Origin of the sequence: Buttiauxella massiliensis (assembly GCF_902500225.1) — a bacterium.
GTDB classification, from domain to species: Bacteria; Pseudomonadota; Gammaproteobacteria; order Enterobacterales; family Enterobacteriaceae; genus Buttiauxella; species Buttiauxella massiliensis.
Window position 1 is genome coordinate 173,015 of sequence record NZ_LR722649.1, and the last position, 57,671, is coordinate 230,685.

55 protein-coding genes, 3 tRNA genes, 1 pseudogene and 1 other annotated feature (2 of these 60 running past the window's edge) are annotated in these 57,671 nt (G+C 49.2%); of the genes and pseudogenes, 39 read left to right on the top strand and 20 right to left on the bottom strand.

The features are described from left to right. The 3 genes from GC128_RS03085 to GC128_RS03095 all read left to right on the top strand — a co-directional run. A protein-coding gene (locus tag GC128_RS03085; protein ID WP_151993054.1) for an MFS transporter crosses the window boundary here: on the top strand, window positions 1–1,247 show its 3' portion. 88 nt of this gene lie to the left of the window's left edge; 1,247 of the gene's 1,335 nt are visible here — the last part of the coding sequence; its start codon lies off the left edge, out of view; the stop codon is at window positions 1,245–1,247. A 14-nt stretch (window positions 1,248–1,261) separates the two neighbouring features. Next, window positions 1,262–2,428: a M20 aminoacylase family protein gene (locus tag GC128_RS03090; protein ID WP_151993055.1), complete on the top strand. Its 1,167-nt coding sequence runs from the start codon at window positions 1,262–1,264 to the stop codon at window positions 2,426–2,428. Between the two features lie 119 nt (window positions 2,429–2,547). Further along, a complete protein-coding gene (locus tag GC128_RS03095; RefSeq protein WP_151993056.1) occupies window positions 2,548–3,564 on the top strand; it encodes a class I SAM-dependent methyltransferase in 1,017 nt (338 codons plus the stop codon). Window positions 3,565–3,598: 34 nt separating this feature from the next. On the opposite strand, the gene GC128_RS03100 is transcribed toward GC128_RS03095, so the two are convergent. The 4 genes from GC128_RS03100 to GC128_RS03115 all read right to left on the bottom strand — a co-directional run bounded on the left by GC128_RS03100 (window position 3,599) and on the right by GC128_RS03115 (window position 6,209). Beyond that, window positions 3,599–4,102, bottom strand: a complete 504-nt coding sequence (locus GC128_RS03100) for a DUF2501 domain-containing protein (RefSeq protein ID WP_151993057.1) — start codon at window positions 4,100–4,102, stop codon at window positions 3,599–3,601. Window positions 4,103–4,217: 115 nt separating this feature from the next. Continuing rightward, complete coding sequence (locus tag GC128_RS03105; RefSeq protein WP_226811976.1) at window positions 4,218–4,859, bottom strand: TetR/AcrR family transcriptional regulator; 642 nt, start codon at window positions 4,857–4,859, stop codon at window positions 4,218–4,220. A 109-nt stretch (window positions 4,860–4,968) separates the two neighbouring features. Then, window positions 4,969–5,442, bottom strand: coding sequence for a threonine/serine exporter (locus GC128_RS03110; RefSeq protein WP_151993058.1), 474 nt, complete (start codon window positions 5,440–5,442; stop codon window positions 4,969–4,971). Further along, on the bottom strand, window positions 5,433–6,209 hold the full coding sequence (locus GC128_RS03115; RefSeq protein WP_151993059.1) for a threonine/serine exporter family protein: 777 nt from the start codon (window positions 6,207–6,209) through the stop codon (window positions 5,433–5,435). Before GC128_RS03115 ends, GC128_RS03110 begins: the two co-directional genes overlap by 10 nt. A gap of 301 nt (window positions 6,210–6,510) precedes the next feature. On the opposite strand from GC128_RS03115, the gene pobA reads away from it, so the two are divergent. From pobA to GC128_RS03135, 4 genes are all read left to right on the top strand, one after another. Then, window positions 6,511–7,695, top strand: a complete 1,185-nt coding sequence (gene pobA / locus GC128_RS03120; RefSeq protein ID WP_151993060.1) for a 4-hydroxybenzoate 3-monooxygenase — start codon at window positions 6,511–6,513, stop codon at window positions 7,693–7,695. A gap of 45 nt (window positions 7,696–7,740) precedes the next feature. After that, complete coding sequence (locus GC128_RS03125) at window positions 7,741–8,619, top strand: helix-turn-helix domain-containing protein (RefSeq protein WP_151993061.1); 879 nt, start codon at window positions 7,741–7,743, stop codon at window positions 8,617–8,619. Window positions 8,620–8,801: 182 nt separating this feature from the next. Continuing rightward, a complete protein-coding gene (locus GC128_RS03130; protein ID WP_151993062.1) occupies window positions 8,802–9,452 on the top strand; it encodes a LuxR C-terminal-related transcriptional regulator in 651 nt (216 codons plus the stop codon). Between the two features lie 22 nt (window positions 9,453–9,474). Next, complete coding sequence (locus tag GC128_RS03135; protein ID WP_151993063.1) at window positions 9,475–10,173, top strand: LuxR C-terminal-related transcriptional regulator; 699 nt, start codon at window positions 9,475–9,477, stop codon at window positions 10,171–10,173. A 55-nt stretch (window positions 10,174–10,228) separates the two neighbouring features. Here GC128_RS03135 and GC128_RS03140 read toward each other — a convergent pair whose 3' ends face one another. Continuing rightward, window positions 10,229–10,687, bottom strand: a complete 459-nt coding sequence (locus tag GC128_RS03140) for a YbaK/EbsC family protein (protein WP_151993064.1) — start codon at window positions 10,685–10,687, stop codon at window positions 10,229–10,231. Window positions 10,688–11,101: 414 nt separating this feature from the next. Here GC128_RS03140 and GC128_RS03145 point away from each other — a divergent pair, with 414 nt between their 5' ends. Further along, a complete protein-coding gene (locus GC128_RS03145) occupies window positions 11,102–12,448 on the top strand; it encodes a PTS sugar transporter subunit IIC (protein ID WP_151993065.1) in 1,347 nt (448 codons plus the stop codon). A 45-nt stretch (window positions 12,449–12,493) separates the two neighbouring features. Here the strand turns inward: GC128_RS03145 and fhuF are convergent, their stop codons facing one another. Together fhuF and GC128_RS03155 are read right to left on the bottom strand one after the other, a co-directional pair. Continuing rightward, window positions 12,494–13,282, bottom strand: coding sequence for a siderophore-iron reductase FhuF (gene fhuF, locus GC128_RS03150; RefSeq protein WP_151993066.1), 789 nt, complete (start codon window positions 13,280–13,282; stop codon window positions 12,494–12,496). Window positions 13,283–13,380: 98 nt separating this feature from the next. Then, a complete protein-coding gene (locus tag GC128_RS03155; protein ID WP_151993067.1) occupies window positions 13,381–14,466 on the bottom strand; it encodes a GGDEF domain-containing protein in 1,086 nt (361 codons plus the stop codon). 270 nt (window positions 14,467–14,736) lie between these two features. Between GC128_RS03155 and GC128_RS03160 the strand changes: the two genes are divergently transcribed. Then, window positions 14,737–14,976: a DUF1435 domain-containing protein gene (locus GC128_RS03160; RefSeq protein ID WP_151993283.1), complete on the top strand. Its 240-nt coding sequence runs from the start codon at window positions 14,737–14,739 to the stop codon at window positions 14,974–14,976. 50 nt (window positions 14,977–15,026) lie between these two features. On the opposite strand, the gene GC128_RS03165 is transcribed toward GC128_RS03160, so the two are convergent. From GC128_RS03165 to rsmC, 4 genes are all read right to left on the bottom strand, one after another. Next, window positions 15,027–15,113 (bottom strand) — tRNA-Leu (locus tag GC128_RS03165). 32 nt (window positions 15,114–15,145) lie between these two features. After that, a tRNA-Leu gene (locus GC128_RS03170) sits at window positions 15,146–15,232 on the bottom strand. 29 nt (window positions 15,233–15,261) lie between these two features. After that, window positions 15,262–15,348 (bottom strand) — tRNA-Leu (locus GC128_RS03175). 120 nt (window positions 15,349–15,468) lie between these two features. Beyond that, window positions 15,469–16,500 carry a 16S rRNA (guanine(1207)-N(2))-methyltransferase RsmC gene (rsmC, locus tag GC128_RS03180; protein WP_151993068.1) on the bottom strand — a complete coding sequence of 344 codons (1,032 nt, stop codon included), beginning with the start codon at window positions 16,498–16,500 and terminating at the stop codon, window positions 15,469–15,471. A gap of 232 nt (window positions 16,501–16,732) precedes the next feature. Here rsmC and GC128_RS03185 point away from each other — a divergent pair, with 232 nt between their 5' ends. The 14 genes from GC128_RS03185 (at window position 16,733) to yjjJ (ending at window position 30,980) form a co-directional block, all read left to right on the top strand. After that, entirely contained in the window at window positions 16,733–17,155 is a 423-nt protein-coding gene (locus tag GC128_RS03185; protein ID WP_407643452.1) for a DNA polymerase III subunit psi, read from the top strand. Further along, on the top strand, window positions 17,124–17,567 hold the full coding sequence (gene rimI, locus GC128_RS03190) for a ribosomal protein S18-alanine N-acetyltransferase (RefSeq protein WP_151993069.1): 444 nt from the start codon (window positions 17,124–17,126) through the stop codon (window positions 17,565–17,567). The genes GC128_RS03185 and rimI overlap by 32 nt, the downstream gene beginning before the upstream one ends. A gap of 17 nt (window positions 17,568–17,584) precedes the next feature. Beyond that, window positions 17,585–18,259 carry a pyrimidine 5'-nucleotidase gene (yjjG, locus tag GC128_RS03195; RefSeq protein WP_151993070.1) on the top strand — a complete coding sequence of 225 codons (675 nt, stop codon included), beginning with the start codon at window positions 17,585–17,587 and terminating at the stop codon, window positions 18,257–18,259. Between the two features lie 110 nt (window positions 18,260–18,369). Continuing rightward, a complete protein-coding gene (prfC, locus tag GC128_RS03200) occupies window positions 18,370–19,959 on the top strand; it encodes a peptide chain release factor 3 (protein WP_064561080.1) in 1,590 nt (529 codons plus the stop codon). Between the two features lie 342 nt (window positions 19,960–20,301). Then, window positions 20,302–20,919, top strand: a complete 618-nt coding sequence (gene osmY, locus GC128_RS03205) for a molecular chaperone OsmY (protein ID WP_151993071.1) — start codon at window positions 20,302–20,304, stop codon at window positions 20,917–20,919. A 139-nt stretch (window positions 20,920–21,058) separates the two neighbouring features. Then, the gene (locus tag GC128_RS03210; protein ID WP_064513877.1) at window positions 21,059–21,220 is read left to right on the top strand and encodes a DUF1328 domain-containing protein; all 162 of its coding nucleotides are present in this window, start codon (window positions 21,059–21,061) and stop codon (window positions 21,218–21,220) included. Between the two features lie 256 nt (window positions 21,221–21,476). Beyond that, the gene (locus GC128_RS03215; protein ID WP_151993072.1) at window positions 21,477–22,547 is read left to right on the top strand and encodes a patatin-like phospholipase family protein; all 1,071 of its coding nucleotides are present in this window, start codon (window positions 21,477–21,479) and stop codon (window positions 22,545–22,547) included. Then, complete coding sequence (locus GC128_RS03220) at window positions 22,544–23,323, top strand: TatD family hydrolase (RefSeq protein ID WP_151993073.1); 780 nt, start codon at window positions 22,544–22,546, stop codon at window positions 23,321–23,323. The genes GC128_RS03215 and GC128_RS03220 overlap by 4 nt, the downstream gene beginning before the upstream one ends. A 167-nt stretch (window positions 23,324–23,490) precedes the next feature. After that, window positions 23,491–24,768, top strand: coding sequence for a NupC/NupG family nucleoside CNT transporter (locus tag GC128_RS03225; protein WP_064513871.1), 1,278 nt, complete (start codon window positions 23,491–23,493; stop codon window positions 24,766–24,768). Window positions 24,769–25,003: 235 nt separating this feature from the next. Next, window positions 25,004–25,783 (top strand): deoxyribose-phosphate aldolase, encoded by a 780-nt coding sequence (deoC, locus tag GC128_RS03230; protein ID WP_034459476.1) that lies wholly within the window; start codon window positions 25,004–25,006, stop codon window positions 25,781–25,783. Between the two features lie 251 nt (window positions 25,784–26,034). Next, window positions 26,035–27,354: a thymidine phosphorylase gene (deoA, locus tag GC128_RS03240; protein ID WP_064513866.1), complete on the top strand. Its 1,320-nt coding sequence runs from the start codon at window positions 26,035–26,037 to the stop codon at window positions 27,352–27,354. Between the two features lie 73 nt (window positions 27,355–27,427). Further along, window positions 27,428–28,651: a phosphopentomutase gene (deoB, locus tag GC128_RS03245; RefSeq protein WP_151993075.1), complete on the top strand. Its 1,224-nt coding sequence runs from the start codon at window positions 27,428–27,430 to the stop codon at window positions 28,649–28,651. Between the two features lie 141 nt (window positions 28,652–28,792). Next, window positions 28,793–29,512: a purine-nucleoside phosphorylase gene (gene deoD / locus GC128_RS03250; RefSeq protein WP_034459469.1), complete on the top strand. Its 720-nt coding sequence runs from the start codon at window positions 28,793–28,795 to the stop codon at window positions 29,510–29,512. Between the two features lie 139 nt (window positions 29,513–29,651). Next, on the top strand, window positions 29,652–30,980 hold the full coding sequence (yjjJ, locus tag GC128_RS03255) for a type II toxin-antitoxin system HipA family toxin YjjJ (RefSeq protein ID WP_151993076.1): 1,329 nt from the start codon (window positions 29,652–29,654) through the stop codon (window positions 30,978–30,980). On the opposite strand, the gene lplA is transcribed toward yjjJ, so the two are convergent. Together lplA and GC128_RS03265 are read right to left on the bottom strand one after the other, a co-directional pair. Beyond that, window positions 30,977–31,993, bottom strand: a complete 1,017-nt coding sequence (lplA, locus tag GC128_RS03260; RefSeq protein ID WP_151993077.1) for a lipoate--protein ligase LplA — start codon at window positions 31,991–31,993, stop codon at window positions 30,977–30,979. The genes yjjJ and lplA overlap by 4 nt on opposite strands. A gap of 19 nt (window positions 31,994–32,012) precedes the next feature. Continuing rightward, window positions 32,013–32,663, bottom strand: a complete 651-nt coding sequence (locus GC128_RS03265; protein WP_151993078.1) for a YtjB family periplasmic protein — start codon at window positions 32,661–32,663, stop codon at window positions 32,013–32,015. A gap of 107 nt (window positions 32,664–32,770) precedes the next feature. Between GC128_RS03265 and serB the strand changes: the two genes are divergently transcribed. Genes serB through nadR form a run of 3 tightly spaced genes read left to right on the top strand, consistent with a single transcriptional unit; the run spans window position 32,771 to window position 36,408 of the window. Further along, a complete protein-coding gene (gene serB, locus GC128_RS03270; protein WP_151993079.1) occupies window positions 32,771–33,748 on the top strand; it encodes a phosphoserine phosphatase in 978 nt (325 codons plus the stop codon). Continuing rightward, complete coding sequence (gene radA / locus GC128_RS03275) at window positions 33,748–35,139, top strand: DNA repair protein RadA (RefSeq protein WP_151993080.1); 1,392 nt, start codon at window positions 33,748–33,750, stop codon at window positions 35,137–35,139. The genes serB and radA overlap by 1 nt, the downstream gene beginning before the upstream one ends. A gap of 36 nt (window positions 35,140–35,175) precedes the next feature. Beyond that, a complete protein-coding gene (gene nadR, locus GC128_RS03280; protein WP_151993081.1) occupies window positions 35,176–36,408 on the top strand; it encodes a multifunctional transcriptional regulator/nicotinamide-nucleotide adenylyltransferase/ribosylnicotinamide kinase NadR in 1,233 nt (410 codons plus the stop codon). A gap of 44 nt (window positions 36,409–36,452) precedes the next feature. Here the strand turns inward: nadR and ettA are convergent, their stop codons facing one another. Then, window positions 36,453–38,120: an energy-dependent translational throttle protein EttA gene (ettA, locus tag GC128_RS03285; RefSeq protein ID WP_064513850.1), complete on the bottom strand. Its 1,668-nt coding sequence runs from the start codon at window positions 38,118–38,120 to the stop codon at window positions 36,453–36,455. Between the two features lie 231 nt (window positions 38,121–38,351). Here ettA and sltY point away from each other — a divergent pair, with 231 nt between their 5' ends. Both sltY and trpR read left to right on the top strand, forming a co-directional pair. After that, complete coding sequence (gene sltY, locus GC128_RS03290; protein WP_151993082.1) at window positions 38,352–40,286, top strand: murein transglycosylase; 1,935 nt, start codon at window positions 38,352–38,354, stop codon at window positions 40,284–40,286. Window positions 40,287–40,348: 62 nt separating this feature from the next. Then, entirely contained in the window at window positions 40,349–40,678 is a 330-nt protein-coding gene (gene trpR, locus GC128_RS03295; protein WP_151993083.1) for a trp operon repressor, read from the top strand. Here trpR and yjjX read toward each other — a convergent pair. Then, the gene (yjjX, locus tag GC128_RS03300; protein ID WP_151993084.1) at window positions 40,675–41,190 is read right to left on the bottom strand and encodes an inosine/xanthosine triphosphatase; all 516 of its coding nucleotides are present in this window, start codon (window positions 41,188–41,190) and stop codon (window positions 40,675–40,677) included. The two genes, trpR and yjjX, sit on opposite strands and share 4 nt — an antisense overlap. Window positions 41,191–41,241: 51 nt before the next feature. On the opposite strand from yjjX, the gene gpmB reads away from it, so the two are divergent. Next, window positions 41,242–41,889 carry a 2,3-diphosphoglycerate-dependent phosphoglycerate mutase GpmB gene (gene gpmB, locus GC128_RS03305; RefSeq protein WP_151993085.1) on the top strand — a complete coding sequence of 216 codons (648 nt, stop codon included), beginning with the start codon at window positions 41,242–41,244 and terminating at the stop codon, window positions 41,887–41,889. Window positions 41,890–42,032: 143 nt separating this feature from the next. Here the strand turns inward: gpmB and robA are convergent, their stop codons facing one another. Further along, window positions 42,033–42,902, bottom strand: a complete 870-nt coding sequence (gene robA, locus GC128_RS03310; protein ID WP_034459448.1) for an MDR efflux pump AcrAB transcriptional activator RobA — start codon at window positions 42,900–42,902, stop codon at window positions 42,033–42,035. Window positions 42,903–43,110: 208 nt separating this feature from the next. Between robA and creA the strand changes: the two genes are divergently transcribed. From creA to creD, 4 genes are all read left to right on the top strand, one after another. Next, entirely contained in the window at window positions 43,111–43,581 is a 471-nt protein-coding gene (creA, locus tag GC128_RS03315) for a protein CreA (protein ID WP_151993086.1), read from the top strand. A gap of 13 nt (window positions 43,582–43,594) precedes the next feature. Next, a complete protein-coding gene (creB, locus tag GC128_RS03320) occupies window positions 43,595–44,290 on the top strand; it encodes a two-component system response regulator CreB (RefSeq protein ID WP_151993087.1) in 696 nt (231 codons plus the stop codon). Further along, complete coding sequence (gene creC / locus GC128_RS03325; protein ID WP_151993088.1) at window positions 44,290–45,717, top strand: two-component system sensor histidine kinase CreC; 1,428 nt, start codon at window positions 44,290–44,292, stop codon at window positions 45,715–45,717. The genes creB and creC overlap by 1 nt, the downstream gene beginning before the upstream one ends. Before the next feature lie 87 nt (window positions 45,718–45,804). Beyond that, complete coding sequence (creD, locus tag GC128_RS03330; RefSeq protein ID WP_151993089.1) at window positions 45,805–47,163, top strand: cell envelope integrity protein CreD; 1,359 nt, start codon at window positions 45,805–45,807, stop codon at window positions 47,161–47,163. A gap of 71 nt (window positions 47,164–47,234) precedes the next feature. Here creD and arcA read toward each other — a convergent pair whose 3' ends face one another. Then, window positions 47,235–47,951, bottom strand: coding sequence for a two-component system response regulator ArcA (arcA, locus tag GC128_RS03335; RefSeq protein ID WP_034459438.1), 717 nt, complete (start codon window positions 47,949–47,951; stop codon window positions 47,235–47,237). 96 nt (window positions 47,952–48,047) lie between these two features. Between arcA and yjjY the strand changes: the two are divergent. The 6 genes and pseudogenes from yjjY to thrC all read left to right on the top strand — a co-directional run bounded on the left by yjjY (window position 48,048) and on the right by thrC (window position 54,313). Next, window positions 48,048–48,190: pseudogene (gene yjjY, locus GC128_RS03340) on the top strand (YjjY family protein). Between the two features lie 402 nt (window positions 48,191–48,592). Further along, window positions 48,593–49,321, top strand: a complete 729-nt coding sequence (locus GC128_RS03345; protein WP_151993090.1) for a tRNA/rRNA methyltransferase — start codon at window positions 48,593–48,595, stop codon at window positions 49,319–49,321. A 157-nt stretch (window positions 49,322–49,478) separates the two neighbouring features. Beyond that, the gene (thrL, locus tag GC128_RS03350) at window positions 49,479–49,547 is read left to right on the top strand and encodes a thr operon leader peptide (RefSeq protein ID WP_072009468.1); all 69 of its coding nucleotides are present in this window, start codon (window positions 49,479–49,481) and stop codon (window positions 49,545–49,547) included. Continuing rightward, window positions 49,486–49,603 (top strand) — a sequence feature (Thr leader region). Its footprint overlaps the gene before it by 62 nt. A 26-nt stretch (window positions 49,604–49,629) precedes the next feature. Then, complete coding sequence (thrA, locus tag GC128_RS03355; RefSeq protein ID WP_151993091.1) at window positions 49,630–52,092, top strand: bifunctional aspartate kinase/homoserine dehydrogenase I; 2,463 nt, start codon at window positions 49,630–49,632, stop codon at window positions 52,090–52,092. A gap of 1 nt (window position 52,093) precedes the next feature. Beyond that, window positions 52,094–53,023, top strand: a complete 930-nt coding sequence (gene thrB / locus GC128_RS03360) for a homoserine kinase (RefSeq protein ID WP_064513827.1) — start codon at window positions 52,094–52,096, stop codon at window positions 53,021–53,023. A 3-nt stretch (window positions 53,024–53,026) separates the two neighbouring features. Beyond that, entirely contained in the window at window positions 53,027–54,313 is a 1,287-nt protein-coding gene (thrC, locus tag GC128_RS03365) for a threonine synthase (protein WP_151993092.1), read from the top strand. Between the two features lie 119 nt (window positions 54,314–54,432). Here the strand turns inward: thrC and GC128_RS03370 are convergent, their stop codons facing one another. The 3 genes from GC128_RS03370 to GC128_RS03380 form a co-directional block, all read right to left on the bottom strand. Then, window positions 54,433–55,773, bottom strand: a complete 1,341-nt coding sequence (locus GC128_RS03370) for an AppA family phytase/histidine-type acid phosphatase (RefSeq protein ID WP_151993093.1) — start codon at window positions 55,771–55,773, stop codon at window positions 54,433–54,435. 160 nt (window positions 55,774–55,933) lie between these two features. Continuing rightward, entirely contained in the window at window positions 55,934–56,944 is a 1,011-nt protein-coding gene (gene gap, locus GC128_RS03375; RefSeq protein ID WP_151993094.1) for a type I glyceraldehyde-3-phosphate dehydrogenase, read from the bottom strand. Window positions 56,945–57,022: 78 nt separating this feature from the next. Next, window positions 57,023–57,671: the 3' portion of a GlxA family transcriptional regulator gene (locus tag GC128_RS03380; RefSeq protein WP_151993095.1), read on the bottom strand. It continues 332 nt past the right edge of the window; 649 of the gene's 981 nt are visible here — the last part of the coding sequence; the start codon falls outside the window, past its right edge; it ends in the stop codon at window positions 57,023–57,025.

The following is a 57,671-nucleotide window of genomic DNA, read 5'->3' on the forward strand; positions in this document are numbered from 1 at the left end:
ACGCTAAGTCGTTGGTGGCAGTTACTCTCGGCAATGGCCTCGAGATTTACGACTTTGCGGTTTACAGCTTTTTCTCGGTGATCATTGGTCATCTCTTTTTCCCAAGCTCCAATGACTACACCTCGTTACTGCTGGCGGTGGGGACCTTTGGGGTTGGATTTGTGATGCGCCCACTAGGTAGCATGGTGTTAGGGAGCTATGCCGACAAACATGGACGTAAATCGGCGATGACGCTGATCCTCGGGCTCATGTCCCTGGGGGTAATGATGGTGGCCTTTGCGCCGACCTATAACCAGGCGGGGATCTTAGCTCCTGTCGTATTGGTTGCCGGGCGCATGCTGCAGGGTTTCTCTGCAGGCGGGGAAGTAGGGGCTGCGACCTCATGGTTGATGGAAGCCGGGGACAAATCTCGTCGCGGCGCGCGTGTCAGCTGGCAGATGACAAGCCAGGGCGGGGCGGCACTTTTTGGTGCGGCGATGGGCGCGGGCTTAAGCCATGTCCTGAGCGAGCAGCAGCTTTACGACTGGGGCTGGCGCATCCCGTTTATTGTTGGCCTGGCGATTATGCCGATTGGCTTGTATATCCGCCGCCAGCTTGCTGAAACTCACACTGTGACGCCAACCATTAGCGCAGAAAGCCCGACTCTCACATTATGGCGTGAACACCGCCGCGCTTTGTTACTGGGCATTTTGCTGGTGATGAAAGGCACCACTACGTTTTACATCATCATCTACTACATGCCCGCTTATATGGTTAACACGCTGCATATGCCTGCCAGCACGTCGTGGTGGGTGAGTTTGACGGCGGCGGCATTAACGCTGGTGGTGCCATTCTTCGGTGGCAAGCTGGCAGATAGATTACCTAAGCGCAAACCGATTTTGATCGCCTGCGCATTAGGATCGTTCGCCCTGATCTGGCCGATCTTTGCCACCATTCTGCACGGTGCGCCGCTCGGTATTACCCTGGCGCTGATTGCTGTGGATCAGATCCTCGCCAATATCAGTTCCGCCGCCTTTTTCTTGTTGATCCTCGAAGCCTTCCCGAAAGCGGTTCGTGCTTCTGGTATGGCTATGGTTTATGCCATTGGTGTCACGCTGTTTGGGGGATTCGCGCAATTGATCGTGACCTGGCTGTTAAAAGTCACCGGGCAACCGATGGCTCCGGCCTGGTATTTGATGTTCTGCGCGGTAGTGACATTCGGTGCATTGATTGCCTGGCATGAACGCAAAACTTTCTGTGATGAATAAAAAGGAATAACCCTATGCTGATTAAAGAAATTCTCGACCACGAAGAAGAGATGATTGCTATCCGCCGTGATTTTCATCAACACCCGGAATTAGGTTTTGAGGAGTTCCGCACCAGCGATCGTATCGCCCAGTTGCTGACGGGATGGGGTTACGAGGTGCATCGCGGCCTGGGCGGAACAGGCGTGGTAGGGACGTTAAAAGTCGGGAATGGCGGTAAGCGTCTGGGGATCCGTGCCGATATGGATGCACTGCCGATGCAGGAGCAAACTGGGTTGCCGTGGGCGAGCGTGAACGAGGGGAAAATGCACGCTTGCGGGCATGATGGGCACTGCGCGATTTTGCTGTCGGCGGCACGGTATCTGGCAGAACACCGCCCGTTAAACGGCACGCTGCACCTGATTTTCCAACCGTCGGAAGAGTCCATCGGTGGGGCTAAGCGCATGATTGATGATGGCTTATTTAAGCTATTCCCTTGTGATGCGGTATTTGGTCTGCACAACTTCCCATTGCTGCCTGCGGGTGAGATCGCCACCAAACCCGGTGCCTTGATGGCCTCGTCAGACAGCATGACGATCACTCTTGAAGGCAAAGGCGGGCACGGATCGATGCCTGAACATTGCATTGATCCTACCGTTGCCGGGGCCTCGATCGTGATGGCTTTGCAAACCATTGTTTCGCGCAATGTTGATCCGCAGGATTCAGCGGTTGTGACCGTAGGGAGCCTGCAAAGCGGCACCACGCATAACATTATCCCGCACAGCGCGGTGCTGAAACTGAATATGCGTACTTTCAAAGCTGAAGTACGTGAGGCGGTAAAGCAGCGTATTGATAAATTGGTGCACGCTCAGGCGGAAAGCTTCGGAGTGAAGGCGTCAATCGCGGTGGACTTCGGCTACCCGGTGACGGTGAATGATCCTCAACAAACCGAGTTTGCCTTGCAGATAGCACGCGACGTTTTTGGATCCGATAAAGTTGCCGATCCTGCGCAGGTGAAAAGTGCGATGGGCAGTGAAGACTTTTCATTCATGCTTGAAGAAGTTCCGGGCTGCTATTTATGGCTTGGTACCGCAACCGGCAATAATGATTACTCGGTTCACCATCCTTTGTATCAGTTTAACGATGCCTGCATTTCGGGTGGCGCGACATATTGGGTCAAACTGACGGAATCATTCTTACGTTAAATTCCCAGCCCTCATCCTGCGTAAAGCAGGGTGAGGGTGCCATTAAATTACGACTTTCTGCTGACGGTGAATAACCCTGGGTTTTCTAGACTGAAAGAAAACGTGTGTCGAGGTTTAACATGTCCTGGCAGCCTTTTCTCTCAGTGATCCCAGGCTCTGTACCTGCGGATCTGGCCATTAAACATATCTCTTACAGTGATATAAGCGATAGCTGGCCGATGAAAGATCAGGTTTTAGAGCAGATTGATGATATCAACCAGCAGTTAGAAGTTGATCCGACACTCGAAGCCCCGGAAATTTTTCTGGATGGCCAGGGAATGCGACGGATACGCTACCGAAATAAGCTGTCAGAACAAGCCTTTATAAATCGCCCCGCACTCGAAGAGTGGCGTTGCCAGTTGGTTCCTACCGCTCTTTCACTATGGTCTGTGCAGCATCCGCTTGCCGAGCGCCTGATAAGCGGAAGGGAAATAGATAGCAACAGCCGGGCATGGTTTATACATGCCAATGATGCTCAAGGTGTTCGTTCACGAGCGAAAGTGATGTCGGCGATTGCTGATGTGTATATCAATAATCATGTTACAGGCAACTGGATAAGTCTTGCCTGTGGTGCAGCGGTACCCGTTCTCCGAGCATTGCGTGGTGCGAAATTACGCGCGCAGAAATTCACTATATTGCTGGTTGATCACGACAGGCAGTCGCTGAAATTTGCCCGTGGACTTGCGACGCAATATGGCCTGGTGGAAGGGCATCATTTTCAGCTGTTAATGAGGAATTTATTCGACCGGATGATTTTCAGTGACAAGCTGGTTCAGGAACTGGGTGAACAATCAGCTGAGCTCGTTGATGGTCTGGGGATTTTCGAATATTTTTCGACATCTGAAGCGGTGAGTTTTATTCGCCATGCATTGCGCTTAGTTAAACCAGGCGGCGTGTTGATTATTTCCAATATGCTGACTACTAGCCCGCAGCTTGCCTTTTTATTGCGCTGTATCGGCTGGCCAACACTCTATCCGCGCACATTGCCTGAGCTAAGAGATATTATTATTGCAGCGGGTGTCGATTTGAAAAATGTCACCGTTACGTTACCCAGTGATGGTGTCTATGCGGTGCTGGAAATCAATGTGAAATCCTGAATCTGCCCCCGGTATCAGGGGGCAGGTTATCTGATTAAGACAGATAATTTACGCCTTGCTTCAGAACAAAATCACATGCCTGAGTTTTCACTTTTTCTGCCAGCGGTGAATTACCGATGGTTTTCAGATCCAATTGCTGGCCTTTGCCGGTGTTCAGCAAGCCCATCAAACCCTGAGTATAATCTTCTGGTGGAGTTTGCTTTGTGCCGCTATCTAAACCTAATTTATCCATCAACTGATTTTTGATGTTTTCAGGGTTGGTTGCTGATACCAGTTTGTTCTTCATGCAGTACTGCAAAATACCTGCCGCATTCGTCATGCTGTCTGAACTCAGGGCTTTAGTGCCGCCGCCGAGCAGGCTGGTCAATGACGCCATAGAGTTGCCGGTTGTTCCGGTGCTACCGCTGGAGGTGGTGGTTTTGCTTAACTCTGTTGCCGCGCTGGAGAGTTGATCTTGCCAGCTTGATGCCATCGCCTGGCCGGTAAATACGGACGTTACCAGCGACAGAGCGCATATAATACGATTGCTTGCTTTCATCTTTTATACTCTTTTTCGATAACCTGCATTGCAGGAGAATTTCCGCCGAGTATACCGCTTTCTCTGGGCCTGTTGAGGTTCGGAGAGTTCTTAAAGCATCCAAAAATACGGTTATTTACGGCCCGATGTAGCGCAGTACCACTTTTACCGCCATTTCACGGTAATGGCTGGTGCTGTCAGTCGGTTCAGCTCCGTCTTCAAAGAAGTTGGAGAAGGTATAGCTGTTAGCAACATGGTAGAAACTGAAGCTACTGATCAGGCGGTGAACGTCTTTGGCGCAAACCTGCTTATTGAACAGCTGTTTTTCTTGCCCGCGGGTTAACACATCTTCCAGTAATTCCAGTGCGCTGCGGTTAATTTCGCGCAGGTAAGCGGACTCTTTTACGAAACGCCCGCGCTGCATGTTTTCCATACAGATGATGCGAATAAAATCTGGGTGCGTGGCATGGAAATCAAATGTCCATTCCACCAGTTCCACCATTGCTTCGACGGGCGGCTGGTCTGAAAGATTGAGCTTGCGCTCACAGCTACGAATTTGGGTATACACATACTCAAGCACTTGAACATACAGCAGCTCTTTGCTTTTGAAGTGATATACGACCATCCGCTTTGTGGTGTTGGCTTTCTCGGCAATCTGTTCCATGCGTGCGCCGTTAAGGCCAAATTCAGCGAACAAACTAATGGCGCTGAAGAAAATCTTTTCTTTCAGACTGGCGTCATCAAAACGCTCAGGAAGATAAATTTCGTGGGTTTCCACGCAAGGCTCCTTAATGTCATCAGACCGCGGGTAACAGACCTGGCCTGATGACATTAAAACAAGTTTACGTGGGCAAAGCACTGATGAGTTAGCGAAGCCCTGAAACACATCACACTCGCGGGTGTTTACGGTAAAGCCACAGGCCAGGAATAGATAAGCCAATCGACAATGCGCCGAGGATAAACGAGGCCTTCAGGAAGTTGGTGAGCAGTTGAATCATGAGGTCTTCGGTGTAACCAAAGTGGCTGAGTTTCACCGCTGAAATCATTGCGGTGTAGGCAGAAATTCCTGGGAACATGGGAATTACCGCAGCCACGGTGAACACTTTAGGATGCGCCAGGTACCAACGCGACCACTGTATTCCAATCGTGCCTATCAGAAGGGAGGCGATAAACGTACTCCATTCTATGTTCATACCCGCCGCCATCATTGCCATTCGGGAACCGTGGCCAATCGCGCCGAGCAGAGCGCAGTAAGGCAAAGCACGTTGCGGGACGTTAAACACCAGGGCAAAGCCGAGTGCGGGAATCGCCGCAAGCACCATGTCTTGTAGCAACGCCAGTAAAAAATCGATTATTCCCATCCGCGCAGCCCCCATAGTGACATGGCCATCACGACACCAATACAGGTAGCAAGCGTTAGTAGGCTCGCCATCGCCCATCTTGCGAGCCCCGTGTTGACGTGACCTTTAAACATATCGGCCACGGCGTTAATCAGCGGAAAGCCCGGCACCAGCAGCAGCACGCTTGCCGCCATGGCAATATTGGATGTCGTGGCAAATGGGCCTTTGGCAATGAGTAACCCAGAAATTGTGGTGGCAACAAACGCCGTAATGCAGAAATTAATTTGCGGGTGTAGATGGCGTGCGGTAAACACCAGGCGAACATACATCGCTACAGAGCTGGCAAGAAAGGCGACGAAGGCACCATCCCAACCGCCTTTATTTAGCTTACAGAAGCAGCCACAAGATAGGCCAACCATCAGCACCACTAACCAACGTGGATAGCGCAGCGGTTTTATATGCGTAAAACGTTTCAAAACATCTTTATGATCCAGAAGCTTATGCTCGGCCATGATCACTATGTGTTGCACTTCTGTCACCACATGCATGTTGATGCCGCGGTCAGTGTTTTTACGCGTGGTGGTAAGGCACTGATTATCTTTTATGGTGCTTAGCACAATAGCATTTGCTGAAATTGAGCTTTCAACGCTATCCATACCTAAGGCAATGCCCAGGCGACAGGAAAGTTCTTCTACCAGTGCGCTTTCGGCACCATGTTGCAGCAAAAAAAGCCCACACTGGATGCAAAGGCGAGTCACGTCCCGTTGCGTGTTTACATCTTCCGACATACCTGTCCTATGAAAGGTAGAAGCGACGATAGCCGCTCAAATTTTAACATCCTTTATTATTAGCATATGCCGCTACCAGGACTCAGGCGCTCCAGATCAACATTTAACCAAATAACCTATTTCGCACACTTTTTCGGCGAACTATGAACTCGTCCACACTCTTTACATGACTTTCGAAAAGTGCACGTTTTAGACCGATATTGGCCTTCTTTTTCCCTCTGATGACGTTAAAAATGCATTAACGAGCAATTGTTAAACATAAAAATAACATTTTAATAACGCACATCAGAGAACGTATCCTATGAAAACTCAGGTAGTGATTATTGGTGCTGGTCCATCGGGTTTGCTGTTGGGGCAATTACTGCATAACGCAGGCATCAACAATGTGGTGCTTGAACGACAATCACCCGAACATGTTTTAGGACGTATTCGTGCGGGCATCCTGGAGAATGGCACCGTAGATTTGTTGCGTGAGGCAGGGGTCAGTAAAAGAATGGATGTGGAAGGGTTAGTCCATGAGGGTGTTGAGTTTTTGGTTGATGGAAAGCGTATCCCTGTTCCGCTAAAAGAACTGACTGGCGGGAAGACGGTGATGGTGTATGGCCAGACGGAAGTGACTCATGATTTGATGGAAGCGCGGCGAGCAACTGATGCTATTTCCATATACGGCGTTAGCAACGTGCAATTATTTGATCTCAAAAGTGATTGTCCATATGTCACTTTTGAGAAGCAGGGCGAAACCTGCCGTATCGATTGTGACTACATTGCGGGTTGCGATGGTTTTCACGGTGTTTCCCGTAAAGCTATTCCTGAAGAAGTCACTCGTGAATACGAACGTGTTTATCCGTTCGGCTGGCTCGGGTTGTTATCGGATACGCCACCAGTTAACCACGAGCTTATTTATGCCCATCATGAGCGGGGATTCGTTTTGTGTAGTCAGCGCTCACTAACTAGAAGCCGCTACTATTTACAGGTACCGCTTAGCGATAATGTTGAATCCTGGTCAGATGAACGCTTCTGGGACGAACTAAAGCAGCGGTTGCCAAAAGAGCTGGCTGAGAAGTTAGTGACTGGTCACTCACTTGAGAAAAGTATCGCCCCGTTACGTAGTTTTGTGGTGGAGCCGATGCAATATGGCAATCTTTTCCTGGTGGGCGATGCGGCTCATATTGTGCCGCCGACCGGAGCAAAAGGATTAAATCTTGCCGCGTCTGATGTGAACTATCTGTATCGGATTTTGAGCAAGGTGTATCACGAAGGGCGAACTGATTTGCTGGAGACTTATTCACCAATGGCATTGCGCCGAGTATGGAAAGGGGAGCGTTTTAGCTGGTTTATGACTAATCTGCTTCATGATTTCGAAGGCATGGATGAGTTTGACCGTAAGATGCAACAGGCCGATCGTGACTACTATCTGTCATCGCGTGCGGGTTTGACGACCATTGCCGAAAATTATGTCGGGTTGCCATTTGAATCCATTGAATAACCTATACTTTCGGCATTGAATTTGATCATCATGAAAGAGGATGTCATGGCCCAGAACACCAGTATTCCGGTATTCAAACTTTATGGTGAAAGCCGGAACTGGCCTGCATCTGATTTGCTGCATTGCGAGTCTATCCACAGCCGTAGTAGCCTTTATGAATGGCATATTCGTACGCATCAACATGCGGATTTAGTTCAACTGCTTTATTTGCGTAAAGGACAGGTGGAGATAGACATTGAGGGCTGTACTCACCACGTGACGCATGCCTGTATTCAAGTTGTTCCAGCCTTATGCGTGCATGGTTTTAAATTTTCGCCCGGAGCACAGGGCTATTCGCTGTCTTTTTCAGCGCCTTTAATAACGCAGTTTGAACAACAGTTTGGTCGCCCTTTGCAGGTGCTCTCACAAGCAACCTGCCTACCGGTGAAAGGCTCTCGCAGGCAAATTAATACTCTGTTTAGCACTCTGCAAAGTGAGTATGAGGGTCAGGGTGAAGCGCGCGATATGATGTTGCATTCACTGATTAGCGCTTTGCTGGTTTGGCTTAATCGACAATGTACTCCACCCCCGAGTGGCAGTTCGCGTGTTGAGCGAAAACGCTCAGTGATTAATCAGTTTAACCAACTTGTTGAACGACATTATCGTGAGCAACTTTCGGTAACGCATTATGCAAGTGCCGTAGGGCTATCCAGTGTGCATTTAAATAATCTGTGCCATGAGTTTTATGGCTACAGCGCACTAAACGTATTGCATCAAAGGCTGTTGCTTGAAGCTCGACGCAGTTTGCTCTACACCAGCATGACAGTTAGTCAAATATCTGATTATCTTGGTTTTAGTGACTCAACTTACTTTTCACGTTTTTTCCGCCGCCATATGGCAACTACGCCAAAAGATTTTCGTAACCATCCCATTCGGGATCTTTAAGTCGGCATCCTGTTTTACAGTAATTATTTATATTAACTTATTGTTTTTCTTTCATTACTCTATTGGTTTTTTTATAAATATAATGGTGGGAATGCTATTTAAATTGGCATTGTTTGTTGGTTTTCATGTATATCTAATATCCTTTCTTTTTTGTTTTTTGATATATAGATCAAGGGAATGATATGATAAACAATATCACTATAAATAATGTATCTAGTCAAGTAATGGTTGTTATACCTTGTGTGTTAATGGTGGCGGGAGTAATTCATCAGCTAAATGCCAGGCCGGAATTTAAAAATTCAATTAATATTATTAAAGATATTCATGCCGCTTATGATGAAGTGTTAAAAACCCCCCATTCCACTATTATCTTAAATGTCAGTAAATCATCACAGCGATTATCTGATGAGGTAAAGTTTATTAAATGGTATCGAAAGGCAAAGCCAAATAAAAATATTGTTATTTACACTCATAATCATAAGGTTAACATTCTGAAGTATATTTCATCTCTTGGTGTTCGAGTGGTTATATCTCAGTATGAATCACCATCAATATTTATGGAGCTGTTAATAAAATCACTATCTAGTGGCATAACTCTACACAGCCCAATGATTAAAACTGTTCTGCAGGAGCAGATACCTGCTGAATTGACGGAATGTGAGATGCAAGTGATCGAGCAGCTATTTTTAGGTCGTAACGTTACCCAGGTAGCAAAGCGTTTGGGGCGCGATATCAGAACAGTAAGCTCACATAAAAGACATGCAATGGAAAAGCTGGGGTTTCACTGTGATAAAGACCTCCATGTTTTTCGTTGCGAGTTAACAGGTAATTAATTGTTATTATAAGGATATTTAGATGACAGAAAACAAGGAAAAGACCTTTTTGCATAACCCTTTTTGTCGTGCAGTAGTTATTAGTAAACGGCCGTTGATGAGAGAAGGTTTTCAGATCGTTATGAAAGAAAAAGCAGCAGAATCTTCACAGGTTTTGTTGGCGGATTATTTAGAGCTAAATTCAGAAATTCTGGAGCAGGGGGATGTTGTCGTGCTTGAATTGGATAGTTCGCAACAGGAGTTTATAGAGCTATGCGATTTTCTGAAACATCTGAAAAATAAATCACAGCATGTGAGATGGATATTTATTTTGCCTCTACATCTGCTTAATCTCGCTGTTGAACGATTGTTGACAACCAAAACTTCATTGCTTTCTTTACATGAACCAATGAACAGCATTATCGAGCATGTATTTAATAATGCTAGTGATGTTGAAAGAATCAGCGACTGTCTTTTGCAGGAGAAAGCTGCACAGACATCTGTTAATGATATGGTCAAAACGAGTTTAACTTTTTCAGAATGCCGAGTTTTACGGCTGATCAGTAAAGGTTGGAAGTTAGTGCAAATTGCGACTCTCCTTGAAAAAAACTATAAAACTGTTAGCGCGCAAAAAAAAAGTGCTATGCGCCGATTGGAAATTAAAACAGATGCCGAAATGTATGCCTGGCTATTTAGTGAACATGGAAAGCGGGAGTTAAATATTCCACCTTATAACCAGTGAGTATGAAAATAATAAGGTACGACTGAGGAGCTTAAATTTGTCCTCAGTCTCCTGATTATTGGCACACATCAACCCAATGTGCAGCGGTGAGTTCTGCTAAGCGAGCAGGTGAAATACGCACCGCGCTATGAATGGCTCCGGCAGCAGGTAAAACCTCCTCGTACTGTTTAAGTGAAATATCGCAGTAAACAGTTAACGGATTTTCTAGTCCAAAAGGACACACTCCGCCCACGGGGTGGCCTGTCCAGGTAACAACCTCATCACTGCTAAGCATGCGGGCTTTGGCCCCAAAAACAGTTTTAAGTTTTTTATTATCCAGGCGTGCGTCACCTTTCGCGACAACCAAGACCACTCTATCCTTCACTTTCAACGACAATGTTTTAGCAATCTGCCCAGGCTCGACGTTATGGGCTACCGCAGCTAAAGCAACAGTTGCTGTACTTTGATTCAATTCAATGATGTCGATATCGGGGGCGTTTTCGGCAAAGAATTGCCGGACGGACTGCAGGCTCATGCTTTTCTCCCATTCTGTTCAGCAAATAATTTGGCATAAGTATGTGCTATATGTAAACCAGTGAAACCGACCCTGATTGTGTCGAATGAAAGGGCGACGTTGTGATGTGAAATACCTAAAGAAGCTAAAGTTTCAGTGATTTCTGGATCTTCTTCACATTCACTGCAACCGGTTTCAGTAACCGGTTGCAGTACGTGAATTAGCGATGAATACTTAAACGGTCACACACCTGTACCCAATAATAAGAGCAGCCTATGAAACCGATTTTTTTATGCTGTGCCGCTGATGTCGAATTGAAAGCTGTATCTAAAAAGGTCCCGGTTTCGGGGACGAATTCTATGAATTACGGACTGTTGCGCGGCGATACTTTTCCCGCGGCTACATTCGCGTTGATAGCCTGACTGGAGTTCCGATATGTCTACGAATCATGCAGCTTTTAATTTGATTTTCCGTTTTGTAGAAAACTACGTTAGTCCCATTGCGGGACGAATCTCTTCACAGCGCCATGTTATGGCGATTCGTGATGGGTTTATTTCCGCGATGCCATTTATGATTGTCGGTTCGTTCTTATTGGTCTTTGCCTATCCACCGTTCTCGCCAACCACCACCTGGGGGTTTGCACGTGCGTGGCTGGATATGGCGAAACAGTTTGAAGGGCAAATTCTGACGCCGTTTGATATGACGATGGGCATTATGTCTATCTACATTTGTGCGGCTATTGCGTATAACCTCGGTAAGCACTATGTGAAGTCGCACGGTCTGGACCCCTTCATGTGTGCAATGCTTTCACTCATGGCTTTTCTGCTGGTGGCAGCACCAAAAACTAAAGGCACGATGCCGGTAGATAGCATGGGAGGTACAGGGATTTTCACTGCAATTCTGGTGGCGATTTACTGTGTCGAAATGATGCGTTTCTTGAAAGCGCACAATATCGGAATCAAGCTCCCGGACCAGGTTCCACCGATGATCAAAAACTCCTTTGATCTTCTGATCCCCGTTCTGGTTGTGGTGCTAACGCTTTACCCGCTGAGCCTGTTCATTCAGTCTGAGTTTGGCATGTTAATTCCACAAGCCATTATGTCACTGTTCAAACCGCTAGTTTCTGCGGCGGACTCACTGCCTGCTATTTTGCTGGCGGTGCTGATTGGCCATCTGCTTTGGTTTGCAGGAATTCACGGCGCGGCCATTATTTCTGGCATGTTGCAAATGTTCTGGCTGACCAACCTCGGCATGAACCAGAGCGCGTTGGCACAAGGTGCACCACTGCCACACATCTTTATGGAAGCGTTCTGGACTTTCTTTATCGTGATTGGTGGCTCGGGTGCAACCATGGGGTTGGTGATTTGCTATCTGCGTAGTAAATCAGCTCACCTGCGCTCAATTGGGCGACTAAGCGTGGTGCCAAGTTTCTTTAACATTAATGAACCGGTCATTTTCGGTACGCCAATTGTTATGAACCCAGTGTTCTTTATTCCGTTCCTGCTGGCACCAATGGTTAACGCCGTGCTGGCGTGGGGCGCAATGAAGATGGATTTGATTGGCCGCGTGATTTCAGTTGTGCCGTGGACTGCACCTGCACCAATCGGTGCGGCATGGGCTCTGGGCTGGGATTTCCGTGCGGCGATTCTGGTTATTCTGCTGGCTGTGGTTTCCGCCATCATCTACTTCCCGTTCTTCAAAGTATACGAGAAGCAGTTGCTGGAACAAGAAGCGGAAGAAGCACAGAGATCATCCGGAGAAGAGAGCCAACAGGCTGCTTAACAGTAGAGTGAGAAGTGAAATGAAACGGTGGGGAAACCCACCGTTTTACTTTAACGTACAGTCACCGCAACGTTGTACATCTGGCAGTTTATAGCGTTGGCAGCAGGTGCGACGTACCAGTAAACCTTCACGTAGAATGACGGTACGGTAGAGGGGATTATCCTGACCATCCTGCAACTGTTTCTCAAAGAAACAGGCATGACGCAACTCGGCAATTGTCGATTCATTCAGCAACTCTCTGAGCTCGCCAAAAAACCAGTTCAGCAGATATCCCGTATTACTCCAGATGAGTTTTCCATTGATTTCGCCACTGTTTTCCAGTGCATCAACGACGGGCATTAACCCTTTAATAATTAGCTTTTCAAGGCGTTGGGTTAACGACATTGTCGTCGCCATCTTATCTTCCTGAACGTCTAGCCAGAAAATGGCAGCTCTGCCTGTTTCGTGAAACTCAACATGGATGTGTTGCGGGTCGATATCCAGTGCACGAGGTTGGGTAATCAATGCCATGACTAGCGGCGGAACCAACAAGCCAAGATACCATTGTGCCCATAGCGATTTTAGCGGCTTCCCTTCACGCACAAGCTGTGGTTGGTTCCGGTAAATGTGGTCACTGTAGCAGGCGAGAAGTGAAGTTAAGGCCGCAGGTTGTGCCCACTGATGCAGAGACAGGCTGGTGTGAGGTACAGGTTCATTGAGTTTGATGATGTCGTTGAAGTATGGTCGATGCACAGCAAAATGCGTGCGTAACTCATCCGCGAGCGTCGGCTGCGAATGCGTAAATGGCGGTAGCCACGCAAAATCGTCGTTAAGCTGAGAAGATTGAAACGCCATCTACAAACAAGACCACTAATACAAATGATAATGATTGCCAATCCTATCTATAGATAGCGCCTTTAGCAAGGTTGTTTTGTGTTCAAAGCAATTAGCCGTTAAAAATGAGCGGGTTCTGTTTGTGTGTGAAGGATAGTTTCGCTGACAAAGATACTATTACGGCCCTGTCGCTTGGCACGATAAAGTGCGCCGTCAGCTTTGCGTAATGCTTCATCAATGTCGTGCTGCTCAAGTGCTGCAAGGCCGATGCTTATAGTAAGATGCGTCGCCACGCTTTTATTAAACATGTGCTGAATATTTAAATCATAAACGCGTTGGCGAATGCGCTCTGCTGTTTGCAAGGCTTGTTCAGCATCGACATCAACCAGTAAAACCATAAACTCTTCACCGCCATAACGCGTGACGACATCACGTGAACGGACAGCGTCACGAATAGCCGCAGAGACATGCGTCAGAGCCTTATCGCCCATGTTATGGCCATAGTTATCGTTGTAGGATTTAAAATGGTCGATATCCAGCAGCAGTATGTAATGCTGGCCGCTTCCGACTGAGAGCAGAGTATCAAAACGGTTCTGGAACCCACGGCGATTATTCAAACCGGTAAGCGGATCTAACATACTAAGATCGTTAAGGGTTTCTTTTTCCTCAAGCAGCTTATTCATCAAACGACGCGTAAAGTTATCATGACGCTGATGAATGATATGTTGAATGGTAATCCCCACCCCTGGCAGAACAATTGAATACAACAGGCGCGGCCAGTTGGCACCCTGATCAAGCCAGAATATGATTAAGGTGGCCGGCAGGCATGCGGCAATAAATGCTTGTATATTATTAATAAAAGAGATTGCGCCAATAAATAATATTGCCAACAAGGCAATAATTAAAAAAGAAACGTCTTTATTTGGCATTGCAGAGACTTTTATATAGATATGCCCCGCCCAGAGTAAGCCAATAATTAACGAAATGAAGTTAATGTTAATTAGTTTCTTTTTATTTACCAGCTGCCAAAGCAGACAGGACAGGCTTACCACCAGCACCAGAACAATGGGTACTGTAATATGTTGCGTATTAGTTGCCGGGGATATCATGCTAAATCCCGCAGAAAACGCATTTAATAATAAAAATAAACGCAAAGAGAGTTGATGTTTCCCTTTGAGTAAAGTGGACCAATTTGTTGCTGTCATATCAAAAATAGTTCTTTCGACTCATGTCGACATCATGCTGTGAATGAAGTAGGAAAATATATCCGGAAAGTGATTACTTCATGTAGGCAATAGGTGTTAATCAGAGATTTAACATTAAGCGCCAATCTATCACCTTACTGAATATATGTCATCTGATGATGCGGAAAGCTTAAGATTTCTAATGTAAAACTGACGATACGCTATCGCTGACAAACGAGAAATAATATCATATGATATTGGTTATCATTACCAATTGATGAGATAGCGATGATGTTACAACGTCAGTTAGAAAGTGCATGGGGTGTGCTGGTGCCGGCAGGTATCGTCGCCGCGTTACTGTATCTTGATCTTTCTTTTAGCCAGTGGCGCGTCTTGATTGTATTAGGATTATTGGTGACCGCAGCCATGCTGTACCATAAACGGTTACGTCATTTTGTGCTGCTACCGTCATGCGTTGCATTTGCCAGTGGGCTTGCTTTGGTGATGATGAATATGGGAACGATGAAATAGCGAGATAAAACTGAGGGATAAAAGAGTACTGCTGGGAAGTTGATAAGAATTGGTGCGAAGAGAGGGACTTGAACCCTCACGCCCGTTAGAGCACTAACACCTGAAGCTAGCGCGTCTACCAATTCCGCCACCTTCGCAATTCAAAACTTATCTGATATCGCCTTCGCATTGGTGCGAAGAGAGGGACTTGAACCCTCACGTCCGTAAGAACACTAACACCTGAAGCTAGCGCGTCTACCAATTCCGCCACCTTCGCGCAGTGCGAACGATATCTTGCGTGGTTAATGGTGCGAAGAGAGGGACTTGAACCCTCACGTCCGTAAGAACACTAACACCTGAAGCTAGCGCGTCTACCAATTCCGCCACCTTCGCATACCCACAACACCGAAGTATTGTAACCACGGAGGCGCATTCTAGATGTTTTCTGCGCGTCGTCAACAGTTAATTTGGTGCCGCTTTTCTAATCGCTGGAAAAAGCGGCACTGTGTTGTATTAACGCTTCTTCACGCCACGCATAACAACTGAGCGGTAAACTTTGAAACGCCCTGTCTGAGCGATCACTTCGTGGTTACCAAAGGTTTCGTCCAGCACGTCCGGATAGGCCAGGAAGGCGTTCGCTACGATACGCAATTCACCGCCCATATTCAGATGGCGGACTGCGCCGCGAATCAGCTGGTGAGCTGCATCAAGGCTAGTTTGCAAACCATCATGGAACGGTGGGTTTGAGATAATCATGTCAAAACGACCATTCACTTCGGAATAGACGTTACTGGCGATGACTTCGCCTGCGATCTCGTTGGCTTCAAGCGTTGCGCGGCTTGCTGCAACGGCTGGAGCAGAAACATCACACAAAGTCAGACGGACTTTTGGAGAATGTTTAGCCAGGGCTACCGCCAGCACGCCAGCGCCACAACCTACATCCAGCACTTTACCTTTGGTGTGCGCAGTCAGCGTGGAAAGCAGCAATTTACTGCCGGTATCCAGGCCGTCACGGCTAAATACGCCAGGCAAGGTTTTGACGGTCAGACTTTCGTGTTGGTACTCATCCCACCATGAATTTTCATCAAACTGCGGCTGTGTTTCCAGACGACCATGATAAAGGCCGCAACGACGCGCACTATCGATTTTGTTGAGTGGGCAAAATTCAGCGAGCATCTGCTCAGCACTGCGCACACCGCTACGGTTTTCACCGACAACAAAAATATCGCTGCCAATGGGCATCAACGACAAAATATTCATCAGTTGGAACTGTGCTTCTGGCTTGTTCTTCGGCCAGTAGTAAACCAGGGTATTGCAGTCGCCAATGCTGCTAGTGTCAGCCACCAGGCCGTATTGTGCATCTTCGCCCATCTGAGCGCTCAATACCTGCCAGTGGTGAAATTGTTGGGTATGAACGCGACTTGCTGCCGTTTCGAAACGGGCTGGCAGATCGTCTTGTAAGTCACCGGCAAACAGCACGCGGCTTTCGGTAAAATCATCGCTATGGCGCAGCAGCACTTCACTTGCCGGGGTTAACGCAGTCATCAAATTACTCCTGGGAAATCAGAACCGGGATTATACACTTCTTACTCGAAGTTGCAGCGGCGTTCACTGCACTCATTCACCCGAATCACTTACTCTAGTAAGCTCATCGGGATGACTTCGTTTGTCGCCTTGCTGCCACTCCGATTAATTCGTGTAATCGAGCTTTAATGGCGCATATTCGATGAATTTGCTATATTTGCGCCCCAATTGGCACTCTCTACCTGGTTTCGCTATGCCTCATATACCTTTGCGACGTGACTGGTTGTTACAACAACTGGGCATTACCCAGTGGGAGTTGCGGCGCCCGGCTGCGTTGCAGGGCGAAATTGCAGTCTCACTGCATCAAAACGTCAGGCTACTGATCGTCGCCGAAGCGCTTCCTGATCTAAAAGATCCGTTAGTTAACGATGTTTTGCGTAGTCTGAATTTGGATGCACAGCAGGTCATGCAACTGACACCAGAACGGGCCGCGATGCTGCCAGGTGATAGCCACTGTAATAGCTGGCGATTGGGTGTGAGTGAACCTCTTCCCATACCAGGCGCGCAATTAGCGACCCCCGAATTAAACGAGCTTTATCAAAATGGCGCCGCTCGACAGGCGTTGTGGCAGCAAATTTGTGAACATGAAAACGATTTCTTCCCTCACCACCAGTGACTTGAGCGCGGCTTACGCCATCGAACTTCGCAGCCATGCTTTCCCATGGAGTGAAAAGACCTTCGCGAGTAACGAAGGTGAGCGCTATTTGAATTTTCGCCTCGATGTTGATGGCAAAATGGCGGCGTTTGCGGTGACGCAAGTCGTGTTGGATGAGGCGACGCTGTTTAATATTGCTGTTGACCCTGATTACCAACGTCAGGGGTTAGGTCGCCAGTTGCTGGAGCATTTAATCAGCGAACTGGAAGCGCGAGATGTATTTACCCTGTGGCTTGAAGTGCGCGCCTCAAATACGGCAGCGATCGCACTTTATGAAAGTCTGGGCTTTAACGAGGCGACGATTCGCCGTAACTACTACCCCACAAAAGAGGGTCGCGAAGACGCCATCATCATGGCGTTACCGTTAGGCTAATTTGAAAAGGTGTGTTGATGAACTGGGACTGGATTTTATTTGATGCTGACGAAACGCTATTTACCTTTGACGCTTTCGGCGGCTTGCAGCGGATGTTTCTCGATTATAGCGTGACCTTTACCGCTGAAGACTTCCAGGATTACCAGGCGGTTAACAAACCTTTGTGGACCGATTACCAGAATGGAACCATTAGCGCGCTTCATTTACAGCATCAGCGTTTCCAGGGGTGGTCCGAAAGATTATCAGTGCCTGCGGGTGACCTTAATGCAGCATTTCTTAACGCTATGGCCGAAATTTGCGTGCCGCTGCCTGGTGCTGTTTCGCTGCTTAATGCGTTAAAAGATAAAGTGAAAATCGGTATTATCACCAACGGTTTTACTGCGTTGCAGCAAATTCGCCTGGAGCGTACCGGTCTGCGCGATTATTTCGATTTGCTGGTGATTTCTGAACAGGTCGGTGTCGCGAAACCCGATCGTAAGATTTTTGATTACACCTTTGAGCAAATGTGCCAGCCGCCACGCGACCGAGTAATGATGGTTGGTGACACTGCGGAATCAGATATTTTAGGCGGCATGAACGCAGGCATTGCCACCTGCTGGCTCAATGCCCATGGACGAAGCTTACCGGAAGGCATCACGCCGACCTGGGAAGTGACCACATTAAGTGAACTGGAGCGATTGTTGTGTAACTAATGACTGCTTACAGCCGATTGTTAAACCTCACCTGATGGGTAGAATAGCCGTCAGGTAACGTTCATTTGCCGCGCAGTGATATCTGTGCGCAATTCACAGAAGATTTCATTATGACTTTGTCTCCTTTTTTGCAAGAAGTGGGGAAACGCCGCACTTTTGCGATCATTTCTCACCCCGATGCCGGTAAAACGACCATCACTGAAAAAGTGTTGCTGTTCGGACAGGCAATTCAGACCGCCGGTACTGTAAAAGGCCGTGGTTCCAGCCAGCATGCTAAATCTGACTGGATGGAGATGGAAAAGCAGCGTGGTATCTCGATTACCACATCTGTAATGCAATTCCCGTATCACGACTGCCTGGTTAACCTGCTCGATACCCCAGGGCACGAAGACTTCTCCGAAGATACTTATCGTACTCTGACCGCTGTTGACTGTTGTTTGATGGTTATCGACGCCGCGAAAGGTGTAGAAGATCGTACCCGTAAGTTGATGGAGGTTACCCGTCTACGCGATACGCCAATTCTCACCTTTATGAACAAACTCGACCGTGATATCCGCGACCCGATGGAAGTGATGGATGAAGTTGAACGCGAGCTGAAAATCGCTTGTTCACCAATCACGTGGCCAATCGGCTGCGGCAAGTTGTTCAAAGGCGTTTACCACCTTTATAAAGACGAAACTTATCTTTATCAGACAGGTAAAGGCCATACCATTCAGGAAGTGCGCATCGTTAAAGGGCTGGATAACCCGGATCTTGACGCTGCTGTTGGTGAAGATCTGGCCGCGCAATTGCGTGATGAGCTGGAACTGGTTCAGGGTGCTTCCCACGAATTTGATCGTGAGCTGTTCCTTGAAGGTGAGCTGACACCAGTCTTCTTCGGTACTGCATTGGGCAACTTTGGTGTTGACCACATGCTCGATGGCCTGGTTGATTGGGCGCCTGCTCCAATGCCGCGTAAAACTGATACGCGTGAAGTGGAAGCGCAGGAAGATAAATTCACCGGTTTCGTATTTAAGATTCAGGCCAACATGGACCCGAAACACCGTGACCGCGTTGCCTTTATGCGTGTGGTTTCCGGTAAGTATGAAAAAGGCATGAAACTGCGCCAGGTTCGTACCGGTAAAGATGTGGTGATTTCTGATGCGTTGACCTTTATGGCCGGCGACCGTTCGCACGTTGAAGAAGCGTATCCAGGCGATATTATCGGCTTGCATAACCACGGCACTATTCAGATTGGTGATACCTTCACTCAAGGCGAAATGATGAAGTTCACCGGTATTCCGAACTTCGCACCGGAACTGTTCCGTCGTATTCGTCTGCGTGACCCATTAAAGCAGAAGCAGTTGCTTAAAGGTCTGGTACAGCTTTCTGAAGAGGGCGCGGTACAGGTTTTCCGTCCAATCGCGAACAACGATCTGATTGTTGGTGCGGTCGGTGTGCTGCAGTTCGATGTGGTTGTGGCGCGTCTGAAAAGCGAATACAACGTTGAGGCGATTTACGAGTCGGTCAACGTCTCAACGGCGCGTTGGGTAGAAAGCACGGACGTTAAGAAGTTTGAAGAATTCAAACGGAAAAACGAAATGCAGTTGGCTCTCGATGGCGGCGACAACCTCGCTTATATCGCTCCAACTATGGTCAACCTGAACTTGACTCAAGATCGTTACCCAGAAGTCACGTTCCGTAAAACCCGCGAGCACTAATCGTCTCTCAGGGCGCGGCAGCCGTCGCGTCCTGCTACTTTTCCCGTCTTATTAATCCCTTACGGATTGTTCTTAATTTCCCGCATTTCCCTCATGATCACCCACTTTCGCCATGCAATTCCGTGATTGTTGTCTATATTTAACAAACCAGTGACAAATTGGTTGGTTGAAAATGCCACGTAAATGAAGATTTCTGGCGGGTTCATTCGTACTCATTTTTCCTGGCGCTATTAAAAACTGATCGTGAAATTTTTAGGCCGTACTACTTGGCCTGATGTTTAAGGAAAGCCGGTACCTGAAGGCTTGTGCTCAAATAGTGAGCAAAACTATAGGAATTAATCGATGACTATGACTACGACTAAGATTTCTAAAACTCTGTTAGCTGTTGTTCTTGGCTCTGTGCTGGCAAGCGGTAGCGCTTTAGCAGAAGACAAGATGCTTAACAAAACCGAATCGACAGCGGACACAGCAGGCGAAAAAATCGATAGCTCCGTGAAAGACGTCGGTAATTTTATGGATGACAGTGCAATTACTGCCAAAGTAAAAGCTGCACTGGTCGATCATGACAGCATCAAAAGCACTGATATCTCAGTGAAAACGGACAAGAAAGTGGTAACGCTAAGTGGCTTTGTTGAAAGCCAGGCGCAGGCCGAACAGGCCGTGACTGTCGCAAAAGGCGTGGAAGGAGTTTCTTCCGTGAGCGATAAACTTCATGTGCGTAACGGGTCTGATAAATCTGTCAGCGGTTATGCAGGCGATACCGCGACCACTAGCGAAATTAAAGCTAAACTTTTAGCTGATGACATCGTCCCTTCACGTCACGTGAAAGTGGAAACCACTGAAGGTGTTGTACAGCTATCCGGTACCGTGGAATCGAATGCGCAGTCTGCTCGAGCCGAGAGTATCGCTAAAGCAGTTGATGGCGTGAAAAGCGTCAAAAACGACCTGAAAGTGAAGTAACAGGGCATATAGAAACTTTCTCCTTCGGTGTAATGCCGGGGGAGTAGGTCAGCAACATCGTTACTCAATATCGCCAATGAGTGTGTATCTGGCACTCATCCAGAAGCGATTCGGGTTCATTATGGTTAAGGAGAAGCTTATGTTTCGTTGGGGCATTATTTTTCTGGTCATTGCGTTGATTGCAGCAGCACTGGGTTTTGGTACTCTCGCGGGTACTGCGGCAGGTGCAGCAAAAATTGTCTTCGTGGTAGGTATTATTCTGTTCTTGGTTAGCCTGTTTATGGGTCGAAAACGCCCATAGCGATATTTACGTGCTATAACATTTAGAGACAGACCAGAGAGCCAGTCTACATAGACTGGCTCTCGCGTTTTTAATCGACTATCAAATAACCCATAATAAATAACCAATAATAAATATCCTTTAGATTTTGAGTTGCAGGTAGGCGGCCAGGGAGAGCATCCCCAGGAGCTTACTGAAGTAAGTGACTGGGGTGATTGAGCGCAGCCAACACCCCTGCGACTTGAAAGATGAAGGATAAAGAACCAAGGAAAGCAGGGTGGGACAAAGAATACCCGTAACGCTCGGCAATATTTCGCCGCTTGCGCTTCAAAAGTTTCGTCCCGGAAAACTCGCCATTGTTTGTGAAGGCGGCGGGCAGCGTGGGATATTCACAGCCGGCGTGCTGGACGAATTTATGCGCGCTAATTTCAACCCGTTTGACCTCTTCTTAGGCACTTCTGCCGGTGCGCAAAACCTTTCGGCTTACGTTTGTCACCAGCCCGGTTATGCCAGAAGAGTGATCACTCGTTTTACGACGACTCGCGAATTTTTTGATCCTCTACGCTTTGTGCGTGGTGGGCATCTCATCGATCTCGATTGGCTAGTGGAATCCACTTCCACCAAAATCCCGCTTTCAATGACGACGGCCGAAAAGCTATTTGAATCCGGTAAAGCGTTCTACATGTGCGCTTGTCGCAGCGATGACTACACGCCGGGATATTTTTCCCCTGACAGCGGCACATGGCTGAATCTTCTAAAAGCCTCAAGCGCGATTCCAGGTTTTTACCGTAGCGGGGTGGAGATTGACGGCATCGGTTACCAGGACGGTGGAATAAGCGATGCGGTTCCGGTGAGAGAAGCTGTACGCCTGGGGGCTGATACACTGGTGGTGATTCGTACCGTCCCTTCGCAAATGTATTACACACCTGAATGGTTTAAACGCATGGAGCGCTGGCTTGGCGACAGTAGCCTGCAGCCCTTATTAAACCTGGTGCATCACCATGAAGCCAGCTATCGCGAGATTCAGAACTTCATTGAAAAGCCGCCAGGTAAACTGCGTATCTTCGAGATTTACCCGCCGAAACCATTGATGAGCTCTGCATTGGGCAGCCGATTACCTGCGCTAAATACCGACTATAAAACTGGACGTCTGTGCGGGCGTTACTTCCTCGCAACCATCGGGAAATTGCTCTCGGATAAGCCGCCAATAAAACGCCACCTGCCGCGTATTGTTGTTCCGGGTCCAGTGGTCGTTCCGCAGACTGTGGTCACTGAGCCATTGTCTAAAGCGGTGATTGAAACACCAGAAGCTAACGACTCCACTTTCAATAACGAAGATACGGCGTGACGATGACGTTTTATGATACCCATTGTCACTTCGACTTTCCGCCGTTTAGCGATGATGAAGCCAACAGCATTGCCCTTGCGGCGCAAGCGGGCGTAACAAAAATCATTGTTCCGGCAATCGAAGCAGACCGCTTTAGCACGGTGCTGGCGCTGGCAGACAACTATCCGGCGCTATATGCCGCGCTGGGTTTGCATCCGATAGTGATTCATAAGCATCAGGATGCATCTTTGGCGCTGCTCGAACATCATCTGAAACAGCGTCCGGAAAAATTAGTGGCTATCGGTGAGATAGGACTCGATCTTTATATGGAAAATCCGCTTTTTGATAAACAAGAAGCGATGCTGGATGCCCAGCTAAAACTGGCAAAACGTTATGATTTACCTGTCATTCTCCATTCACGCCGCACGCACGACAAACTTGCCGCGCATTTGAAGCGTCATAATTTACCGCGCACTGGTGTGGTACATGGCTTCTCGGGGAGCCTGCAACAGGCCGAACGTTTTGTGGCGATGGGTTACAAAATTGGTGTTGGTGGAACGATTACGTACCCACGAGCCAGCAAAACGCGCGATGTTATGGCGCGCTTACCCCTTAGTGCGCTGGTTCTGGAAACGGATGCACCTGATATGCCGCTTAACGGCTGGCAGGGGCAGCCGAATCGCCCGGAACGCATTGTTAATGTTTTTCAGACACTTTCTACACTGCGTTCAGAACCTCCCGAAGTTATCGCTAACGTGATTATTAATAACTGCAATGAACTATTCGCAATGAAATAGTAAGTAACAAAATGTGACTTAGCTCACTTAATAAGACAAACGTTTCTGTGAATGTCTATAAATACGTGATTGCCATTCCATTTGCTGGCCTCCCTGCCGTTATAATCCCGCCTCGCTAAAGTTTTTTAGCTCGCTTTCCTTTTCCATTCAATACACAGGGATTCTGTATGCAACTACTCATGGGATTGATCGGCATGATCGTTCTGCTGCTGATCGCCGTTTTACTTTCCAGTAATCGCAAAGCAATTAATCTGCGCACTGTTTTAGGCGCATGGATTATTCAGGTCGGTATCGGGGCGCTAATCCTGTATGTTCCGGTCGGTCGCCAGGTTCTGCTCGCTATGTCTGAAGGGGTCGCTAACGTAATTGGTTACGGTAATGCGGGTATTTCCTTCCTGTTCGGCGGCTTAGTTTCAGACAAAATGTTCGAAGTCTTTGGCGGCGGTGGCTTTATTTTCGCACTGCGTGTTCTGCCAATTATTGTCTTCTTCTCCTCACTGATTGCTGTGCTGTATTACCTTGGCATTATGCAGTTTGTAATTCGTATTCTCGGCGGTGGTCTGCGTAAGATTCTGAAAACCTCTCGTACAGAATCTCTTTCTGCAACAGCAAACATCTTTGTTGGTCAGACTGAAGCTCCGCTGGTTGTTCGTCCTTATATCGCCACTATGACGCGTTCAGAACTGTTCGCTGTAATGTGTGGTGGTTTGGCTTCTGTTGCAGGTTCAGTACTGGCAGGTTACGCGCAAATGGGCGTGCCATTAGAGTACCTAATTGCCGCTTCATTCATGGCAGCCCCTGGCGGGTTACTGTTCGCCAAAATTATCCTGCCTGAGACTGAAACGCCAAACGACTCGCCAGAACTGGACTCTTTGAAAAATGATCCAGACCGCCCGGCAAACGTGCTGGATGCGGCGGCATCGGGTGCAGCATCTGGTATGCAACTGGCTCTAAACGTGGGCGCAATGCTGCTGGCGTTTGTTGCTTTGATTGCGCTGCTTAACGGCATGCTTTCTGGCATTGGTGGTTGGTTCAACTATCCGCAACTGTCTATGGAATTGATTCTCGGCTGGGTGTTCTCACCACTGGCATGGGTTATCGGTGTACCGTGGAGTGAAGCTAACGTTGCAGGTTCCTTCATCGGCCAGAAGTTAATCATCAACGAATTTGTTGCTTACCTGAACTTCGGGGAATACCTGAAAGATGACGCGACTGTAGCGGCAGCAGGTCTGCAAGTTCTGTCAGATCACACCAAAGCAATTATCTCCTTCGCTCTGTGTGGTTTTGCTAACCTTTCTTCTATCGCTATCCTGATTGGTGGACTTGGAAGCATGGCTCCAAACCGTCGTCATGATATTGCACAGTTAGGTCTTAAGGCTGTAGCAGCAGGTACATTGTCAAACCTGATGAGTGCCACAATTGCCGGGGTCTTCCTGTCATTATAAAAAACAGATGTTAAAATTATAACATCTCTGTGAAATCAATGGCTGGCGCTTGCGTCGGCCATTTTTTATATCTGGCGATGAATTTTCCGTTATCGCTCGTTGTTAAATCACATATACTGTACAAATTATGTAATTTCATCGTGGCTTTTGTGAAGCTATCCGCAAAACCATCTGGGTTGTGAATGTTATAATTATAACATCGCAACTGATTCTATATCTTTTGTTGGAGAATGTTATGACCGATTTAACTGCAAGCAGCCTGCGCGCCCTGAAACTGATGGATCTGACCACTCTGAATGATGATGACACTAATGAAAAAGTGATCGCACTTTGTCATCAGGCAAAAACTTCAGTGGGCAACACCGCAGCTATTTGTATCTACCCGCGTTTCATCCCAATCGCACGTAAGACTCTGAATGCTCAGGGCACTCCTGATATTCGCATCGCTACGGTGACCAACTTCCCACACGGCAACGACGACATCGAAATCGCGTTGGCTGAAACTCGTGCTGCTATCGCCTATGGCGCAGACGAAGTTGATGTGGTGTTCCCATACCGTGCGCTGATCGCCGGTAACGAACAAGTTGGTTTCGAACTGGTGAAAGCCTGTAAAGAAGCCTGTGCTGCGGCTAACGTTTTGCTGAAAGTGATCATCGAAACTGGTGAGCTGAAAGAAGAAGCGCTGATTCGTAAAGCTTCTGAAATCTCCATCAAAGCAGGCGCTGATTTCATCAAAACCTCTACTGGTAAAGTGCCAGTCAACGCAACACCTGAAAGCGCACGCATCATGATGGAAGTTATTCGTGATATGGGCGTTGAAAAAACTGTTGGTTTCAAACCAGCTGGTGGCGTGCGTACTGCTGAAGATGCAGCGCTGTTCCTGTCTATCGCTGATGATTTATTTGGTGCTGACTGGGCTGATTCCCGTCACTACCGTTTTGGTGCTTCCAGCCTGCTCGCAAGCTTGTTAAAAGCGCTGGGCCATGGCGACGGTAAAAGCGCCAGCAGCTACTAATTACTCATCATACTTCAAGCTGCAGGTGTGTTGGCTGCGCGCTCTCACCCCAGTCACTTACTCATGTAAGCTCCTGGGGATTGATGAGAGACTCCTGTCTCTCACCGGAGGCCAGCCTTTGGCTGTTCAAATTCGTTCCCGACGAATTTGTCGTTCTCTTGCCGCCTGCCTGCAACTCGAATTATTTAGAGTAATATTTATTCGTGGCGGGTTCCCCGCCGCATTTCACCTGATGCACTCAGGGGGTTACCTTGTTCCTCGCTCAAGAAATTATTCGTAAAAAACGTGATGGCCATGCTCTAAGTGATGAGGAGATTCGTTTCTTCATTAATGGTATTCGAGATAACACCATCTCCGAAGGGCAGATTGCCGCACTGGCAATGACTATCTTCTTCCACGACATGACTATGCCTGAACGCGTATCACTGACCATGGCGATGCGAGATTCAGGAACCGTGTTGGATTGGAAGAGCCTTAACCTAAATGGCCCAATCGTTGATAAACATTCAACGGGCGGCGTGGGTGATGTGACGTCCTTAATGCTTGGCCCAATGGTGGCGGCATGTGGTGGTTATATCCCAATGATCTCTGGCCGCGGTTTAGGCCACACTGGCGGCACGCTCGATAAACTCGAAGCGATCCCAGGCTTTGATATTTTCCCGGACGATAACCGTTTCCGCGACATCATTAAAAATGTCGGCGTGGCGATTATCGGCCAGACTAACTCCCTTGCTCCGGCTGACAAGCGTTTCTACGCGACACGTGACATTACCGCGACCGTAGACTCCATCCCGTTGATCACCGCATCAATTCTTGCGAAGAAACTCGCAGAAGGCCTGGATGCGTTAGTGATGGATGTGAAAGTGGGCAGTGGCGCATTTATGCCAACGTATGAGCTTTCTGAATTACTGGCTGAAGCGATTGTTGGCGTGGCAAATGGCGCGGGCGTTAAAACCACGGCGCTGCTCACCGACATGAACCAGGTGCTGGCATCCAGCGCGGGTAATGCTGTTGAAGTGCGTGAAGCCGTGCAGTTCCTGACTGGCGAATACGTCAATCCACGTCTGCATGAAGTGACCATGGCGCTGTGCGTGGAAATGTTACTTTCCGGTAACCTTGCGAAAGACGACGCCGAAGCGCGTGCCAAACTGCAAGCAGTGCTGGATAACGGTAAAGCAGCAGAAGTATTTGGTCGTATGGTTGCAGCTCAAAAAGGGCCGGCAGATTTCGTCGAAAATTACGCGAAATACCTGCCAACCGCGGTTCTGAGCAAACCTGTATTCGCAGACCGTGCTGGTTTCGTAAATCAGATGGACACTCGTGCATTAGGTATGGCGGTCGTTTCCATGGGCGGTGGTCGTCGTCAGGCCTCTGATTCTCTTGACTACAGTGTTGGCTTTACCGACATGGCTCGTCTGGGCGAGAGTGTAGATACCTCCCGTCCACTGGCAGTGATTCATGCAGCAAGTGAAGCTCAATGGCAGGAAGCGGCACGTGCTGTTAAAGCGGCAATTAAAGTTAACGAAACCGCACCGGCACAAACGCCAGATGTGTATCGCCGTATTAGCTAATTGCTGGCATACTGATCTGATCACTTTTTGAAACGCCTCCGGGCGTTTCAGGCGCAACGACGCAGGAGAAATTATGAAACGTGCATTTATTATGGTGCTGGACTCTTTCGGTATCGGCGCAACAGAAGATGCAGCAAAATTTGGCGATGTCGGCTCTGATACTTTCGGGCACATTGCAGAGGCTTGTGCCAAAGGCGAAGCAGACAAAGGCCGTAAAGGACCACTGAATTTGCCAAACCTGACCCGCCTGGGTCTGGTAAAAGCCGCCGAAGGCTCTACTGGTAAAATTCCAGCTGGTATGGACGGTAATGCAGAAGTTATCGGTGCATATGGCTGGGCGCATGAGCTTTCATCAGGTAAAGATACGCCGTCTGGTCACTGGGAAATCGCCGGTGTTCCTGTGTTATTCGACTGGGGTTACTTCTCTGATACGCAAAACAGCTTCCCGCAGGAATTGCTGGATAAACTGGTTGAGCGTGCAAACCTGCCTGGTTACCTCGGTAACTGCCACTCTTCCGGTACTGTGATTCTGGATGAACTGGGCGAAGAGCATATGAAAACCGGCAAGCCGATTTTCTATACCTCTGCTGACTCCGTGTTTCAGATTGCTTGCCACGAAGAGACTTACGGCCTGGACAAACTCTATGAGCTGTGCGAAATCGCACGTGAAGAGTTGACCGAAGGTGGCTACAACATTGGCCGTGTTATCGCGCGTCCCTTTGTTGGCGATAAAGCGGGTAACTTCCAGCGCACTGGTAACCGCCATGACCTGGCTGTTGAACCACCAGCACCAACCGTGTTGAAAAAACTGGTTGATGAGAAAAATGGCCACGTGGTTTCCGTGGGCAAAATTGCGGATATCTACGCTGAAGTCGGTATCACCAAAAAAGTGAAAGCGACGGGCCTGGATGCGCTGTTTGATGCCACCATCAAAGAGATGAAAGAAGCGGGCGACGACACTATCGTGTTCACCAACTTCGTTGATTTCGACTCATCTTATGGCCACCGCCGTGACGTTGCGGGTTATGCCGCAGCACTAGAACTGTTTGACCGCCGCCTGCCGGAACTGATGGAACTGCTGAAAGAGGACGATATTCTGATCCTCACCGCTGACCACGGTTGTGATCCAACCTGGCAAGGCACTGACCATACTCGTGAACACATTCCGGTATTGGTCTACGGCCCGAAAGTAAAAGCCGGTTCTCTGGGCCACCGTGAAACGTTTGCGGATATCGGTCAGACGGTTGCTAGCTATTTCGGTACGTCTCCGATGGATTACGGTAAGAACATGCTGTGATACCCGTCATTCTTCGAGCCGCAGGGGTGTTGGCTGCAAAAGCTCACCTGCGACTCGAATTATTTAGGGTATATGGATTACAGATTTGGGTGAGATGTTTTATCCGCCCAGACGTTTACCTCTTAAAACAAGGATATAGATATGGCAACGCCACATATTAATGCTGAAATGGGTGATTTCGCTGACGTCGTTTTGATGCCTGGGGACCCGCTGCGCGCAAAACACATCGCAGAAACTTTCCTCGAAGATGTTCGTGAAGTGAACAACGTGCGTGGCATGTTGGGCTTCACCGGTACTTATAAAGGCCGCAAAATCTCTGTAATGGGTCACGGTATGGGTATCCCGTCCTGCTCCATCTACACCAAAGAACTCATCACTGATTTCGGCGTGAAGAAAATCATTCGTGTGGGTTCTTGCGGCGCGGTTCGTGCTGATGTGAAACTGCGTGACGTGGTTATCGGCATGGGTGCTTGCACCGACTCTAAAGTGAACCGTCTGCGTTTCAAAGACCACGATTTCGCAGCTATTGCTGACTTCGATATGGTTCGCAATGCCGTTGATGCAGCTAAAGCGCTGGGCGTAGACGCTCGCGTAGGCAACATCTTCTCCGCGGACCTGTTCTACACGCCAGACCCAACCATGTTTGACGTAATGGAAAAATACGGCATCCTGGGTGTGGAAATGGAAGCTGCAGGTATCTACGGCGTGGCAGCAGAGTTCGGTGCTAAAGCACTGACTATCTGTACTGTATCTGACCATATCCGTACTCACGAGCAGACTACTGCTGAAGAGCGCCAGACTACCTTTAACGACATGATCAAGATTGCTCTTGAGTCTGTGTTACTGGGCGATAAAGAGTAAGATTCAAAAGGGTGCTTCGGCACCCTTTATTGTTCATAGTATCTATTCACTCAAACTCCTTCATTCTCCACACCTGCTTTACCTTTCAAATATATAGCGCTATAAATCTATTCAAGTATCTATTCACGAATCTATTCACATGAGCGATCTGACTGATTTATTACTCCACGGGCCACAAACTGCAAACTCCTTGCGGCAGCGTTTGGGTGTCAGCCAGGCGACGTTTTCACGTCTTGTAAATACTGAAAGTGATGTAATCAAAGCGGGGGCGGCCAGAGCGACTCAATATGCCCTGATCAGACCTGTGCGTCAGATTCGGCAGTTTCCATTGTGGCAAATAGATGATGCGGGGCAGGCCTGGCGTTTTGGTGACTTGTACCCCATCTGGCCGCAGGGAAGCTGTTTGGTGATATTGAATAATGGCACTGCACAATGGTTTAACGGTATCCCCTGGTATTTAACCGATCTACGTCCTCAGGGATTTTTGGGGCGGGCGTGGGGGCGACGCTTAGCGCAGCAAACAGGCTTACCGGAAGATATTCGCTTATGGCAGGAAGAAGATGTCCTTTTGGCATTGTCACAGCAGGTATCGGAAAACCTCGGCGGTTGGCTGGTGGGCGAGGGCAGTTATCGCAACTGGTTCGAAACGCCATTGCCGCAGCCCATTCAGACCGCCGTAAAACTGTCTGTTTATCGTGAAATGGCGAACGGTGCTCTGGCAGGCGACATTGTTGGGTCATCGGCAGGTGGTGAGCAGCCAAAGTTTACCTGCTATACGCAAACCGCAACGGGTCCAGTTCATGTCATTGTTAAATTTACCCCAGCTGTTCACAATGAAAATAGCCAGCGCTGGGCTGACTTACTTCATGCAGAGGAACTGGCTCTAAAGATTCTTAATCAGGCCAAAATTCCGGCATCAATAGCAAAAACATATACCTATAGTGAGCAGCAAACTTTCCTTGAGGTGGCTCGCTTTGATTGTATTGGACCGCAGGGACGCAAGGGCATTGTCTCTCTGGAAGCGGTGCAAAGTGAATTCGCGAGTAGTTCTCAGCCATGGCCGACGGTAATTGCCGAATTGTTGGCTCAGAAGAAAGTTGAATCTGCGACACTACGTCTAACGCAGCGAATTTGGGCGTTTGGTCGATTGATCGCTAACACTGATATGCATGCAGGGAATCTATCATTCTTTCTCTCCGATATGCCGCTGACCCTCGCTCCGGTTTACGACATGCTGCCGATGGCATTTGCCCCAAACAGTGCCGGAAGTATGCGCAGAGAAACGGTAAAACTGCAGATTGATCCCATCGTGCCGAGAGACATCTGGCTGGAAATGCTGATATTCGCACGGCAATTCTGGCTTGAGGCAAGCCAGAATCAGGAAATTAGCTCGCCGTTTCGCGAGCTATGCAAGGGGATGGCATTACAACTTGATACCGTTGAGGCAAGCGTTAAGCGGCTCGCCTAACGCACCGTCTGAGCAATCCACGCGCTCAACTCACGCAATTCCGTTTCTTGTTCCGGGAAATCGGCAATCAACGTCTCACACTGCTGCTGCAACATATCGCTACGATACAAACAACCCTGCAAGCGCGCCGCCAGAGCTTCCAGCGGGGCCGGATTCAGGCTATCAGTGAAGATTTGCGTGCGCGTGATATGTCCTTTCTCAACGTCGAAATGTAACTCAACGCCGCCCCAGGTAAAACGCTGATCCAACAAATGGCTGAATGCAGGAGCCTGGCCGAAATTCCATTCCCAACTGCTTTGGCGGGCAAAGGTTTCCGCAAATCCGGGTAGGTCGGGCAGGGCATCAGGCGAGATATGTTCCGCTTCAACGCGCTCGCCGTAATAAGCAAAGAATGATTCGCGCACAGCATCGCATATTTGCTCATGGGTTAAGCCTGGTAGCAGATCGCTGAGGTTTGCTACGCGTCCACGTACAGACGTTATCCCTTTGGCTTTAAGCTTTTTCTCATCTGGATTCAGGTAGTTAGTCAGACGACTTAAATCCGCGTTGAGCAACAGCGTGCCATGGTGGAAGCCGCGATCCATGGTTTCTTTATACGCGGAACCTGAAACTTTACGTGGCCCTTCAGCAGTGGCAACTTCCAGATCGTTGCGCCCGGAAGCAGTCGCGCTAATTCCCAGTGAATTGAGTGCATTAACCACAATAGCGGTAGAAACGCTTTTGTCGTATTCCGGTTTTCCAGCCATGAAGGTGAAGCAGGTATTCCCCAAATCGTGGAAAACCGCGCCGCCACCGCTGCTGCGCCTTGCCAGACGCACGTTATCTTCTTCCATGCGCCGGGTATTACACTCTTTCCACGGGTTTTGCGCCCGGCCAATAACTACGGTATCTGCGTTACGCCATAAAAAGAGTACGCGCTGGGTCGCGGGCATCTGGCGGAAAATGCACTCTTCTACGGCCAGGTTGAACCAGGGATCGTAAGAGTCAGAAATCAGTAGTCGTAAGGTAGTCATCGTAGAGATCCTTTCTTATTTACGGCTTATTGTCAGCCTGTTCTTCCTCATCATCTTTCACTTCGGTATTCGCAGTGAGAAGGAAAGGAGACTGCTGCCAGCGGGTGCGTTTTCCCTGCAAAAGGGTACGCGTCAGCACAATGCCAATTGCCAGTGCCAGCAACATCATCAGGCGCAAAATATTCGTGGTGTTATCCACCTGTTTAGCTTCGGTAGCGAGCGTGTGGGTATCAAGCGTGATTCGTAGATAGCCAACCGGCCCGTCTTTATCTTCAATCGGCTGAACAATTTGCTGATTGAAATAACTGCCTGCTTTTTTACCATCCAGCGCCAGCCTGTCACGCACGCCAATTCCTTCACCTGCTCGCGCGATTTGGCCTCCGCTATCGTCATAAACGCCCGCATCCAGAATACGGCTATCTTGAGTCAGTAATTTGAGGACGGCTGAAATCTTTTTCTCGTCTGGGTTTTCGGATTTCATCAGCGGTGTCAGGTTGTAACTCACCTGGCGCGCCAACGTTTTGGCCAGCTCTTCAAGCTGCACATTGCGGGCTTGTTGGTGGCCCTGACTAAACCACGACGCTCCCTGCATCAGCGCGACTAAAAGTGCGAGGCAGATAAGCACAATCACTGCACGATGCAGCCTGAATTTCATTTTTGCCCGAGCCATAATGCACCTTCAATAAATTGCTTACTTTAATGTTGCCAGAAGCAGCGTGGACAAGGTAGCCTCATGCGTTGTTTTGTCCTGGCCTTTATCTTTATTCTGGAGCTGTGATGCCAAATAGTCTGACCTGGTGCGACCTGCCGACCGATGTCTCCCTCTGGCCTGGGTTGCCGCTATCGTTAAGTGGTGATGAAGTCATGCCACTCGATTACCGTGCTGGCCGCAGCGGCTGGCTTCTGTATGGTCGGAATCTGGATAAAGAGTGCCTGAATCGTTACCAACGTAAGTTGGGCGCGGCGATGGTAATCGTCACCGCATGGTGTGTTGAAGACTATCAGGTTATTCGCCTGGCTGGTTCATTAACGCCGCGAGCTACAAAACTTGCGCATGACGCCGGGCTGGATGTCGCGCCACTGGGTAAAATCCCTCATCTGCGCACGCCTGGTTTGCTGGTGATGGACATGGATTCCACCGCCATCCAAATCGAATGCATTGACGAAATAGCCAAACTGGCGGGCACCGGCGAAATGGTAGCGGAAGTGACGGAGCGCGCGATGCGTGGCGAACTAGACTTCGCGGCAAGCCTGAAGCAACGCGTTGCGACCCTCAAAGGGGCAAATGCTTCTATTTTGCGCCAGGTCCGTGATGAACTGCCACTGATGCCAGGGCTGACTTCTCTTGTGCTTAAGCTCGAATCGTTAGGCTGGAAAGTGGCTATCGCTTCCGGTGGTTTCACCTTCTTCGCGGAGTATCTGCGCGACAAACTACATTTGCATGCGGTAGTGGCAAATGAGCTAGAAATTTGCGACGGCAAATTGACCGGTGAAGTCATTGGTCAAATTGTTGATGCCCAATTCAAAGCAGATACGCTTAAGCGCCTTGCGGATAAATATGAAATCCCTGTCGAACAAACTGTTGCGATTGGTGATGGCGCGAATGATTTACCGATGATTCTGTCTGCCGGGCTGGGCATCGCTTATCACGCGAAACCAAAGGTTAATGAGAAAACAGAAATCACCATCCGTCATGCTGATTTGATGGGTGTATTCTGTATTCTTTCAGGCAGTCTTATTCAGGAAGAACGCTAATGGCCAAAGCGCCGAAACGTGCATTTGTCTGCAACGAATGTGGTGCAGATTATCCTCGCTGGCAGGGGCAATGCAGCGCCTGCCATGCATGGAACACTATCACTGAGGTGCGTATTGCCGCCTCACCGACAGTTGCGCGTAACGAGCGTTTATCTGGTTATGCCGGTAGTGCGGGTGTCAGCAAAGTACAAAAACTCTCTGATATCAGCCTCGAAGAGCTGCCGCGTTTCTCCACCGGTTTTAAAGAGTTCGACCGCGTACTGGGCGGCGGCGTTGTGCCAGGTAGCGCTATTCTGATTGGCGGTAACCCAGGCGCGGGTAAATCCACGCTGCTGCTGCAAACACTGTGCAAACTCAGCGAACAAATGAAAACGCTGTACGTCACGGGTGAAGAGTCGCTGCAACAAGTGGCGATGCGCGCACACCGCTTAGGTTTGCCGACTAACAACCTGAATATGCTTTCGGAAACCGGCATCGAGCAAATCTGCATGATTGCCGAAGAAGAAGCGCCAAAGCTGATGGTCATCGACTCCATTCAGGTGATGCACATGGCCGACGTGCAATCGTCGCCAGGCAGTGTTGCGCAGGTGCGTGAGTCTGCCGCTTACCTGACGCGCTTTGCTAAAACGCGCGGTGTGGCAATTATCATGGTCGGCCACGTCACCAAAGATGGTTCACTTGCCGGGCCAAAAGTCCTCGAACACTGTATCGACTGCTCGGTGATGCTTGATGGCGATGCCGATTCCCGTTTCCGCACCCTGCGCAGCCATAAAAACCGCTTTGGTGCGGTGAACGAGCTGGGTGTGTTTGCCATGACGGAACAAGGGCTGCGTGAAGTGAGCAACCCTTCCGCTATCTTCCTGAGCCGTGGTGATGAAGTGACTCCCGGTAGTTCTGTGATGGTGGTGTGGGAAGGGACGCGTCCACTGCTGGTAGAGATTCAGGCGCTGGTGGATCAATCTATGATGTCCAACCCACGCAGGGTTGCTGTTGGTCTTGAGCAAAACCGTCTGGCAATTTTGTTGGCCGTTTTGCACCGCCATGGTGGGCTGCAAATGGCTGATCAGGATGTATTTGTAAACGTGGTTGGCGGTGTGAAAGTCACCGAAACCAGTGCTGACCTCGCGCTTTTACTGGCGATGGTTTCAAGTCTGCGCAACCGGGCTCTGCCACAAGATTTAGTGGTGTTTGGTGAGGTTGGGTTGGCCGGGGAAATTCGCCCGGTTCCAAGCGGCCAGGAACGTATTTCTGAAGCTGCAAAACACGGTTTTAAACGTGCGATTGTGCCGCAGGCGAATGTGCCGAAAAAACTACCGGAAGGGATGCAGGTCTTCGGGGTGAAAAAACTTGCTGATGCGCTGGCAGTGTTTGACGACTTACAAGACTTATAATTGTATATTCGCCCAATTTTGCAGGAGGCAGGCAGCATGTCGTCATTTGAGTATTTAAAAACCGCAATTCGCCAGCAGAACGTTACGCTGCAGCAAGTTGCGGAATCCTGCGGTATGACCAAGGGCTATCTGAGCCAGCTACTTAACGCCAAAATCAAAAGCCCAAGCGCTCAAAAACTTGAAGCCCTGCACCGTTTCCTCGGACTGGAGTTTCCCCGCCGTGAGAAAAAGGTCGGTATTGTATTCGGGAAGTTTTATCCACTGCATACCGGCCATATCTACTTGATTCAACGCGCCGCAAGCCAGGTTGATGAGTTACATATCATCATGGGCTATGACGAAACCCGCGACCGTCTTCTGTTTGAAGACAGTGCCATGTCGCAACAGCCGACGACCGGCGACCGTCTGCGCTGGTTGCTTCAGACCTTTAAGTACCAGAAAAACATTCGTATTCATTCGTTTAACGAAGAAGGGATGGAGCCATATCCACACGGTTGGGATGTCTGGAGCCGTGGTATCAAAGCTTTCATGGAAAGCAAAGGCATTAATCCTGACTGTATCTACACCTCTGAAGAGAATGATGCACCACGGTTTATCGAACAGCTCGGCATTGAAACGGTGCTTATCGACCCGAAACGCACATTTATGAATATCAGCGGTGGGCAGATTCGCGAAAACCCGTTCCGCTACTGGGAATACATTCCAACTGAAGTGAAACCGTTCTTTGTCCGAACCGTCGCGATTTTGGGCGGTGAGTCGAGCGGTAAGTCGTGGATGGTGAATAAGCTCGCCAATATTTTCAACACGACCAGCGCCTGGGAATACGGGCGTGACTATGTCTTTTCCCATCTGGGTGGCGATGAGATGGCACTGCAATATTCTGACTACGATAAAATTGCGATTGGCCATGCTCAGTACGTTGATTTTGCAGTTAAATATGCCAATAAAGTCGCTTTTATCGATACTGACTTTGTTACCACTCAGGCATTCTGTAAAAAATATGAAGGGCGTGAGCACCCATTTGTGCAGGCGCTGATTGATGAGTACCGCTTTGATCTAGTGATTTTGCTGGAAAACAACACGCCGTGGGTAGCCGATGGCTTGCGTAGCCTGGGCAGTGATACTGACAGGAAATCGTTCCAGAATCTTTTGGTGTCGATGCTTGATGAGAACAACATCAGCTACGTTCATGTAGAAGAACCTGACTACGATTCTCGCTTCTTGCGCTGTGTTGATTTGGTGAAGAACATGATTGGCGAGCGGGGATAATCGGGCTTGTCAAAAAAGGGGGCGCAGTAAGCGCCCCATTTTTATTACTTCGTTACGCGCTTGTACTTAATACGCTTAGGTTCCAGCGCATCCGCACCCAAGGTGCGTTTCTTGTACTCTTCGTACTCAGTAAAGTTGCCTTCAAAGAACTCCACTTTGCCTTCATCCTGGTAATCCAGAATGTGCGTGGCGATACGGTCAAGGAACCAACGGTCGTGCGAGATAACCATTGCACAGCCTGGGAATTCCAACAGGGCGTTTTCTAACGCGCGCAGGGTTTCGATATCCAGGTCGTTGGTTGGTTCATCGAGCAGCAGTACGTTGCCGCCAACTTGCAGTAATTTTGCAAGGTGCAGACGACCACGCTCACCACCGGACAACTCACCGACACGTTTACCCTGGTCGACGCCTTTGAAGTTAAAGCGACCAACGTACGCACGGCTTGGCATTTCGGTGTTACCGACGCGCATGATGTCCTGGCCGCCGGAAACTTCTTCCCACACGGTTTTGCTGTTGTCCATTGCGTCACGGAACTGATCGACAGACGCCAGTTTGACGGTTTCGCCCAGTTCAATGGTGCCACTATCTGGCTGTTCCTGGCCGGACATCATACGGAACAGGGTAGATTTACCCGCGCCGTTAGGACCGATGATCCCGACAATTGCACCTTTCGGTACAGAGAATGTCAGATCTTCAATCAGCAGGCGGTCGCCGTAGGATTTACGCAGATTGGTAACCTCAACGACTTTATCGCCCAGACGTGCGCCAGGTGGAATAAACAGTTCGTTGGTTTCGTTACGTTTCTGGTATTCAGTGTTGTTAAGCTCTTCAAAGCGAGCCAGACGCGCCTTGCCCTTAGACTGGCGGCCTTTCGCACCCTGACGTACCCACTCCAGCTCTTTCTCGATGGATTTACGGCGAGCCGCTTCCGAAGAGGCTTCCTGAGCCAGACGTTCGTCTTTCTGCTCAAGCCAGGAGGAGTAGTTACCTTCCCACGGAATACCTTCACCGCGGTCAAGTTCCAGAATCCAGCCTGCAACGTTATCGAGGAAGTAACGGTCGTGGGTAATCGCCACAACGGTGCCTTCGAAGTCGTGCAGGAAGCGCTCGAGCCACGCAACGGATTCAGCATCCAGGTGGTTCGTTGGTTCGTCGAGCAGCAGCATGTCTGGCTTTTCGAGCAGCAGGCGGCACAGCGCTACACGGCGACGTTCACCACCGGACAGGTTAGCAATTTTCGCATCCCAATCTGGCAGACGCAGCGCATCAGCAGCACGTTCCAGTTGCACGTTCAGGTTGTGACCGTCGTGTGCCTGAATGATTTCTTCAAATTTACCTTGTTGGGCAGCCAGCTTGTCGAAATCGGCGTCCGGCTCAGCGTATTTGGCATACACTTCGTCGAGGCCTTTCAGGGCATTAACGACTTCAGCTACGGCTTCTTCAACCGATTCACGGACGGTATGTTCAAGGTTGAGTTGCGGTTCTTGCGGCAAATAGCCGATTTTTAATCCAGGTTGTGGGCGCGCTTCGCCTTCGATGTCGGTATCAATGCCGGCCATAATGCGCAGCAGCGTGGATTTACCGGAGCCGTTCAGACCCAGTACGCCAATCTTGGCGCCAGGGAAGAAACTGAGAGAGATATTTTTCAGGATATGACGTTTCGGCGGAACAACTTTGCCGACTCGATGCATGGTATAAACGAATTGAGCCACAGTGCGACTTCGCCTCTTTTTCGTGATTTAAGATGGTTCGTATCAAAGGCGAAGTGTAGCCGTTTTCAGCAGGTAATCCCAGCAGGGGAAGTAGGATGTGTTACCCGAAACACTCTGGACAGTGTTATACCCAAAATAACGTGCTCTGGCGTGGCGAAACAGCAATAGCAGAGTTAGCATGAAGTAACCAATGGCGGCATGATGCTGCCTGTAAATATGTGAGGAGAACTTGTGGGGAAAGCCAAACAAGTCGCGGGACAATTGCTGGTGGCAATTGTAAGCCTTGCGGCATTAACTCATGCAGTTCGTGCGGACTCGCTCGATGAGCAACGCAGCCGATACGCACAAATCAAACAAGCGTGGGATAGCAAGCAAATGGATGTGGTGCAGCGAATGATGCCCACGTTGCAGGATTATCCTCTCTATCCTTATCTCGAATATCGCCAGATTACAGACGACTTAATGAATGAGCCAACGCTTGTCGTTAGTCGCTTTATTGAGGCAAATCCAACGCTGCCGCCAGCTCGCTCCCTGAAGTCACGCTTTGTGAATGAACTCGCCCGTCGTGAAGACTGGCGTGGCTTGCTGGCATTCAGCCCTGAGCAGCCGGGCACGACCGAATCTAAATGTAATTATTACTACGCAAAATGGAATACCGGCCAGGCGGATGCCGCATGGGTGGGAGCCAAAGATTTGTGGCTGACGGGGAAGAATCTGCCGTCAAGCTGTGACCGTTTATTCTCGGCGTGGCGCTCTTCAGGGTCTCAAGATCCGTTGGCCTATCTGGAGCGTATTCGCCTGGCAATGAAAGAGGGTAATACCTCGTTGGTCAATAGCCTCGCAAGCCAAATGCCTGCGGATTACCAAACCATCTCCAGCGCGCTAATAAATCTGCAAAATAACCCCAATTCGGTGCTGACATTTGCCCAAGCAGTGGGTGCAACAGACTTTACGCGTCAGGCTGCGGCAATAGCTTTTACCCGAGTGGCCCGGGATGACGTAGAAAATGCGCGCATGATGATCCCTTCACTGGTGCAAGCGCAGCAACTTAATGACTCTCAGGCTCAGGAACTCAGAGATACAGTCGCCTGGCGCTTGATGGGCAATGATGTTACAGCCGAACAGGCTGCATGGCGCGATGATGCCATTATGCGTTCAGAATCAACGACGCTAGTTGAAAGACGTGTACGTATGGCGCTTGGAACGGGCGATCGTACTGGCCTGAATACCTGGCTTGCGCGTTTACCGATGGAAGCCAAAGAGAAAGATGAATGGCGTTACTGGCAAGCAGATCTATTGTTGGAACGAGGCCGGGATGCGGAAGCCAAAGAGATTCTGCATTCTTTAATGCAGCAACGCGGATTTTACCCAATGGTGGCAGCCCAGCGTTTAGGGGAAGACTACCCGTTGCGTGTAGACAAAGCGGTAGCGGTGAATCCTGCGCTGGTCCAGGGGCCAGAAATGGCGCGAGTCCGCGAGTTAATGTACTGGCAGATGGATAACACTGCGCGCAGCGAATGGGCGAATTTAATCACCAGCCGCAGCAAACCAGAGCAAGAAGGATTGGCGCGTTACGCGTTTGATCAAAACTGGTGGGATCTTAGCGTACAGGCAACGATCGCCGGGAAGCTCTGGGATCATCTGGAGGAGCGTTTCCCTCTGGCGTATAAGGATGTTTTCTCTCGTTATGTTAGCGATAAAGATATCTCGCAAAGCTATGCAATGGCGATTGCGCGTCAGGAAAGTGCCTGGAACCCGAAAGTGAAATCACCTGTTGGAGCCAGCGGCTTGATGCAAGTTATGCCCGCTACGGCTGCGCATACTGTGAAAGTATTCAACATTCCCGGCTACAGCAGCCCTTCACAACTGCTCGACCCGGAAACCAATATCAATATTGGTACCACGTATTTGCAGTCCGTCTATCAGCAATTCGAGAACAACAGGATCTTCTCCTCAGCTGCGTATAACGCTGGGCCGGGCCGAGTCAGAACCTGGCTTGGTAACAGTGCCGGTCGCATCGATGCAGTTGCGTTTGTTGAGAGTATTCCCTTCTCAGAAACGCGCGGATATGTGAAAAACGTGCTGGCTTATGATGCGTATTATCAATACTTCATGGGTAAATCCGCACCGTTGCTGACGGACACGGAGTGGCAACGCCGTTATTGATTTTGGGGTGTCCATGTTATGCTATCGTACTAGTTAATTAGTATGAAGTAGGGTGGCATAACATGACTCAGCACTCTCAATACTCGGCAGAACATGCCGAACAAAGCAATCAAGAGTGGCTCCGCTTTGTGGAGTTGCTACAGCAATCGTTCGATAAGCAGCTGCATATGCCGTTGTTGATGTTGTTACTGACACCAGACGAACGCACAGCCCTTGGGACTCGTGTCAGAATTGTCGAAGAGTTACTGCGCGGCGAGATGAGTCAGCGTGAGCTTAAAAATGAACTGGGTGCGGGGATTGCGACTATTACCCGTGGCTCAAATAGCTTGAAATCTGCTCCACCAGATCTGCGTGCATGGCTGGAGCAGAAATTATTGAGCCCTAAAGGTTAACGATAAACATCGTTATGAAACGGGCTCAACGCCAGAATAACCGCCTGGTGGTAAACGCTACTGCGAGTTAATTTCCCGGCGGTAAACACGCCAATCGCACCCTCTTTACGGCCAATTTTATCGATACCGGTATAGCTGGACATCACAGGCCCTAATGCTTCGCCTGCGCGTACTTTTTCAAGAATGATGGCAGGAAGTGGAAGCGTTGCTGAACGGGCTTCGCCACGCTTATTTTGGTTTTCAATCACTACCCAACTGAATGTACTGTCATCATCAATTCCTGCCTCAACCGCCACCCAAAAATCAGCTTCCGGACGTACCTGACGGGCATTCATAATTCGGCATCGTGCGCCAGTTCGCGTTTCATGGTTTCCAAATGGCTGTTCAGGCACACCACTATCGACGGCGACGGGTTCAATATGGCAGCATCCCTCCCCATAGATATCGTCGAATGCCTGGTGAATTGCCTGAATTTTGGCTGGATTAGTTGTTGCGCAGACGACATGGTACATAATCAGTGAAACTCTCAAGAAATTGTTGCCGCAGTATAACGGAAAAAACGCATGTTACAGGTATACCTTGTTCGCCACGGCGAAACGCAGTGGAATGCGCAGCGCCGCATTCAGGGCCAGTCAGACAGTGCGCTGACTGAAAAAGGAGAACGCCAGGCCGAGCAGGTGGCTGAGCGTGTCAAAACGTTAGGCATCACGCATGTTATTGCCAGTGATTTAGGGCGTACGCGTCGTACCGCCGAAATCATCGCGCAGGCATGTGGTGTGGATATTACGCTGGATGCGCGTTTACGTGAGCTGGATATGGGCGTGCTAGAACGTCGTAATCTGGACACGCTAAGCGAAGAAGAAGAGAGCTGGCGTCGTCAGTTAGTTAATGGCACCGCTGATGGGCGTATTCCCGAAGGGGAAAGCATGCTCGAGATGAGTGAGCGTATGCATGCGGCTTTGAATGCTTGCCTTGATTTACCAGTTGGCAGTCGCCCGTTGCTGGTGAGCCACGGTATGGCGCTAGGTTGCCTGGTGAGTACGATTCTGGGATTACCGGCCTGGGCTGAACGTCGCTTACGTTTAAGAAACTGTTCGATTTCTCGGGTGGATCACCAGCAAAGCCCGTGGTTGGCTTCCGGCTGGGTGGTTGAAACGGCAGGGGATATCTCGCATTTAGATGCCCCTGCGTTGGATGAACTTCAGCGTTAGTTAACGACGTACACCCTTCATCCTTCAAGCCGCAGGGGTGTTGGCTGCACTCACTTACCCCAGTCACTTACTAAAGTAAGCTCCTGGGGATAAGCTCTCTTGCCGCCTGGCTGCAACTCGAATGCTAAAGGGTATATAGAAAATTAACGACGTACTGGAATCAGATACTCACATCTGATCTGCATCGGACGGTCATGAACACGCGCTTCTTCTTGCGGGAAGAAGCGTTCAATATCCTGGCCTTTGCGACGAGTCAGATTCAGGGACGGCATGCAGGTTCCGTAAATGGTCAGGATAAACTCCTGCAAACCCGTGCCCGGCCCTTCGTAGTCGAACTGCACGTAATCCCCACCTTCCAGGCTGACCGGATGAGAGTCAGGTAAGAACCCATTTGCCATTTCAGGTGTTAACGCTGTGGTATAGAAGACTTCTTGCTCGTCGTCTTTCTCGATGCTTGGGCGCGGCTCATGCAAACCGTATAGTACGCGCGGCAGTGTCGGAGAATTCCCGAGGAACTGTGTCCAGAACTGGATACGCATTTCATTACGGAAATCAGAGATTTGCTCAAGTGTGCAGCTGTAACTTTGCGTGACCCCCACCAGATGGGTTTTTGGCAGAGTGACAAATTGCGCTTGAGGAAGAGTAAACTCATCTAAACGCAACGGCGGACGCATGCCGAAAGCGCTCCAGTCAGGTGAGCGACGATAGAGTGCCGGTGTTTGGGCAAATTGCTTTTTGAAGGCGCGAGTGAAGGTCTGCTGAGAATCAAAGCGATACTGCAAAGCAATATCAAGGATAGGTCGAGCGGTTAAACGCAACGCCACCGCTGACTTTGATAAACGACGTGCGCGGATGTATGCACCGATGGCATGACCCGTAACATCTTTGAACATCCGTTGTAGATGCCACTTGGAATAACCTGCTTTTGCCGCCACATTATCCAGAGACAGTGACTGATCCAGGTGGCCTTCCAGCCAAGTTAATAGATCGCGAATGATCCCTGTCTGATCCATATAATATCCTCATCCTGACACGGTGAGTGCCGTCAATTTGGGCGATGATAGCACTTTTTGTTGTCATGACATTCAGAGTTTTTTTTAACAAGACGTGCCAAAATCAGTTACTCATTCGAACAATTTTATTAATAACGTGATATTTAACGGTTTTTTAGTCCAAGGTGTGAATAGTCGCTTAAGGCAATCATTAACTAATGGTAACAATATGAAATATAAAGTTTTAGTCGCGCTGAGTTCATTGCTGTTTATTTCAATGGGTGTTCAGGCGGAAGAAATCGGCTCAGTCGATACCGTTTTCAAGGTGTTTGGCCCTGACCATAAAATCGTTGTTGAGGCATTTGACGATCCGGATGTTAAAAACGTCACTTGCTATATTAGCCGTGCAAAAACGGGTGGCATTAAAGGTGGGCTAGGGCTAGCAGAAGATACTTCAGATGCGGCGATTTCTTGCCAGCAAGTTGGGCCAGTAGAGCTAAGCGAAAAAATAAAAGCTGGCAAAACTCAGGGTGATGTTGTGTTCCAGAAACGGACATCATTGGTGTTCAAGAAACTGCAAGTCGTGCGTTTCTATGATGCTAAACGTAACACTCTGGCCTATCTGGCGTATTCCGACAAAGTGGTTGAAGGCTCACCAAAAAATGCGCTGAGTGCGGTGCCAATTATGCCGTGGAAGTAACAGGGAGCATGCGATGAACCAGGCCACTATCTGGTTAGTTGAAGATGAAACCAGTATTGCTGATACGTTGATCTACACGTTACAGCAAGAGGGGTTTTCGGTGCGTGCCTTCGATCGCGGTTTGCCTGTGCTGGAAGCTGCACATGAAGAACGCCCGGACCTGGCTATTCTGGATGTTGGCCTGCCTGATATTAACGGCTTTGAATTATGTCGCCGCCTGCTGGCTGATTACCCGGATCTTCCGCTGCTGTTTCTTACCGCGCGCAGTGAAGAAGTTGACAGGCTGATTGGCCTTGAGATTGGCGCTGATGATTACATCGCCAAACCGTTTTCCCCACGTGAAGTTTGCGCGAGGGTTCGAACGGTGCTGCGTCGCCTGCAAAAACAACGGCAGGCTTTAGCCGGGAGCACCCAGCGGATTGGCCTTTTCGAGTTCAATGAAATGGCGGCGCAGATCTCCTGGTGCCAGCAGCCGTTGCAGCTGACTCGCTATGAATACTTGTTATTAAAGACTTTTTTACAGTGGCCGGGTCGAGTATTTTCCCGCCAACAATTGATGGATCTGGTGTGGAGTACTGCCGAAGAAAGTTTTGATCGCACGGTCGACACTCATATTAAAACGCTGCGTGCCAAACTGCGGGTGATCAACCCCGATCTTTCACCGATCAACACGCATCGTGGCTTAGGCTACAGTCTTGGTGTGAATTAATGCGTATCGGGATGCGCCTGCTGCTGGGCTATTTTTTGATTGTGGCGATTGCGGCCTGGTTTGTACTGTCGATCTTTTTACAGGAAGTGAAGCCTGGCGTTCGACGCGCAACGGAAGGCACGTTAATTGATACCGCTACGCTACTGGCCGAATTTGCTAAAGCCGATATGCTGGCGGGAAATGCACAAAACGGCCAGCTCGCGCAGGCATTTTCCCGGCTTAATCAACACTCCTTCAAGGCCAATATCAGTGGCATTACCAAATCCAAAAATGAATACCGTGTTTATCTAACTGATACGAAAGGCATCGTTTTATTTGATTCCAGCGGCAAAGCAACTGGTGAGGATTACTCGCGCTGGAACGATGTCTGGCTGACGCTACAGGGTAAATACGGTGCACGCAGCACGCCGGTAAACGCTAACAACCCCGAAAGTACCGTGATGTATGTGGCCGCACCCGTGCGTGACGGGCTAAACATCATTGGTGTGTTGAGTGTTGGTAAGCCAAACAGCGCTATGGACCCGGTTATACGCCGCAGTGAGCGGCGCATTCTGTGGGCGGGCGTGGCATTACTGGGCATTGCTTTGCTGATTGGTTTTGGGTTTGTGTTGTGGATTAACAGGGCCATCGGGAAACTGGTTCGCTATGCAGACTCGGTCACCACCGAGCACCCTTTACCTCTACCTAAACCTGGCAGTAGCGAATTGCGTAAGTTGGCGTTGGCGCTGGAAAGTATGCGGCTGAAACTCGAAGGGAAAACGTATATAGAGCAGTACGTTCATGCCCTGACTCATGAGTTGAAAAGCCCGATGGCGGCGATTCGTGGTGCGGCAGAAATTTTACGTGAAGGCCCGCCGCCAGAAATTGTCGAGAAGTTCTCTGCGAACATTCTTCAGCAAAATCTGCGCATGCAGCAGCTGGTCGATAATCTATTACGCCAGGCAAAACTGGAAAGCCGGGTTGAAATTACGGCTCAGTCGATAAATCTGCCAGCGTTATTTTCTTCGCTATGCGATAGCCGCGAAGTGCTCGCCCGCAGTAAACAAATCTCGTTAAGAATCGATAAAAATGTTCCCGAAGAGTTTGCCGTGGAAGGTGATCCAGCTTTGCTTGAGCAAGCTGTTGGGAATTTGCTGGATAATGCGCTCGATTTTACACCGCCCGCAGGGGAGGTGGTTTTAAGTGTTGAACAGCATATTGGACAGATCACCATTCTGGTTTCTGATACAGGAAGAGGGATACCTGATTATGCAAAAGAACGCGTATTCGAACGTTTTTACTCATTACCGCGCAGCAACGGCCAAAAAAGCAGTGGCTTAGGACTGGCATTTGTTCGTGAAGTCGCACGTTTGCATCGTGGAACCATAACTCTTGAGAATCGTCCTGAAGGTGGTGTGCAAGCTCGATTAGCACTGCCTGGAAAATAACTCCCGCACTTCACCGTCCCTTCACATAACTTCATTTAGCCCCCACAAACGCTCGCTATCCTCTGCCCATCAAAAATGGAGGGGATTATGTTTAAATCTGCGTTGTTCTGGAAAGTCATGACCTTGTTGGGATGTATGGTGGTGTTGTTGATTCCCTTAAATATGTTGAGTTCGTTAGTTAATGAACGCAGCAGTTATCGGGATGATGTTGAACAGTCACTGCGCCAAAGTGCCAGTGGCCCGCAAACCATTACTGGTCCACTGATCGCCATCCCCATAACGGAGCTAACGACCGTTATGGAAGACAATAAAGAGATTAAGAAAGAGCGCCGGTTCATTCGTTACTACCTGCCGGAGAACTTGAGTATAGTGGGGAAGCAAACCGTTGAACCACGCCATATCGGTATTTATGAGGGGCAAATCTGGCGCACGGCTATCACGCTGAATGCTACGTTTAATCGCCAATTGCTCTCAAACGAGGTAGGTCCCGATACTCTTATTGGTACGCCATACGTGGTGCTGGCAGTTGGCGACTCACGCGGTATTGGCAAAGTGGGTGAACTTGATATCAACGGTGAGTCGTATCCGATTGAACCCGGTAGCAACCTGCCTGGAGTAGGGCAGGGGTTACATGCCATTCTCCCTGTAAAACGTCTTCAGGATGAGAAACTCACGCTGCGTTTTAACCTGGATTTGATGGGAACTAAACAGCTTGCTGTGGTGCCTGTTGGGCGTAATAGCCAGTTCAACTTAACCAGCAACTGGCCGCATCCTGGATTTATGGGCGATTTTTTGCCACAGCAGCGGACTGTCACTGATAGTGGATTTAGCGCCAGCTGGCAAAGCACCTGGTTTGCTAACAATCTGAACACCCGTTTCTATGATGGTCAGCTGATTGACGTCGACCGTCTGCCAGCCTTTAGCGTCACAGTAGCGAACCCGGTCGACCAATATCAACTGACTGACCGCGCCGTAAAATACGCCATCCTTCTGATTGGTCTAACATTTATGAGCTTCTTCTTGCTGGAGACACTGACCGGACTGCGTGTTCACCCGATGCAGTATTTGCTGGTTGGGCTATCGCTCGTGATGTTCTATCTCGTTCTACTGGCCGTATCGGAGCACATTGGATTTAACGGAGCATGGCTGCTGGCGAGCCTGGTTTGTGCTGGAATTAACGGTTTTTACCTTAAGGCTGTACTCAATAGCGGGAAAGCGAGTGCGATGTTCACTCTGGGATTATTGATGCTGGATGCGGTGCTCTGGCAGCTGTTGCAGTCTGAAGACAGTGCTCTGCTGCTCGGTACAGGCGTCCTTTTTGCAGCGCTCTCAGCCATTATGTTACTGACACGAAATATCGACTGGTACGGAATGAGAAGGAAAGTGCAGGTGCCAGAAAATGGCGAGATCCAGGAAGATCCGGAGCGGTTCCGCTTGTGGAAATAGATAGATAATCGAGACAAAAGAAAAGGGCGGATTAAAAATCCGCCCTTTCACATTCATGTTTGATTACAGGTTTATTCCTGTAAATCGCCGCAGAAGCGATAACCTTCGCCGTGAATCGTAGCGATGATTTCAGGTGTATCTGGGGTCGATTCGAAATGCTTACGAATACGACGAATTGTGACGTCAACGGTACGATCGTGTGGCTTCAGCTCACGACCTGTCATTTTCTTCAGCAATTCAGCGCGGGACTGAATTTTCCCTGGGTTTTCACAGAAGTGCAGCATGGCGCGGAATTCGCTACGCGGCAACTTGTACTGCTCACCATTTGGACTGACCAATGAACGGCTGTTGATATCCAATTCCCAACCATTGAACTTGTAGCTTTCAACGGAACGACGTTCTTCGCTGATTGCACCCAGGTTCATAGTACGAGACAACAAGTTGCGCGCACGGATGGTTAATTCGCGTGGGTTGAATGGCTTAGTGATGTAATCATCTGCACCGATTTCAAGACCAAGGATTTTATCCACTTCGTTGTCGCGGCCAGTCAGGAACATCAATGCCACATTGGCTTGTTCACGCAATTCACGCGCGAGCAGCAGGCCATTTTTGCCTGGCAAATTGATATCCATAATGACCAGGTTGATGTCATTATCGGAAAGGATTTGATGCATTTCAGCGCCATCAGTCGCTTCAAAAACATCATAACCTTCAGCTTCAAAAATGCTCTTTAACGTGTTGCGTGTTACTAATTCGTCTTCGACGATAAGAATATGCGGGGTCTGCATGTTTGCTACCTAAAATTGCCAACTAAATCAAAACAGGAAGTACAAAAGTCCCTGACCTGCCTAATACATGCCAAAAATTAACATGCTGGGCGTAACATGACTAAAGTACGTAATTGCGTTCTTGATGCACTTTCCATCAACGTCAACAACATCATTAGCTTGGTCGTGGGCACTTTTCCCTCTGGACCCGACGGTGTCAAAAACGGTTGTTATCCTATACCATTTTAACAGCAACATAACAGGCAGGACCGCTTTAGACATCTGATAAAACTACGCTTCGTTGACATATATCAAATTCAATTGTAGCACGTTAACAGTTTGATGAAATCATCGTAGCGTTTTGCCACATTTCATCACAATATTTTAATAATATATATAGTTACATGAATTGATTAGTAAAGAACATAAATCAGATTGATGATGGTGTTAATATGGTTTTTTTGTTATTTAAAACAATGAGATAATGCTTTTTACTGCATCTTTGCTTGCTGGTCAAACCACCAATATGTATTCAAGGTGCTTATGATTCGCATTACATGCATTTTATATACGAATGTTACTTTAATGTAAATTTTTGATGCGTATTATCATTTGAAATTTGTGAATGTCCAATAACGGGCACTTTTTTAAAGAGAGTTTTAATGCGTTTTATAATTATTTTGGTCGCACCAGCCAGAGCTGAAAATGTGGGTGCAGCAGCTAGAGCGATGAAGACCATGGGATTTGCTGATTTGCGTGTGGTTGATAGCGAAGCCGATCGACAACCAGAAGCACGCTGGGTCGCGCATGGTTCTGGTGATGTGCTGGATAATGCACAGCATTTTAATACGCTGGCGGAAGCCTTGCATGATGTCGATTTTACGATTGCAACCACTGCCCGCAGCCGCGCTAAATTTCATTACTACGCCACACCGCAACAATTGGTTCCATTACTTGAAGAAAAGCGTACCTGGGTAGGGACTGTGGCACTGGCGTTTGGTCGTGAAGATTCGGGGCTAACCAATGAAGAACTCGAACTGGCAGATGTTCTGACCGGCGTACCGATGGTTGCGGATTATCCGTCGCTTAACCTTGGCCAGGCTGTAATGGTCTATTGTTATCAGCTCTCAGCACTTATGCAGCTCCCTGCGCCAGAACATGATGTGGTGGATGCCAAACAGCTAAGCGCATTACGTTCTCGTATCACTTCCTTGCTTGAGCGTGTTGAGGCGAGCAGCGACCAAAAAATGGTTGATTGGTTACAGCAGCGTCTTGGCTTGTTAGCGCAGCGAGATACGGCAATGTTGCACCGTTTGCTGCATGATATCGAAAAAAAACTGCCAGAGAATAATGCTGGGAACTGCTTCGCTAGCAGTGAAGGTGGGGTGTGATTTCCCCATTTTTTCAGCGTAATAAGCGTGGTTTTTGCTGTTTTTTCAGCGTTCAGAAGCTGTGTCACTAAAAGTGGTAAAATTAAAAATAAATTGACTTAGGTCGCCGGATACTTTAGTCAATATAGGTAAATCATATTACGAGCACACAACATCCATGATTCGCATCAGCCCAATGACAACAATTATTACAACCACCATTACCACAGGTAACGGTGCGGGCTGACGCATACCAGGAAAAACGAAAAAAGCCCGCACCTAAACAGTGCGGGCTTTTTTTTGGACTAAAAACTCAAGGGTAATAATAAATGCGAGTGTTGAAATTCGGTGGTACTTCAGTGGCAAATGCGGAGCGTTTTCTGCGTGTTGCCGATATCCTGGAAAGTAATGCCAAACAGGGGCAGGTGGCGACCGTGCTGTCTGCCCCGGCGAAAATTACCAATCACCTCGTTGCCATGATTGAAAAAACAATTGGCGGCCAGGATGCCTTACCGAATATCAGCGATGCAGAACGCATTTTCAGCGAACTTCTGAATGGTCTCGCAGATGCACAGCCGGGTTTCCCTGTCGTCGAGCTCAAGGGATTTGTTGAGAAAGAGTTTGCGCAGCTGAAGCATGTTCTGCACGGTATTAGCCTGTTGGGGCAATGTCCGGACAGCATCAACGCCGCTATCATCTGCCGTGGCGAAAAGCTCTCTATCGCTATCATGGCTGAATTGCTGAAAGCTCGCGGTCACAATGTGACGGTTATCAATCCGGTAGAGAAACTTCTCGCTGTTGGGCATTACCTTGAGTCTACTGTAGATATTACTGAGTCAACTCGTCGCATTGCTGCCAGCCGTATTCCGGCTGACCATATGATCCTGATGGCGGGCTTTACTGCCGGGAACGAAAAAGGCGAGTTAGTCGTTCTGGGTCGTAATGGATCTGACTATTCAGCGGCCGTGTTGGCTGCGTGCTTACGTGCGGATTGTTGTGAGATCTGGACTGATGTTGATGGCGTTTATACTTGCGACCCACGTCAGGTACCGGATGCAAGGCTTCTAAAATCGATGTCGTATCAGGAGGCCATGGAGCTTTCTTACTTCGGCGCCAAAGTTCTTCATCCACGTACTATTTCCCCGATTGCTCAATTCCAAATCCCTTGCCTGATTAAAAACACGGGTAACCCGCAAGCGCCTGGCACTTTAATTGGTGCAGAAAGTGATGAAGATGATCTGCCGGTTAAAGGCATCACTAACCTGAATAATATGGCGATGTTTAACGTTTCAGGCCCAGGAATGAAAGGGATGGTTGGTATGGCGGCACGCGTCTTTGCTGCTATGTCCCGCGCTGGAATTTCGGTGGTGTTGATTACTCAGTCATCCTCTGAATACAGCATCAGCTTCTGTGTGCCGCAGGCGGATTGCGTACGTGCGCGTCGTGCGATGGATGATGAGTTCTATCTCGAACTCAAAGAGGGTCTGCTTGAACCACTGGCGATCATGGAGCATCTGGCCATTATCTCTGTCGTCGGGGACGGTATGCGTACTCTGCGCGGTATTTCCGCTAAGTTCTTCGCAGCCCTTGCCCGCGCCAACATCAATATCGTCGCCATCGCGCAGGGTTCATCCGAGCGTTCTATCTCGGTTGTGGTCAGTAACGACGATGCGACAACGGGTGTGCGTGTGACTCACCAGATGCTATTCAATACCGACCAGGTTATCGAAGTATTCCTGATTGGCGTGGGCGGAGTGGGTGCTGCATTAGTTGAGCAGGTGAAACGTCAGCAGGCCTGGTTGAAGCAAAAGCATATCGATCTGCGTGTATGTGGAATTGCGAACTCGAAAGCTCTGCTGACCAATATTCACGGCCTGAATCTGGATAACTGGCAGGAAGAGCTGGCCCAGGCGAAAGAGCCGTTCAACCTTGGGCGTCTGATTCGTCTGGTAAAAGAGTATCACTTGCTGAACCCGGTCATTGTTGACTGTACTTCCAGCCAGGCGGTTGCCGACCAGTATGCTGACTTCCTTGGTGAAGGTTTCCACGTGGTGACGCCGAATAAGAAAGCGAACACCTCGACCATGAACTACTACCACCAGATGCGTAACGCGGCGGCAAAATCGCGCCGTAAATTCCTTTACGACACCAACGTTGGCGCGGGCCTGCCTGTTATCGAAAACCTGCAAAACTTGCTGAATGCGGGTGACGAGTTACAACGTTTCTCTGGCGTACTTTCCGGTTCCCTGTCGTTTATTTTTGGCAAGCTGGACGAGGGCATGAGCCTTTCAGAAGCAACCAAAGTTGCCCGTGAAATGGGGTATACCGAACCCGATCCGCGTGATGATCTTTCTGGTATGGATGTGGCGCGTAAGCTATTAATTCTGGCGCGTGAAACCGGCAGTAATTTTGAGCTTTCGGATATCATCATTGAACCTGTATTACCGGAATCCTTTGATTCTACAGGTGATGTTGAGTCGTTCATGGCGAGCTTGCCGCAGTTGGATGATGAGTTCTCTGCGCGAGTTGCAAAAGCCCGTGATGAAGGAAAAGTGTTGCGTTATGTCGGCGTGATTGAAGAAGATGGTAGCTGTAAAGTTAAAATTGATGCGGTGGATGGCAACGACCCATTGTATAAAGTTAAAAATGGCGAAAATGCGTTGGCCTTCTACAGCCATTATTACCAGCCTTTGCCGTTAGTCCTGCGTGGCTACGGAGCAGGGAATGATGTTACTGCTGCCGGTGTTTTCGCCGACTTATTGCGCACTTTGTCATGGAAGTTAGGAGTTTAAGATGGTTAAAGTATACGCCCCGGCTTCCAGTGCCAATATGAGCGTCGGGTTTGATGTTCTGGGCGCAGCCGTATCGCCGATAGATGGCTCGCTGCTTGGGGATTACGTGACTGTCGAAGCGGCAGACACTTTTAGTTTGAACAACATCGGGCGCTTCGCCAGCAAATTGCCAGACGAGCCGCGCGAAAACATCGTTTATCAATGCTGGGAGCGTTTCTGCCAGGAGATCGGCAAAAATATTCCCGTGAAAATGACTCTGGAAAAGAGCATGCCGATTGGTTCCGGCCTCGGTTCCAGCGCTTGTTCAGTGGTCGCAGGCCTGATGGCGATGAATGAATACTGTGGCAAACCATTGAGCGACACGCGTTTACTGAGCTTGATGGGCGAGCTGGAAGGGCGCATTTCAGGCAGCGTTCATTATGATAACGTAGCGCCGTGTTTCCTCGGTGGCATGCAGTTGATGATTGAAGAAAATGGCATCATCAGCCAGTCTGTACCGGGTTTTGATGAATGGCTTTGGGTGCTGGCGTATCCGGGGATTAAAGTCTCTACCGCAGAAGCACGAGCCATTCTGCCGGCGCTTTATCGCCGCCAGGATTGTATTAGTCATGGTCGCCATCTGGCGGGCTTCATTCACGCATGCCACACCCGCCAGCCACAGCTTGCAGCAAAATTGATGCGTGATGTGATTGCTGAGCCGTATCGCGCTAAATTGCTGCCGCGCTTTAACGAGGCACGCCAGGCTGCTGCAGATATTGGTGCGCTGGCAAGTGGTATTTCGGGCTCTGGCCCAACTCTATTTGCGTTGTGCGATAACACTGATACCGCACAACGCGTGGCTGACTGGCTCAGCCAACACTATTTGCAGAACCAGGAAGGTTTTGTACATATTTGCCGTCTGGATACGGCGGGCGCACGAGTTCTGGGATAACGCATGAAACTGTATAACCTTAAAGATCATAACGAGCAGGTCAATTTTGCCCAGGCGATTGTGCAGGGGTTGGGTAAACAGCAGGGGCTGTTTTTTCCACATGATTTGCCGGAATTTGAACTGACAGAAATAGACGAAATGCTGAAAATGGATTTCGTCTCCCGCAGCAGCAAAGTTTTGTCTGCTTTCCTCGGTGATGAAATTCCGCAGGAAGTCCTCGAAGAGCGCGTGCGTGCGGCCTTCGCTTTCCCTGCACCAGTTAAAAGCGTTGAGCCGGACATCGGCTGTCTTGAGCTGTTCCATGGCCCGACGCTGGCATTTAAAGATTTCGGCGGCCGTTTTATGGCGCAGATGCTGACGCATATCAGCGGTGACAAACCGGTTACGATTCTGACTGCAACGTCTGGTGATACTGGTGCTGCGGTTGCCCATGCATTTTATGGCCTGAAAAACGTGCGCGTGGTGATTCTGTACCCGCGCGGCAAAATCAGCCCGCTGCAGGAAAAACTGTTCTGCACGCTGGGCGGCAATATTGAAACCGTCGCGATTGACGGTGATTTCGATGCCTGCCAGGCACTGGTGAAACAAGCGTTTGATGATGAAGCGCTGAAAGTGGCGCTGGGGTTAAACTCTGCCAACTCCATCAACATCAGCCGTTTGTTGGCGCAGATTTGCTACTATTTTGAAGCGGTTGCTCAACTGCCTCAGGAAGCGCGCAACCAGTTGGTGGTTTCCGTGCCAAGCGGCAACTTTGGTGATTTGACGGCTGGCCTGCTGGCAAAATCACTTGGCCTGCCAATCAAGCGCTTTATTGCGGCGACCAACGCGAACGATACCGTTCCACGCTTCTTAGCTAACGGCGAATGGACCCCGAAAACGACTGTGGCGACGCTTTCTAACGCCATGGATGTCAGCCAGCCAAACAACTGGCCGCGCGTGGAGGAGTTGTTCCGCCGTAAAACCTGGCGTTTGACCGATCTGGGCTATGCGACTGTGACTGACGAGACTACCAAAGCCACCATGCAAGAGCTGAAAGCTGTGGGCTATGTTTCTGAACCACACGCTGCTATCGCTTACCGTGCACTGCGCGACCAGCTCCAGCCGGGAGAATATGGTCTGTTCCTCGGGACTGCACACCCAGCGAAATTCAAAGAAAGCGTAGAAGAGATCCTGGGCGAAACTCTGCCACTGCCTGCTGAGCTTGCTGAGCGTGCTGACTTACCGCTGCTCTCTCATAATCTGCCAGCAGATTTTGCCGCGCTGCGCGAGTTAATGATGAGTAAAGCGTAACCGTCTTTACGTTTATAAGACAACGATACTGACTAAAGCCGCTTGCTTAACCACAAGCGGCTTTTTCTTTTCGTATATCGGAGTAAAAGCTCATGTGCAGTTGCAAGTCTTTGCCTCTACTACTGCAATCGGCAGCCTGGTTCTTCGCTTTGGCTAACTACTCGTGTGAATGTTGTCAGCGGGCAATATCCTTCAGCCGTCTGGTCACTACAGCCAGGAATTTTTAGCTGCACACTTCCTGCGGGTTCCTGAAAGCTAAGCGGTGTTTGAGCGCGCAACTGCTCGAGTGTCTGATACACCATACTCACGCTAACATATTGTTTCCCGGCTTTATCCGCCAGGCGCTCAAAGACCAAGGCGCCACCAGGAGGGGTGTTATCAGGTTGTCCAGGTAGCGTCCAGCTTATGTTGAGCATGCCTGAGATGTTGGCGATATTGGTATCGTGCCCGGCAATAAACAGGATCTTATTGTCCGGCGAGATATCAGGCAGCTTGCTTGCGTTGGCGTTCGGGTCCAGCGCGTTGCTGATGGTCTGCAATAAAGGCGTCCCGTTATGTCTGGCGATATAAGGCGTGCGTGCCATCAAATCAAATTGGGTGTTATGCAGTTTCAGCAACTCCGCCCACTCTTGCTCTGAATGAATATTCCCCCAGGCCGCTTGCGGCATGCCTTGCGCATATTCCAGCAGGAAAATTTCAGCAAGTGTGGATGACAAGCCAACGGCCCCATCGAGAGAAATTTTGTTGCCATTATCTTTTATCGAAAGCTTGCTCGGCATGGATTGCACTAAATCACAGCTTTTATCCCCACTATGTTTCTGACACCAGACAGAATTTGCAAAGTTGAGGGTAGTGTTCATCAAGGCCAGGGATGGAAGATAGTGTTGGTTCAGATTATCAATCGGGGTTTGCGCCTGCTTTTCAACAGCCTGTTGAATCTGATTTTTCTCCATTGAACAGATACCCGCTTTCACCGGGTGGAACAAAGGATCGGCCTTTTCAAGATTCTGCTGGTGATGAATAGTCAAACCACATTGCGGGGCAAGTCCTGCCAGGAAAGCTTCGCCTGTTTTAAGCGTGCGCTGATCAACGTCTGCCCAGACATAAACTGAGTTCGGAGCAGGGCAATTTTCCTGCGATAAAATCCCCTGTTGTTGAAACTTCTCGCGATAAAACCCGCCCATAAGGCTAATCAGATGCTCACCACGGGGCGTGATGTAGCCCAGTTTTACCGGCCATTCGGGCCAGCTATTGGGAGTAACGTCACGCATGGTTTGTGTCATCTTGGTTGGTGACCGCACACCGTGGCGGCTGAGTATTACCACTTTTTCAACCTGATAGCCTGAAGCGGGAGTTTCGCTGGCATAAGCCGTTGAACCTAATGAAAATGTGGTGCCGAGTGCGACGAGCAGACCATTGCGAAGCGTTAGTTTTTGGCGTTTAAACGCAGATATTGTCATCTACAGCCTCTTTATTTTTGGCGTGTTAAAGCTGGATCTTCAGTTCGACAAATATACTCCAGAAGCAAAGGGGTAACGTCGAGTTCGTCTCGTTGTTGTTTTGTATGTGAAAAAGATCCACGCAGGTGCGTGGATCTTAAAACGGCTTGCGGGAACATTTTTAGAGCCCGCGTTTAGCCATCATTGCTGCAAGGTCGACCAGGCGGTTAGAGAAGCCCCATTCGTTATCGTACCAGGCCAATATCTTGACCAGATTACCGCCAATCACCAGCGTCGAAAGCCCGTCGATGATAGAAGAACGTGGATCCCCCTGATAATCACTCGATACCAGCGGTTCATCGCTGTAGCCCAAAATTCCTTTTAGCGGGCCGTTTGTTGCTGATTCCAGGAATGCTGCATTCACCTCTGCTACGGTGACCGGGCGTTTTAAGGTTACCGTTAAATCAACGATAGAAACGACCGGTACAGGCACTCGCAATGAGTAACCGGTCAGGCGTCCGTCCAGTTCAGGAATGACTTTGCCTAACGCTTTTGCCGCGCCGCTGGAGTAAGGAACAATGGAGAGGGCGGCAGCTCGCGCGCCACGCAGGTCTTTTTCCGGCTGATCGTGTAACGCCTGGCTGTTGGTGTAAGCGTGAGTCGTGTTCATCAAACCGTGTTCAATACCAAACTGCTGATGCAAAACCTGTGCGGCAGGCGCAAGGCCGTTAGTGGTACAGCTGCCATTGCTCACGACATAATGGCGTTCCGGATCATACTGCTGGTGGTTAACGCCCATCACTATCGTCAGGTCGTCATCTTTACCAGGTGCCGAGATGATGACGCGTTTTGCTCCGCCGCTATTGATGTGTACTGCGGCCTGCTCGCGACTGGTAAAGAAACCTGTGGCCTCAATAACAATATCGACACCCACATCATGCCACGGGATATTTGCCGGATCTCTTTCGCTAAACACGCGAACAAGTTTGCCGTCTACATGCAAATGCCCGTCAGCCGCTTCAACAGGAACAGGCAAGGTTCCCATCAGTGAATCGTGTTTCAGTAGGTGAGCGAGGGTTTTGCTGTCTGTCAGATCGTTGATTGCTACAATTTCTACGTCTGCGTTGCCCAGCGTGGCGCGTAATACGTTACGACCAATTCTGCCGAAACCATTAATACCGACCTTAACCATGATTGACTCCTTCTTTGAAATGTCTGGAATCACTGTAGGCTTCAGGCAAAGTGGCGTAAATGACAAAAAAGGATCAATTCACGCCATTTTTCGACAATGAAAACGCGCGCGGTATTCACCCGGTGTGAGGTGGAGTTGACGCTCAAAGGCGCGGCGCAAAGTGATGGTGTTGCCGAATCCCGCTTTGCTCGCTATCTGATCCAGCGTTTCCTGCGTTTGCTCAAGGTAATGTCGGGCTGCGGCAAGGCGAGCTTCTTCAACGTAGCGCGCTGGCGTGATGCCAGTTTCTTTGCTGAAAACACGCGTAAAGTTACGGGGACTCATCGCTGCCCGGTCAGCCAGTTTCTCAACTGACAAATCGGCGGATAGATTTTCAAGCAGCCAGTTTTGCAATTGACCTATCGGACTGGAGATGTCGCTTTGCTGGAGGTGGTATCGACTGAATTGCATCTGTCCGCCAGGACGACGCAGATACATCACCAGATCCTGTGCCACGTCGCGAGCAAGCGTAAAGCCATAATCTTCTTCGACAAGTGCGAGGGTCAAATCAAAACCTGAGCTTACTCCGCCAGAAGTCCAGATAGGGCCATCCTGAAGATAGAGCGGACCACTTTCGACTTTGACGTGCGGGTAAGTGGATTGCATCTTTTCCAGCAGATGCCAGTGGGTTGTCGCATGACGGCCGTTAAGTAACCCAGCCTGTGCCAACAACATTGCCCCGCCGCAA

Excerpts from the sequence above, each read along its gene's own strand:
- deoB (WP_151993075.1), top strand. The coding sequence starts at position 27,428 with ATGAAACGTGCATTTATTATGGTGCTGGACTCTTTCGGTATCGGCGCA.
- GC128_RS03125 (WP_151993061.1), top strand. The coding sequence starts at position 7,741 with ATGGCCCAGAACACCAGTATTCCGGTATTCAAACTTTATGGTGAAAGC.
- gap (WP_151993094.1), bottom strand. The coding sequence starts at position 56,944 with ATGGTTAAGGTCGGTATTAATGGTTTCGGCAGAATTGGTCGTAACGTA.
- osmY (WP_151993071.1), top strand. The coding sequence starts at position 20,302 with ATGACTATGACTACGACTAAGATTTCTAAAACTCTGTTAGCTGTTGTT.
- GC128_RS03095 (WP_151993056.1), top strand. The coding sequence starts at position 2,548 with ATGTCCTGGCAGCCTTTTCTCTCAGTGATCCCAGGCTCTGTACCTGCG.
- GC128_RS03160 (WP_151993283.1), top strand. The coding sequence starts at position 14,737 with ATGTTACAACGTCAGTTAGAAAGTGCATGGGGTGTGCTGGTGCCGGCA.
- gpmB (WP_151993085.1), top strand. The coding sequence starts at position 41,242 with ATGTTACAGGTATACCTTGTTCGCCACGGCGAAACGCAGTGGAATGCG.
- GC128_RS03110 (WP_151993058.1), bottom strand. The coding sequence starts at position 5,442 with ATGGGAATAATCGATTTTTTACTGGCGTTGCTACAAGACATGGTGCTT.
- creB (WP_151993087.1), top strand. The coding sequence starts at position 43,595 with ATGAACCAGGCCACTATCTGGTTAGTTGAAGATGAAACCAGTATTGCT.
- creD (WP_151993089.1), top strand. The coding sequence starts at position 45,805 with ATGTTTAAATCTGCGTTGTTCTGGAAAGTCATGACCTTGTTGGGATGT.
- nadR (WP_151993081.1), top strand. The coding sequence starts at position 35,176 with ATGTCGTCATTTGAGTATTTAAAAACCGCAATTCGCCAGCAGAACGTT.
- GC128_RS03185 (WP_407643452.1), top strand. The coding sequence starts at position 16,733 with ATGCCTCATATACCTTTGCGACGTGACTGGTTGTTACAACAACTGGGC.
- deoC (WP_034459476.1), top strand. The coding sequence starts at position 25,004 with ATGACCGATTTAACTGCAAGCAGCCTGCGCGCCCTGAAACTGATGGAT.
- arcA (WP_034459438.1), bottom strand. The coding sequence starts at position 47,951 with ATGCAGACCCCGCATATTCTTATCGTCGAAGACGAATTAGTAACACGC.
- GC128_RS03370 (WP_151993093.1), bottom strand. The coding sequence starts at position 55,773 with ATGACAATATCTGCGTTTAAACGCCAAAAACTAACGCTTCGCAATGGT.
- pobA (WP_151993060.1), top strand. The coding sequence starts at position 6,511 with ATGAAAACTCAGGTAGTGATTATTGGTGCTGGTCCATCGGGTTTGCTG.
- robA (WP_034459448.1), bottom strand. The coding sequence starts at position 42,902 with ATGGATCAGACAGGGATCATTCGCGATCTATTAACTTGGCTGGAAGGC.
- GC128_RS03115 (WP_151993059.1), bottom strand. The coding sequence starts at position 6,209 with ATGTCGGAAGATGTAAACACGCAACGGGACGTGACTCGCCTTTGCATC.
- deoD (WP_034459469.1), top strand. The coding sequence starts at position 28,793 with ATGGCAACGCCACATATTAATGCTGAAATGGGTGATTTCGCTGACGTC.
- thrA (WP_151993091.1), top strand. The coding sequence starts at position 49,630 with ATGCGAGTGTTGAAATTCGGTGGTACTTCAGTGGCAAATGCGGAGCGT.
- yjjG (WP_151993070.1), top strand. The coding sequence starts at position 17,585 with ATGAACTGGGACTGGATTTTATTTGATGCTGACGAAACGCTATTTACC.
- radA (WP_151993080.1), top strand. The coding sequence starts at position 33,748 with ATGGCCAAAGCGCCGAAACGTGCATTTGTCTGCAACGAATGTGGTGCA.
- GC128_RS03130 (WP_151993062.1), top strand. The coding sequence starts at position 8,802 with ATGATAAACAATATCACTATAAATAATGTATCTAGTCAAGTAATGGTT.
- prfC (WP_064561080.1), top strand. The coding sequence starts at position 18,370 with ATGACTTTGTCTCCTTTTTTGCAAGAAGTGGGGAAACGCCGCACTTTT.
- GC128_RS03225 (WP_064513871.1), top strand. The coding sequence starts at position 23,491 with ATGCAACTACTCATGGGATTGATCGGCATGATCGTTCTGCTGCTGATC.
- rimI (WP_151993069.1), top strand. The coding sequence starts at position 17,124 with ATGAAAACGATTTCTTCCCTCACCACCAGTGACTTGAGCGCGGCTTAC.
- yjjX (WP_151993084.1), bottom strand. The coding sequence starts at position 41,190 with ATGTACCATGTCGTCTGCGCAACAACTAATCCAGCCAAAATTCAGGCA.
- creC (WP_151993088.1), top strand. The coding sequence starts at position 44,290 with ATGCGTATCGGGATGCGCCTGCTGCTGGGCTATTTTTTGATTGTGGCG.
- GC128_RS03100 (WP_151993057.1), bottom strand. The coding sequence starts at position 4,102 with ATGAAAGCAAGCAATCGTATTATATGCGCTCTGTCGCTGGTAACGTCC.
- fhuF (WP_151993066.1), bottom strand. The coding sequence starts at position 13,282 with ATGGCGTTTCAATCTTCTCAGCTTAACGACGATTTTGCGTGGCTACCG.
- GC128_RS03145 (WP_151993065.1), top strand. The coding sequence starts at position 11,102 with ATGTCTACGAATCATGCAGCTTTTAATTTGATTTTCCGTTTTGTAGAA.
- lplA (WP_151993077.1), bottom strand. The coding sequence starts at position 31,993 with ATGACTACCTTACGACTACTGATTTCTGACTCTTACGATCCCTGGTTC.
- serB (WP_151993079.1), top strand. The coding sequence starts at position 32,771 with ATGCCAAATAGTCTGACCTGGTGCGACCTGCCGACCGATGTCTCCCTC.
- GC128_RS03345 (WP_151993090.1), top strand. The coding sequence starts at position 48,593 with ATGCGTTTTATAATTATTTTGGTCGCACCAGCCAGAGCTGAAAATGTG.
- thrC (WP_151993092.1), top strand. The coding sequence starts at position 53,027 with ATGAAACTGTATAACCTTAAAGATCATAACGAGCAGGTCAATTTTGCC.
- trpR (WP_151993083.1), top strand. The coding sequence starts at position 40,349 with ATGACTCAGCACTCTCAATACTCGGCAGAACATGCCGAACAAAGCAAT.
- thrB (WP_064513827.1), top strand. The coding sequence starts at position 52,094 with ATGGTTAAAGTATACGCCCCGGCTTCCAGTGCCAATATGAGCGTCGGG.
- GC128_RS03090 (WP_151993055.1), top strand. The coding sequence starts at position 1,262 with ATGCTGATTAAAGAAATTCTCGACCACGAAGAAGAGATGATTGCTATC.
- GC128_RS03140 (WP_151993064.1), bottom strand. The coding sequence starts at position 10,687 with ATGAGCCTGCAGTCCGTCCGGCAATTCTTTGCCGAAAACGCCCCCGAT.
- creA (WP_151993086.1), top strand. The coding sequence starts at position 43,111 with ATGAAATATAAAGTTTTAGTCGCGCTGAGTTCATTGCTGTTTATTTCA.
- GC128_RS03265 (WP_151993078.1), bottom strand. The coding sequence starts at position 32,663 with ATGGCTCGGGCAAAAATGAAATTCAGGCTGCATCGTGCAGTGATTGTG.
- yjjJ (WP_151993076.1), top strand. The coding sequence starts at position 29,652 with ATGAGCGATCTGACTGATTTATTACTCCACGGGCCACAAACTGCAAAC.
- GC128_RS03135 (WP_151993063.1), top strand. The coding sequence starts at position 9,475 with ATGACAGAAAACAAGGAAAAGACCTTTTTGCATAACCCTTTTTGTCGT.
- rsmC (WP_151993068.1), bottom strand. The coding sequence starts at position 16,500 with ATGACTGCGTTAACCCCGGCAAGTGAAGTGCTGCTGCGCCATAGCGAT.
- GC128_RS03210 (WP_064513877.1), top strand. The coding sequence starts at position 21,059 with ATGTTTCGTTGGGGCATTATTTTTCTGGTCATTGCGTTGATTGCAGCA.
- GC128_RS03155 (WP_151993067.1), bottom strand. The coding sequence starts at position 14,466 with ATGACAGCAACAAATTGGTCCACTTTACTCAAAGGGAAACATCAACTC.